Here is a 55740-nt window from a genome sequence, read left to right on the forward strand (position 1 = left end):
CACGGCCTGCAGCACATCGCGCGAGGTGGTCAGGGCCAGCTCGCCGAGGTTGATGCTGGAGGTGTAGTCGCCGGCCGGCGCGTGCAGCACGAAGCCGCGGTCGGTCTGCACCGGTCCGCCGAAGAACACCATTTCATCCTTGACCGGGCCGATTTCCAGCTTGAGATCGATGCGCTCGAACAGCGTTGCCAGGGTCAGGTCGGTCGGCCGGTTGATCACCAGGCCCAGCGCGCCGCGCCGGGTGTGCTCGCAGATGTAGATGACCGTGCCGGCCAGGCTTCCCTCGACCACGCCAGGCATGGCCAGCAGGAACTGGTTGGAGAAATCGGTCGACAGCTCGTCGTCGTCCGGGATGTCGTCGGCGTCTGGGCGATGTGAGTCGGTCATGGCAGCCCCCTTGGTAGCGGGTAGTCGGGACAGTCGCGGCAAGCCGGCGAAGGCGGCCACGGGCGCGGCCATCACGGCCTGGCGTGCTCAGATTTCCATCAGTTCGAAATCTTCCTTGCGCGCTCCGCATTCCGGGCAGACCCAGTTCGGCGGAACGTCTTCCCAGCGGGTGCCGGGGGCAATTCCTTCATCGGGCAGGCCAGCCTCTTCGTCATAGACCCAGCCACAGATAAGACACATCCAAGTACGCATAGTTCTCTCTTGCACTGCTGTCGCTTGCTCCGACCTCCGGGGCAAGTCCGTCAAGCATCCATTAGAATGGGCACATCTTACCGAAACACAACCGGGAGCGTCTGAGCTAGCTCAAGATGCGGCCCGATTACCCCTTTTTCGCCGTCGTTCCTGTCTTGGACTCCGTTACGCCTCCCCTCGTTCTCATTATCGGCCCCGTGGATCCGTCCGGCGCCGATGGCCTGCCCGCCGACGCAGTCAGTTGCGCCCGGCTGGGCTGCCACGCCCTGGCCGCGGTCACCGCGCTGACCGTGCAGGACACGGCCGGCATCGAAGAAGTCCACCCGGTGGCCCCCGAATTGCTCGACGACCAGGCACGCTGCCTGCTGGAAGACATGTCGGTGCAGGCCATCAAGGTCGGCGCGCTGCTGTCGGCCGAGGCAGCCAGCGTGGCCGCGCAGATCGCCGCCGACTACAGCCACGTGCCGCTGGTGCTGCACCTGGGCCAGCGCACGCCGCTGCCGCAGGATGCCGCCGACCAGGACGACGCCGACGACCTGCTGGCCGCCACGCTGGAACTGGTGCTGCCGCAGACCGACCTGGTCGTGGTCGAGCACGTTCGCCTGGCGCAATGGCAGGCCGACGGCAGCATCGACACCAGCGGCGCGCCCTCGCCCGCCCACGCCTTGCTGGCGGGCGGCGCGCAATGGGCGCTGGTGCTGGGTTCGCCGGCGCGTCCCGGCCACCAGGTCAACATGCTGGTGGGGCCGGAGGGCCAGACCAGCACCTGGCCGTGGCAGGCCCCCCCCGACCGCAACGGCGACACGGGCGGCGTCGCCGCCATCGCGGCCGCCGCCATGCTGGCGCAGGGGATGGAAATGCCGCGCGCGGTGGAACAGGCCCTGGCGCATGCCGAACGCACCATCGCCGCCAGCTTCCTGCCCGGCATGGGCCGCCGCCTGCCCAACCGCGTGGCCCAGTCATGAAGACGCTGCGATTTCCCGCCGGGCTCTACGGCATCACCCCCGAATGGGACGATACCGACCGCCTGCTGGCGGCCGTGCGCGCCGCGGCGGCCGGCGGCATGACGGCGCTGCAATTGCGGCGCAAGCTGGCCGACGAACGCCTGCGCGCGGCGCAGGCGCGCGCCCTGGCGCCGCTGTGCCGCGAGCTGGGCGTGGTGTTCCTGGTCAACGATCACTGGAAACTGGCCCTGGATGTGGGCGCCGACGGCGCGCACCTGGGGCGCGACGACGCCGACCCGGCCACCGTGCGGGCGCAGGCCGGCGCCGGCCTGCTGCTGGGCGTGTCCTGTTACAACGACCTGCGGCGCGCGGACGCCCTGCTGGCCGCCGGAGCCGACTACGTCGCCTTCGGTACGGTGTTTGCCTCGCCCACCAAGCCCGAGGCCGTGCATGCGCCGCTGCAAACCCTGACCGAGGCCCGCGCCCGGGTGCTGGCCTGCCCCGCGCCGCGTCCGGCGGTCGTCGCCATCGGCGGCATCACGCCGGCCAACGTGTCGCAGGTGGCCCAGGCCGGCGCCGATTCAGCCGCGGTCATCAGCGGCCTGTTCGAGGCGCCCGACATTCAGGCGGCCGCGCGCGCATGCGCCGCGGCTTTCTCCGTCAACCCCTAACCCTGCCGTATCCGCCATGTCCACCAACGCCGAACTCTTCGATCGCGCCTGCCGCAGCATTCCCGGCGGCGTCAATTCGCCCGTGCGCGCCTTCCGCTCCGTAGGCGGGACCCCGCGCTTCATCCAGCGCGCGCAAGGCCCCTACGTCTGGGACGCCGAGGGCAAGCAGTACATCGACTATGTCGGTTCCTGGGGCCCGGCCATCCTGGGCCATGCCCATCCCGAAGTCGTGCGCGCCGTGCAGGAAGCGGCCGTCCACGGCCTGTCGTTCGGCGCGCCCACCGAAGCCGAGGTGGAGCTGGCCGAAATGCTGATCGCCCGCCTGCCGTCGCTGGAGCAGGTGCGCCTGGTCAGCTCGGGCACCGAAGCCACCATGACGGCCATCCGCCTGGCGCGCGGCGCCACCGGCCGCCACAAGATCATCAAGTTCGAGGGCTGCTACCACGGCCACTCCGACAGCCTGCTGGTCAAGGCTGGCTCGGGCCTGCTGACTTTCGGCAACCCCAGCTCGGCCGGCGTGCCGCCGGAATTCGTCGCGCACACCCTGACCCTGGAATTCAACAACCTGGCCGTGGTCGACGCCGCGTTCAGCCAGCACGGCGCCGAGATCGCCTGCGTGATCGTCGAGCCGGTGGCCGGCAACATGAACCTGATCAAGCCGGCCGAAGGCTTCCTGGCCGGCCTGCGCGAACTGTGCACCCGCCACGGCGCGGTGCTGATCTTCGACGAGGTCATGACGGGTTTCCGCATCGGACCGCAAGGCGTGCAGGGCCTGACCGGCGTGCGTCCGGACCTGACCACGCTGGCCAAGGTCATCGGCGGCGGCATGCCGGTGGGCGCCTTCGGCGGCCGCGCCGACCTGATGGCCCATATCGCCCCGCTGGGCGGCGTCTACCAGGCCGGCACGCTGTCGGGCAACCCGGTGGCGGTGGCCGCCGGCCTGGCGACCATGCGCCTGATCGGCGAGCCCGGATTCTACGAGCGCCTGTCGGCCCAGACCGCGCGGCTGGCCCAGGGCCTGCAGGAGCGCGCGCGCGCAGCTGGCGTGCCGTTCTCGGCCGACGCCATCGGCGGCATGTTCGGCCTGTACTTCGGTGACCGCGTCCCCGCCTCGTTCGCCGAAGTGTCGGCCTGCGACACCGAGGCCTTCAAGCGCTTCTTCCATGCCATGCTGGAGCGCGGCATCCACTTCGCGCCGTCCGCCTTCGAGGCTGGTTTCGTCTCGGCCACGCACGACGACGCCGTCATCGACGCCACCCTGGAGGCGGCCGAACAGGTGTTCGCCACGCTGCGCGCCTGATCCCGCCGCGACGGGCAGGGCCCGGCCCATCGGATTGTTACGATCCGATGGGCTTCACTTTTTTGTTTTGGATCAAAAAAATCAGTGACATAGCGCGAAATCCAGGGAAACCCCGGCTCGATTGATTTCACGATCTATGGCTTAATATAACTCGATATTTCCACATATTACCCACCTATGACATCGCCGACCGGCCCTGCCCCGACGCGCGGCAGCGGGCCGGACCCGCAGGAACAGACATGACCATCGCAAATGCGCTCCAGCTCGAGCTGGACGAGGCGACGTGCGTCCTATCGGCCGCCTATGCCCCGACCGGCGAGAACGACACGCTGCCCACCTGGGACACGCTGGTGGCGGCCGTGCAGGCGCGCGGATGGCCGGCCACGGTGCTCGACCAGATCAGCGCCATCGTGTTCATCGAACAATGCCGCGATACGGCCGGCCCGGTCGAGGCCTGCATCGGCGAGGTGCGTAACGGCACATTCGAGCTGGAGGTGGCCGAAGACCGCATGAGCGCGCAGCTGACCCTGCGTGCCCCCAAGGGCGGCCAGCCGGTCGGCGAATCCGACCTGCTGGCCGGCCTGCAGGCGCACGGCATCGTGCACGGCCTCATCCCCGAAGCGCTGCGCCAGGCCCTGGAGCGCGGCGCCTGCGAGGCCCTGGAGATCGCGCGCGGCACCCTGCCCGAGGCGGGCGAGCCGGCGCGCTTCGAAAGCCTGCTGGACGCGCTGAAGACGCGCCTGAGCGAGGATGACGAGAACGCCATCATCGATTACCGCAACCTGGGCGACCTGACCCTGGTGTCGGCCGGCACGCCGCTGATGCGCCGTATCCCGGCGACCCCGGGCCAGCCGGGCACCAACGTGCTGGGCGGCCCGGTCGCGCCGCCGGCCGTGGCCGACCCGCCCTTCGCCCCCAAGCTCAATGGCGTGGAGGTCGATCCGGAAGACCCCGGCCTGCTGCGCGCGGCCATCGCCGGCTCGCCCATGCTGGTGCAGCACGGCGCCACGGTCAATTCGCTGGTGGAAGTGCCCGCGGTGGACCTGAGCTCGGGCAACATCGACTTCGAGGGTACCCTGCGCGTCAAGGGCGACATCACCGCCGGCATGCACGTGCGGGTATCGGGCGATGTCGTGGTCAACGGCACGATCGAGGCGGCCCACGTCGAGGCCGGCGGCAACGTCACCGTCAACGGCGGCATCATCGGCAGCGCCGAAGGGGTCGCGGACAGCCGCGGCGGCAGCCGCATGGCCCGCATCGTCAGCGGCGGGTCGGTCAAGGCGCGCTTCATCGACAACGCGCAGGTGCGCGCCGAGAAGAACGTGGCGGCCGAACGCGAGATCCGCCAGAGCACGGTGACCGCCGGCGAAACCATCACCGTCGGCCCGCCGGGCTCGCAGCAGGGCGTGATCACCGGCGGCACGGCGCATGCGTACAAATCGGTGCACGCCGGAACGCTGGGCTCGATGGCCGGCATTCCCACCGTGGTGCGCGCCGGCCTGAACCCGCACGCCAACGCCAAGCGCGCCGCGCTGGAGACGCGCGCGCGCGAGCTGGAAGAGGAAAAGGCCAAGCTGGAAAAGCTGATCCTGTTCCTGCACAACAACCCGGCCAAGAACGTCAACAACATGAGCGAGCGCGCCCGCCAGACGCACGCCAAGATCAGCGCCGACCTGGTGGAGCTGCAGGCCGAGGACGCACGCCTGGCCAAGGAGCTGCAGCCCCTGGAGACCGCCATGATCGTGGCCTCGCGGCGCTTCTTCGGCGGCGTGACGCTGCACCTGGGCGTGAAGGTGACCGAATTCCTGGAGGACCAGGTCGGCGGCAAGGCCGTGCTGGAGCAGGGCGAGCTGGCGATCCGCTGACGGGCCGGGCAGTAGGGTGCCTGTCCCGGCGGGGACAGGCACCCTGGCCGCGGGTGTCGCTCCCCCTGCGGGACAGGCGCCCGGATCGCCGCGTCAGGGAATCACGGCGGTGACTTCGATTTCGACCTTGGCCCGGTCCTCGATCAGGTCGGCGACTTCGACCGCGGTCATGGCCGGGAAATGGCGGCCGATCAGCTCGCGATAGTGCTTGCCGATTTCCGGATAGGACGCCACGTACTCCGCCTTGTTCTTGACGTACCAGGTCATGCGCACGATGTGCTGCGGCCCGGCGCCGCCTTCGGCCATGATGGCCAGGACATTGACCAGGGTCTGGCGCACCTGCTCGGCGAAATCGTCAGTCTCGAACTGCTGTTGGCCGTTCCAGCCCACCTGCCCGCCGACGAACACCAGCTTGGAGCCGACCGCCATCTCGGTCAGCGTGCCGTTCGAATAGCCTCGCGGCGCGAGCCAGTCCGGCGGTTGCAGAATTTTCATGTCATGGATCCTCTTGTAAAAACGTTATGCGTCCCGCGCCTGCGGCGACAGGAACGCCTGCATGCGGGCGCGCAGGTCATCGGGTAGCGGCGTCGAGCACATGCTGCGCAGGTCCACCGTGACGATGGTCAGGTCGGCCGACAGCCGCAGACGGTCGTCCGGCCCCAGAAACCGCACATCCGCGCGAAACGACGCTCCCCCGATGCGTCGCACGCTCAGCTCCTGCCGCAGGCGTTCGTGCCAGCGGCTGGGCGCGCTGAAGTCGCACTGCACCGACGCCAGCGGCGTACCGATATGGCGGTCCACGTGCAATGCATGAAACGGCAGGCCCATGCCCTTGTCGAACCACTCTTCGACAAAGTCATTGATCATCTCGAAATAGCGCGGGTAGAACACGATGCCGGCCGGGTCGCAATGCCGGAACCGCACCTCCACCTCGCTGACGAACGGCTCGGCCACCTCAACCCTCCGCCGCCATGCGGCGCAGCGCGAAACGCTGCAGCTTGCCCGTCTCGGTGCGCGGCAGCGCATCGACGAACTCGATGGCGCGCGGATACTTGTACGGCGCGATGCCGGCCTTGACGAAGGCCTGCAGCGCCGCGGCCAGCGCGTCGTCCGGCTCGTAGCCGGGCTTGAGCACCACATAGGCCTTGACCAGCTGCCCCCGGTCGTCATCCGGCGCGCCCACCACCCCGCACTCGGCCACCGCCTCGTGGCGCAGCAGCGCGTCCTCGACCTCCGGGCCGGCGATGTTGTAGCCCGCCGAGATGATCATGTCGTCGTTGCGCGCCTGGTAGAAGAAATAGCCATCGTCGTCGCGCAAGAAGGTATCGCCCGGCAGGTTCCAGCCTTGCTGGACGAAGCGCTGCTGGCGCTCGTCGGCCAGATAGCGGCAACCGGTGGGGCCCTTGATGGCCAGCCGCCCCACCGTGCCGTTGGGCACCGGGCGCATCTGCTCGTCGACCACCTCGGCCACGTAGCCCGGCACCGCCTTGCCGATGGCGCCCTGGCGGACCTCTTCGGGTGGGCTGGAGACGAACACGTGGATCATCTCGGTGCCGCCGATGCCGTCGATCATCTCGATGCCGGTGGCCTGCCGCCACAGCTGGCGGGTGGCGTCGGGCAGCGCCTCGCCGGCCGACACGCTCTTGCGCAGCGACGAGATGTCGTACTTGGGCGCGAGCGCGGCCATCTGGCGATAGAAGGTCGGCGCGGTGAACGAGATGGTGGCGCGGAAATCGTGGATCAGCGCCAGCAACGTGTCGGGGCTCAGTTTCTCGGCCAGCACGGCGCTGGCGCCCACGCGCAGCGGAAAGCACAGCAGCCCGCCCAGCCCGAAGGTGAAGGCCAGCGGCGGCGTGCCGCAGAAGATGTCGTCGGGCCCCGGCCTGATGACGTGGCGCGGGAACAGGTCGCACATGGCCAGCACATCGCGGTGGAAATGCATGCAGCCCTTGGGCGCGCCGGTGGTACCGCTGGTAAAGGCGATCAGGCACACGTCGTCGGCGGCGGTGTCGCAGGCCGGGAAATCCTCCGGCTTGGCCGCGGCGCGCGCGTCCAGCGCATCGGGCGCGCCGTCGTTGAACAGCATGACCTGGCCCAGTCCGGGGCAATAGTGCTCGTGGGCGGGCGCGGCGCAGTGCAGCGCCTCGTCCTTGAGCCGGGCATCGCACAGCACGGCCTGCACCTGCGCCTTCTCGATGATCTGCCTGAGCTCCTTGGCGCGCAGCAGCGGCATGGTGGGCACCGTGACCAGCCCGGCCTTGATCGCGCCCAGCCAGGCGGCGGCCATCATCGGATTGTTGGGGCCGCGCAGCAACAGGCGGTTGCCCGGCACCAGGCCCATGTCCTCGACCAGCACGCGGGCGATGCGGTTGGTCAGCGCCTGCAGCTGGCCGTAGGTCATGGTCTCGATCCGCTCGTCCTGGCGCCAGCGCAGCGCCACGCGTTCGCCATGGCCTTGGCGCACCATGGCGTCGACCAGCTCGGCGGCGCAATTGAAGCGCTTCGGATAGGCCACGTCGGGACCGTCGAGCAGGAATTCGGGCCACTCGCTCGCGGGCGGCAGGTTGTCGCGCGCGAAGCTGTCCAGGTGTGCGGAGGGTTCCATGGTTGTTTCCCCTGTGTCGATGATGTGGATCTCGCCGCGCTCAGGACTTGAGCAGTTCCCGGGCGATGATCAGTTTCTGCACTTCCGTGGCGCCCTCGTAGATGTGCAATGCCCGGATCTCGCGGTAGAGGCGCTCGACCGTGGTGCCCGCCACCACGCCCGCGCCGCCGAACATCTGCAAGGCCCGGTCGATGACCGCCTGGGCCGATTCGGTGGCCGTCATCTTGGCCATCGCCGCCTCCCGCGTGGTGCGCACCTCCTGCACGTCGCGCATCCACGCGGCGCGGTAGGTCAGCAGCGCCGACGCATCGACGGCGGTCGCCATGTCGCCCAGCGCGGCCTGCGTCAGCTGCAGGTCGGCCAGGGTCTGGCCGAACATGCGGCGCCCGCGCGCCCGCGCCAGGCCCTCGTCCAGCGCCCTGCGCGCAAAGCCCAGCGCGGCGGCCACCACCGAGGCGCGGAAGATGTCCAGCGTCATCATGGCCAGCTTGAAGCCCTGCCCCGCCTCGCCCAGGCGCCGGGACGCCGGGATGCGGCAGTCGGCAAAGCGCAGCCGGGCCAGCGGATGCGGCGCGATCAGGTCGATGCGCTCGGCGATCTCCAGCCCCGGCGTGCCGGCATCGACCACGAACGCGCTGATGCCGCGCGCGCCGGGCGCCTCGCCGGTGCGCGCGAACACGCAATAGAAATCGGCGATGCCGCCGTTGGAGATCCAGGTCTTCTCGCCATTGAGCACATAGCCGTCGCCGTCGGCGCGCGCCTCGCAGGCAAGCGCCGCCACGTCCGAACCCGCCTCGGGTTCGGACAGCGCGAAAGCGGCGATCGCCTCGCCGCGCGCCACCGGCGGCAGGTACTGTTGACGCAGCGCATCGCTACCCATCAGCGAAATGGCGCCGCTGCCCAGCCCCTGCATGGCGAACGCGAAATCGGCCAGCCCGTCGTGACGCGCCAGGGTTTCGCGCAGGATGCACACGGCGCGCGAGTCGATCTTGGGCAGGCGCCCGCCCCAGCCACCGCCCGGCCCGGCCGGCACCGCATATCGCAGCCAGCCGGCCTGGCCGAGGCTGCGCACCAGGGCGCAGCAGGCGGCGTCGGTGTCGCGATGGTCGATGGCCGCCAGCGCCGGGCCGCACCAGGCCTCCAGTTCGCGCGCCAGTTCGCGATGGAGGGGGTCGAAGAAGGGCCAGTCCTGCCAGGAAAGATCCGGCATGCTCAGTCCCCCTCGAACACCGGCTTGCGCCTGGCCACGAAGGCATCGTAGGCGCGGCGGAAATCCTGCGTCTGCATGCAGATGGCCTGCGCCTGCGCCTGCGCCTCGGCCTCGATGGCCTCGTCCACGCCCATGTTCCATTCCTGGTGCAGCAGCTTCTTGGTCACGCCGTGCGCGAAGGTCGGACCGGCGGCCAGCTGCTCGGCCAGCGCCAGCGCCGCGCCGGACAGCTCGGCCGGATCATGCAGCGCATTGAAGAACCCCCATTGCAGGCCCTCGTCGGCATTCATGGCGCGGCCGGTGTACAGCAGCTCGCTGGCGCGGCCCTGGCCGATCATGCGCGGCAACAGCGTGCAGGCGCCCATGTCGGCGCCGGCCAGCCCCACGCGCGTGAACAGGAAGGCCGTGCGCGCCGCCGGCGTGCCCAGCCGCATGTCCGAGGCCAGCGCCATCATCGCCCCGGCGCCGGCGCACACGCCGTCCACCGCCGCCACGATGGGCTGCGGACACGCCCGCATGGCCTTGACCAGGTCGCCGGTCATGCGGGTGAAGTCCAGCAGCTCGGGCATGCTCATGCGCGTCAGCGGCCCGATGATCTCGTGCACATCCCCGCCCGAGCAGAAGTTGCCGCCCGCGCCGGTGAGCACCACGACCTTGATGTCGGTGGCGTAGACCAGGCCGCGGAACAGATCGCGCAGCTCGGCGTACGAGTCGAACGTCAGCGGGTTCTTGCGTTCCGGCCGGTTCAGCGTGATGGTGGCGATCTTGCCGTCGTCGGACACCTGCCACTGGAACGTGCGCGCGGCATGGCCAGCATACGGCCGCTTGTGGTGCTTCATGGTGTGGACTTGCTCGGATTGCGTCATTTCCTCTCCGTTTTCGGGTTCTCAGCCAGTCATGACTTCGCCGCCGTCGACGGCGATGGCCTGGCCGTTGATGGCTGCCGAGGCGGGCAGGGCCAGCCAGGCCACGGTTTCCGCGACTTCCTCGGGGTTGATCAGGCGTCCTTGCGGATTGCGTTCGGCCAGCGTGGCGCGCGCCTCGGCCTCGCTCAGGCCGGTCTTCTCCACGATGTTGGCCACCGCGCCACGCACGATGTCGGTTTCGGTGTAGCCCGGGCACACGGCGTTGACCGTGACGCCCTTGCGCGCCGTCTCCAGCGCCAGCGCGCGGGTCAGGCCCACCACGCCATGCTTGGCGGCGCAGTAGGCGCTGACGTAGGCGTAGCCGATCAGGCCGGCGGTGCTGGCGACGTTGACCACCCTGCCCCAGCCGCCATCCAGCATCCCCGGCAGGGCCGCCTGGATGCAGTGGAACGTGCCGGTCAGGTTGACCGCCAGCATGCGCTGCCACAGCGCCTCGTCGGTGCGGTCGAAGCGCTGGCTGACCGCCTGGCCGGCGTTGTTGACCAGGATCGCGACCGGCCCGAGCGCGCGCGCGGCCTGCTCGAATGCCGCGCGCACCGAGGCGGCGTCGGCCACGTCGGCGCTGGCGGTCTGCACCCGGCCGGCGCGCGCCAGCTGGTCGGCGGCGGCATCCAGGGCGCCGCCGTCACGGCCCAGCAAGGTGACGCTGGCGCCGCGCGCCAGCAGCGCGCGCGCGCACGCCAGCCCGATGCCGCGCGCACCGCCCGTAACCAGGGCGTGGCGCCCGGCCAAGGCCTGTGTGGATGTGCTCATTTGATGTCCAGTTGCGCCAGCATGGCGGCGCGTTCGAAATTGGTTTCCAGCTGCCGCTTGCCGGCCACGTACTGGTCGGGCCAGTGCACATCGCGATAGCCCACGCGGGCCGCCTCGCGCAACGTCCAGGCCGCATCGGCCAGGTGCGGGCGCGCCAGCGCGCACAGGTCGGCGCGGCCCGAGGCGATGATGCCGTTGGCGTGGTCGGCCTCGAAGATCGCGCCCACCGCGATGGTGGCGATGCCGGCCTCGTTGCGCACCCGGTCGGCGAACGGCGTCTGGTACATGCGGCCATATACCGGCTGCTGGTCGGGGCTGACCTGTCCCGACGAGCAATCGATCATGTCCGCGCCCGCCGCCTTGAAATGGCGGGCGATCTCGACCGCGTCGTCGGCGGTGATGCCGCCCTCGACCCAGTCGTGCGCCGAAATCCGCACCGACATGGGCAGCTCGGCCGGCCAGGCCTGGCGCACCGCGCGGAACACTTCGAGCGGATAGCGCAGGCGGTTCTCCAGGCTGCCGCCATACTCGTCGTCGCGCTGGTTGGTCAGCGGCGAGATGAACGACGACAGCAGATAGCCGTGGGCGCAATGCAGTTCCAGCCAGTCGAAGCCGGCCCGGGCGGCGCGCCGGGCGGCGGCGGCGAAGTCCTCGCGCACGCGGTCCATGTCGGCGCGCGTCATGGCCCGCGGCGTCTGCGACACGCCCGGCAGGTACGGCAGCGCCGAGGCCGACAGCAGCGGCCAGTTGCCCTCGGGCAGCGGATGATCCATCTGCTGCCAGCCCAGCTGGGTCGAGCCCTTGCGGCCGGCATGGCCGAGCTGGATGCCGATGCGCGCGGCGCTGTTGCCGTGCACGAAGTCGACGATGCGGCCGAAGGCGCCGGCCTGCTCGTCGTTCCACAGGCCGGGGCAGCCCGGGGTGATGCGCGCGTCGGGCGAGGTGCAGGTCATCTCCACCATGACCAGCCCCGCGCCGCCCAGCGCGCGCCCCCAGGTGCACCAGATGGAATTCGCCGGGCACGCCGTCGACGCAGGAGTACATGGCCATGGGCGAGACCACGATACGGTTGGCCAGCCGCACGCTGCGCGCCTGGAACGGCGTGAGCATGGGCAGCGGCGCCTGCGCGCCCGGCGCGGGCCCGGCCCCGGCGCGCTCGGCGATCCAGGCCTCGTATCCTTGCAGCCATGCAGCATCGCGCAGCCGCAGGTTCTCGTGCGAGATGCGCTGCGAACGGGTCAGCAGCGAATAGGCGAATTGCTCGGGCTCCAGGTTGGCGTAGCGCCGCACGTTCTCGAACCATTCCGTCGAGTTGCGCGCCGCGTTCTGTATCTTCAGCACTTCCACGCTGCGCACGTCTTCGTAGTGCTGCAGCGCGCCGCGCAGGTCGCCGCGCCGGCCGTCCAGGCAGCGCGCCAGCTCGATGGCGTCTTCCAGGGCCAGCTTGGTGCCCGAGCCGATGGAAAAGTGCGCCGTGTGGGCCGCGTCGCCCATCAGCACCACCGGCACGTCGCGCTCGCCGCGCGGCGTCTGCAGGCGGTTCCAGCGCACCCAATGCGGACAGATCACGCGCGGGAAGCGGATCCAGATGGCCGCGCCGCGTATGTGCTTGGCGTTGCTGATCAGGCGGTGGCCGTCCAGCCAGGGCGCGAACAGCCGCTCGCAATAGGCAATGCCGTCTTCCTGGCTCATGCCCTCGATGCCGGCGGATTGCCAGGTTTCCTCGGGCGTCTCGACGATGAACGTGGACAGCCCGTCCTCGAAGCGATAGGCATGGGCCTGGAACCAGCCGTGTTCATTCTGCACGAAGGCGAACGTGAAGGCGTCGAATACCTTGGTCGTGTCCAGCCAGACGAAGCGGCAGCGGCGCTGGTCGATATCGGGGGTGAAGGTGTTAGCGGGTGCGCACCACGCTGTTGATGCCGTCGGCGGCGATGACCAGGTCGGCGTCGTAGTCGCGCGCCAGGGCCTGGTCGTCCTGCACGAAGGTCTCGAACACCAGCTTGACGCCGACCTCCTCGCAGCGGGCCTGCAGGATGTTGAGCAGGTGCTTGCGGCCGATGCCGATGAAGCCGTGGCCACTGGTGCGGATGCTGCGGTCCCTGTAGTGGATCTCGATGTCGTCCCAGTGGTTGAACGCGTCGCCGATGGTCTTGGCCGATACGGGGTCGGCCTGGCGCAGGTTGTCCATGGTGGCGTCGGAGAACACCACGCCCCAGCCGAAGGTGTCGTAAGGGCGGTTGCGCTCGATGACGGTCACTTCGTTGGCCGGATCCTGCAACTTCATCAGCAGGCCGAAATACAGGCCGGCGGGGCCACCGCCCAGGCAGACTATCTTCATCGCGTTACACGCTCCGTGGCAGGCGCCGCCCTGTCCCGCGCGGACGCGCCTGATATGTTCAACCCTTGATAGTTTAGGCTTGAAATATATACCCTAGGGACGGGCTTCGCAAGACGGGTTTCCCGCAGGAACGTGCCGTCCCCAAAAGCGCTGCGCCGGACAGGCCGGCGCAGGAAGGAAGACTTCGGGAAGGCGGGCGCGCCGCGCTCACACCCCCAGATAGCGCTCCCACAGGCCGCGATCGGCGTCCAGCGCCGCGGAATCGCCCTTCCAGACCACCTTGCCGCGCTCCAGGATGACATGGCGGTCGGCCAGGCCGAGCAGGCGTTCGACGTATTTGTCGATGACCAGGATGGTCTGGCCGGCTTCGCGCAGCCGCGCCAGGCAGGTCCAGATTTCCTCACGGATCTTGGGGGCCAGCCCCTCGGTCGCCTCGTCCAGGATCAGCAGGCGCGGATTGGTCACCAGGGCGCGGCCGATGGCCAGCATCTGCTGCTCGCCGCCGGAGAGCTGGTTGCCCATGTTGCCGGCGCGCTCGCCCAGGCGCGGGAACAGTTCGAACACGCGCTGCGGCGTCCAGGGTTGGCCGATGGACGGATTGCGCGCCGCCACGAAGGCCGTCAGGTGCTCGCGCACCGTCAGGTTGGGAAAACACTGGTGCCCTTCCGGCACGATGGCCAGGCCGGCGCGCGCGATGCGGTCCGGGCTCCAGCCGCCGATCTCCTGGCCGGCGAACCGCACCGAGCCGGCGCGCAGCGGCAGCTGCCCGAACAAGGTGCGCAGCAGCGTGGTCTTGCCCATGCCGTTGCGGCCCAGCAGCGTCACCACCTGGCCGGCGCCGATCTCCAGGTCCACGCCGAACAGCACCTGGCTGGCGCCATACCCGCTTTCCACGGCGTTCACATTCAGCATCGGGCGCCCTCCAGCGCGGCGGTCTGTTCCTCGTCGCCCAGGTAGGCCTGGCGCACCTCCGGATTGGCGCGGATCTGCTCGGGCGTGCCGGTGGCGATCACCCGGCCGTACACCAGCACCGAGATGCGGTCGGCCAGCCGGAACACGGCCTGCATGTCATGCTCGACCAGCAGCATGGCGGCCCGGCCGCGCAGCGTTTCGATCAGTTCGGTCAGCCGCAGGGTTTCGTCCGGCCCCATGCCCGCCATGGGCTCGTCCAGCAGCAGCACGCTGGGACGGGCCGCCAGCGCCAGGGCGAACTCGACCTTGCGCTGCTCGCCGTGCGGCAGCGTGCCGGCCGGACGTTGCAGCATGCCGGCATCGATGGCGCACTGGCGCGCCAGCTCGTGGGCGGCATCGTAGAGTTCGCGTTCGGCGGCGCGCCGGCGCCAGAAACGGAAGCTGCTGCCGGCGCGTGCCTGCACGGCCAGCAGCAGGTTGTCCAGCACGCTGAACGATTTGAAGATATTGGTGATCTGGTACGAGCGCGACAGCCCGGCGGCCACGCGCTGGTGCGCATTGAGCGCGGTGATGTCGCGCTCGCCCATCTTCAGGCTGCCGGCATCGGCCGGCAGCGTGCCCGACAGCAGGTGGATCAGCGTGGACTTGCCCGCGCCGTTGGGGCCGATCAGGGCGTGGATCTCGCCCGGCGCCAGCGTGAGCGAGACCCGGTCGGTGGCCACCAGCGCGCCAAAGCGCCGCACCAGTCCGTCGGCCCGCAGCGCGGGGGAAGCAGCAGGCGCGTTCATGTTCCGGCCCTCGTCGAATCGGCGCCGGCGCGGCCGGCGAACCAGGGGCCCACCAGGCCCACCAGCCCGCGCGGCGCGCCCAGCACCACGCACAGCAGCAGCACGCCCAGCGGCAGGTGCCAATACTCGGTCCATTGCCGCAGCACTTCTTCCAGCACCAGCATGACCACGGCGCCGGCCACTCCGCCATAGCGCAGGCCGATGCCGCCGACCAGCACCATGATCAGCAGGTTGGCCGATTGCGTCCAGTGCATGAGGCTGGGCGAGATGAACAGGTTGTGGTTGGCCAGCAGGGCGCCGGCCAGCCCGGCCGCGGCGCCGCTGATGACGAAAGCCGTCAGCTTCAGCCGGTACACCGGATAGCCCAGCGACTCCATGCGCGACTCGTTCTCGCGTATGCCCTGCAGGGCGGCGCCGAAGCGCGAATCGACCACGCGGCCGAACACGCCCATGAGCACGGCGAACAGGACCAGCACCAGATAATAGAAAGTCAGGTCATTGGCCAGGTCCAGCCCGGGAAGCGTGGAATAGCCCGACAGGTTCAGGCCGTCCTCGCCGCCATACTGGCGCAGCGAAATGAACACGTAATAGACCATCTGGGCGAACGCCAGGGTAATCATGATGAAGTACACGCCGCGCGTGCGCAGCGAGATCGCGCCGGTGATCCAGGCCAGCGCGCCGGCCAGCGCGATCGCCGCCGGCCAGGCCAGCAGCGCCGAGGTGATGCCGGCCGCCCCCAGGATGCCGACGGCGTAGGCGCCGGCGCCGAAGAAGGCGGCATGCCCCAGCGCCACCATGCCGCCGTAGCCCAGGATCAGGTTGAGGCTGGTGGCCGCCAGCGCGTAGATCAGTACGCGCCGCACGAACGAGATATAGAAGTCCAGGCCCAGCGCCGGCGCAACCAGGGGGAAAAGCGCCAGCGCGGCCAGCAGGGCCAGCGTCCACAGAGTCGATCTATGCATGGCTCACCCGCGCGCCGGAAACAGGCCGGCCGGCCGGAACACCAGCACCCCCGCCATCAGGACATAGATCGCGATGGCCGCCAGCGTCGGCCCGACGCTGGAAGCCACGGCGGGCGGAAACACCTGGCGCAGCAGCATGGGCAGGAAGGCCCGGCCGGCGGTGTCGACCATGCCGACCAGCAGCGCGCCCACGAAGGCCCCGCGAATCGAGCCGATGCCGCCGATGACGATGCACACCAGCACCAGGATCAGGATTCCCTCGCCCATGCCGATCTGCACGGCGGTCACCGGCCCCAGCAACGCGCCGGCCACCGCGGCCAGCATCGCGCCCAGCACGAACACGCCCAGGAACAGCAAGGGCACGCGCACGCCCATCAGGGTCGCCATCTGGCGATTGGAGGCGCCGGCGCGCACCAGCACGCCGGCGCGCGTGCGCGTCACGAACCAGTACAGGCCGGCGGCGGCCGCCAGCCCGAACACGATGATCATCAGCCGGTAGGCCGGATACAGCAGATCGGGCAGCAGGCGCACCGGGCCGGACAGGGCGGCCGGCATGTTGAGCATGACGGGCGCCGGCCCCCAGATCATCTTGACCAGGTCATTGGCGATCAGGATGACGGCGTAGGTGCCCAGCACCTGGGCCAGGTGGTCGCGCACCGCCAGCTTGCGGATCAGCGTGAGCTCGAGCACCGCGCCCACCAGGCCGGTGGCCAGCGCGGCCACCAGCACCGCCGCCGTGAAGGACCCGGTGCGCTGCATGGTTTCGGCCGCGACATAGGCGCCGGCCATGTAAAGCGAGCCGTGCGCCAGATTCATGATGTCCATGATGCCGAACACCAGGGTCAGGCCGGCGGCAATCAGAAACAGCATCAACCCGAACTGCAGACCGTTCAGCAACTGCTCGACGATCAACGTAAACGTCATGAAACACTACCCCCGCGTCGCTTACGCCCGGACGGGCCGCCCGCGAGCCTGTTTGGCCGGCGGCCGCCGCCCGCGCGGCCGCCGCCGGGACCTGTCCTAGAGTTTGCAGTCGCCGACGTAGACGTCCTGGTACTTGTCGAACACCTTGCCGGTCAGCTTGTTGGTGATGCGGCCGCTGCCGTCCTTCTCGACCACGCGTGCGTAGTAGGCCTGGATCGGGTAGTGGTTCTTGCCGTAGGTGAAGCTGCCGCGCACCGACGGATAGTCGGCCTGCTCGAGCGCCTTGACGATGGCGTCGCGGTCGGAGGCCTTGCCGCCGGCCTGCTTGACCGCCGCGTCGATCGACATGATCACGTCGTACGCCTGGGCGGCGTACACCGACGGATAGCGGCCGTTGTATTCCTTGCGGAAGGCCTCGACGAACTTCTTGTTCTGCGGCACGTCCAGGTCATGCGCCCACTGCGCCGTGTTGACCATGCCCAGCATCGGCTCGCCCACGGCCTGGATCACGTCCTCGTCGGCCGAGAAGCCCGGGCCCACCAGCGCGGTGCCCTGCGCCAGGCCGGTCGAGACGAACTGCTTGACGAAATTGATGCCCATGCCGCCCGGCAGGAAGATGTACACCGCATCGGGCTTGGCGGCGCGGATCTGCGCCAGCTCGGCCGCGTAGTCGATCTGGCCCAGCTTGGTGTAGAGCTCCTCGGCCACGGCGGTCTTGTAGCCGCGCTTGAAGCCGGTCAGGGCGTCCTTGCCGGCCGGATAGTCCGGCGCCATGATGAACACCTTCTTGTAGCCGCGGTCCGCGGCCACCTTGCCGGCGGCCTCGTGGAAAGCGTCGTTCTGGTACGAGTTGCCGAACCAGAACTTGTTGCACTGCGCGCCCGCGTACTGGCTGGGGCCGGGGTTGTTAGACAGGTAGGGGATCTTGGCGGCGAACAGCGCGGGCCCCACGGCCAGCGCCACGTTCGAGCCGATCGGACCGGTGAAGAAATCGACCTTCTCGCGCTGGATGTAGCGCGTCACCAGCTGGCGCGCCTGGTCCGGATTGCCGCCCATGTCGGTCTGCAGGAATTCGGCCTGCTGGCCGCCCAGCTTGCCGCCCAGTTCCTTGATGGCCAGGTTGAATCCATCACGCGCCTCGGCGCCCAGCGCCGCGAACGGTCCGGAAATGTCGTTGGCGATGCCGACCTTGATCGGATCGGCGTTGGCCAGGCCGGGCGCAAGCGCCAGGGCGGCCAGCAGGGAAGGGATGAGACGCATGGTGGAAGCTCCTTGCGCTTGGCGCGCGGCAGGTGTGTTCTTATGAGACGTTCGATTCGGATGCTTCAGTGCGCAGCCCGCCGCCGGCGCGGCGCGCGGACCCACAGCCCCGCGCGCCCGAGGCCGCCGCAAGAATTTGCGGCAAGGAACTGGCGTGCGTCATAGTTTAGATTTAAAGTATTCCGCAAAACAAGTCTAGGGTTTTTCCCAATAAACCACGCCATGGCCGCTATCTACCGTCATTACGATCGCGCTGCGCTCGATGTGCAATACAACGCACGCGCGACAGTACCCGACATCCAGCCGATTCTCAAGCGCTATGCCGAGGCCAGCCAGCAGGCGCGCGACGCGCTGCCGTGCACGCTGGACGTCCCCTATGGCGATCACCCCGACGAATTGCTCGACATCTTCCCGGCCGACGGCGTGCGCGCCGCCCCGGTGCTGGTCTACATCCATGGCGGCTACTGGCGCGCGCTCAACAAGAACGATTCGTGCAACATGGCGCCGGCCTTCACCCGCGCCGGCGCGCTGGTGGTGGCGGTCAACTACTCGCTGGCGCCGGCGGTCACGCTGGACCGCATCGTCGACCAGAACCGCCGCGCGCTGGCCTGGATACACCGCCATATCGCCGAGTACGGCGGCGACCCGGCCCGCATCACGATCTGCGGCAGTTCGGCCGGCGGGCACCTGGTGGGCGCGCTGCTGGCCGGCGGCTGGCACGGGCAGTACGGCGCGCCCGAGGACATCGTGCACAGCGCCGCCCCGCTGTCGGGGCTGTTCGACCTGCGCCCGCTGGTGCACACCCACATCAACGAATGGATGCGCATGAGCCCGGCCGACGCCGAGCGCAACAGCCCCGCCCTGCACATGCCGCGGCGCGGCTGCCCCATCGTGGTCAGCTACGGCGAAACCGAAACCGACGAATTCAAGCGCCAGAGCGACGACTTCCTGCGCGACTGGCTGGCGCTCGGCTACCCGGGCCGCTACATCCCCATGCCCGGCACCAATCATTACGACATCGTGCTGACCCTGAACGAGCCCGCCAGCGCGCTGACGCAGGCGATCTTCGCGCTGATGGGCCTTGCGCCCCCGCCCACTCCCTCTATCCGCTGAGCCATGATCGACACTCCCGACCTGGAAACGCGCGCCGCGCCCGAGGACCATCACGCGCTGCGCCTGTGGCTGCGCATGCTGACCTGCTGCAACCTGATCGAATCGGAGATCCGCAGCCGGCTGCGCACCGAGTTCGACACCACGCTGCCGCGCTTCGACCTGATGGCGCAGCTGCAGCGCGCGCCCAAGGGCATGAAGATGGGCGAGCTGTCGCGCCACATGATGGTCACCAACGGCAATATCACCGGCATCACCGACCAGCTCGAAAAGGAAGGGCTGGTGGTGCGCACCAAGGTGGAGAGCGACCGGCGCAGCTCGGTGCTGAAACTGACGCCGCAGGGCAAGCGCACCTTCGCCCGCATGGCGCGCGCGCACGAAAGCTGGGTCACCGGCATGCTCGACGACCTGCCCGAGGCCAGCCGCCACGCCATGTACAAGGCGCTGGGCGAGCTGAAGCTGCAGGTGGTGGCCCATCGCGCGCTGGCCCAGCGCGACGGCGCCTCGTGACAGGCCGGCCACGCCGGCGCCGGCCCGGCGCATAATTCCACCATGATTTCCCTGTCCGTTCCTGGCGGCAATTTCTACCTGGCAATGGCGCTGTCGCTGTTCTGCCTGAGCACCCTGCTGACCTGGGCGGTCACGCTGGCCGCCAACCGCGGGGCGCGCCGCTGGCTGGCGGCGCACCGCCGCCTGGGCCCGGCGCTGATGGTGCTGCTGGCGGTGGCCGGCGCCATCTTCCCCTACCAGCATTTCAGCCAGTGGCGCCAGGCGCAGCGCGAGGCGCGCGAACAGACCGCCCGGCGCGCCGTGCTGGAGGCCGCCCGCCGCGTCGACGGCATCGACATGCCGGCCGGCACCGAACTGCGGCTGGCCGAACCTGGCCGGCTGGACAGTTTCCAGGGCGCGGACTTCCCGGTGCCCGCGCACGTGGCCGGGCTGCGCGTCACGCGCCTGGTCCGCCACGGCGCCGCGCCGGGCGGCCGGCAAGGCTGGTCGGTCACGCTTGACGGCAACCAGCGCATCGACGGCTGGCTGTGCTCGCGCGGCCACCAGGTCGAATTGGCCGTGCGGGATGGCACGCCCGCTTTCGCCGGCTGCCACCTGGCCGCCGGCAACGAGATCGGCGGCGCGGCCGTGCCGCCCGGCGCCTGGGTGGCGGCGCGCCAGCCCGGCCCGTGGCTGCTGCGCACCGAAGGCAGCGACCCGCTGGACGTGGGCCGGCTGCCGCTGCTCAAGGTGGACATGACGCTCGACGACCGGCGCCAGGTCGCCGGTTTCGAGGGTCTGCTGGCGCGCGAGCTGACCCTGGGCGAGATGACCTACCCCACCGGCACCCGGGTGGCCAGCGCGCCGGCCGGCCTGGCGCAGGCCCAGGCGGGCGACCTGCTGTTCAGCCCCTCGCGCGGGCGGGCCGCCCGGCGCGGCGCGGGCACCGAGATCGTGGCCGGCAAGTCGGTGCTGCAGGCGCCCGACGGCACGGTGCGCGCGGTGCTGGCCAACCGCGACGCCGGCGTGCTGGATTTCGCCGCCGTGCGCATGGCCCCCTAGCTGTGAACTGTCAATAGGTTGTATTCGTCCAGGTTGAGTCTGGAGATGGGTACAGCGCGCCCGATGCCTTGGTGGGGTCGATGCCAGTTGTAGTGGTGTAGCCAGGATTTCATGGCATCGGCTCGGTGTTGGGAGTTCTGGTAGGTGTGAGCGTAAGCCCACTCACGCAAGGCCGACTGGATGAAGCGTTCGGCCTTGCCATTGGTCTGTGGGCGGTAAGGTCGGGTAAAGCGGTGCTTGATGCCCAGCTCATGGCACAGCGCGGCGAAGGCGCGGCTGCGAAAGGCCGAGCCATTGTCGGTGAGCAAGCGCTGGATGGTCACGCCCAGGCGCTGGTAGTAGGCCACTGCGTCCTTGAGGAACTGGACGGCGCTGGGGAAGCGCTCGTCGGGGTGGATGTCGGTGAAGGCCACGCGGGCGTGGTCATCGATGGCCACGAAGACGAAGTCCCAGCCGGCCCCCTCAACGGTATCGCGTCGGTTGCCCGTGACCCGGTGGCCAGGGCGCTGGATACGTCCCAGCTTCTTGATGTCGATGTGCAGCAGATCGCCGGGGGCCTGATGCTCGTAGCGCACCACCGGCTCGGCCGGCTCCAGGTCGGCCAGGTGCGACAGACCGGCGCGGGCCAGGACGCGGCTGACGGTGCTGGCTGACACGCCCAGCGCCTGGGCGATGCGCGCTTGGGTCAGCCGCTTGCGGCGCAGCTCCACGATAGCCAGCGCCTTGGCCGGCGCAATCGCTCGGGGCGAGACCGTCGGGCGCGAGGACGCATCGGCCAAGCCCGCCTGGCCCTGAGCCAGGAAGCGGCCCAGCCATTTGCGCACAGTCGGCGCGGTGACCCCATAGGCGCGGGCCGCTTCAGGCACACAAACTTGATGGGCGATCAATTGCTGGACCATTTCGAGTCGACGTAGGAAGGTCAATCGGGCATGCTTATGGGTGTTCATCCGGCCGGGCTCCTTGAGTGAACTGGGGGGTTGGCGATTTCCAGTTTCTCAAATCCGGTTCGGATGAACCATGCATACAACCTATTGAATCTTCACACCTAGCGGAAGACCACGCGCTGCTCGGCCATGCCGTCGGCCTGGCCGGCCGGCGCGTCGCTGGCGCAGCCCGGGCCCGCCGTATCGGGCTCGGGATCGATCTGGTCGAAAGCGGTGTCGCCGCCGGCGTCGGCCACCCCGGTGGGCTTGAGGCCGACGAAGTCGAACAGGTCGCGGTCCATCAGGTGCGAGGGAACCACGCGCGAGAGCGCGTTGAAGACATTCCACGAGCGGCCGGGATGCTTGCGGTCCCATTCCTGGATCATCCGCCCGACTTCCTTGCGCTTGAGGTTTTCCTGCGAGCCGCACAGGTTGCAGGGGATGATGGGAAATTGCTTGAATTGCGCATAGGCGATCAGGTCGCTTTCGGGCACGTAGACCAGCGGCCGGATCACCGTGTGGCGTCCGTCGTCGGAGACCAGCTTGGGCGGCATGCCCTTGGCCTTGCCGCCGTAGAACAGGTTCAGGAAGAAGGTGCCCAGGATGTCGTCGCGGTGATGGCCCAGCGCAATCTTGGTCGCGCCCAGTTCGCTGGCTACCCGGTACAGGATGCCGCGGCGCAGGCGCGAGCACAGCGAGCACATGGTCTTGCCTTCCGGGATGACCCGCGTGACGATCGAATACGTGTCCTGCGTCTCGATATGGAACGGCACGCCCAGCGCGCGCAGGTAATCGGGCAGGATCTCGGGCGGAAAGCCCGGTTGTTTCTGGTCCAGGTTGACCGCGATGATCTCGAAGGCGAAGGGCGCGCGCTTCTGCAGGCTGAGCAGGATGTCCAGCAGCGCGTAAGAGTCCTTGCCGCCGGACAGACAGACCATGACCTTGTCGCCGGCCTCGATCATGTTGTAGTCGGCGATGGCGCGGGTGGTCTCGCGGGCCAGGCGCTTGGCCAGCTTGTTGCCTTCGAAGCGCGCCTTTTCCTCGGCGGGCGTGCGCGCGGCGGTGGGGGATGCGGTGAGAGTCATAGCGTAGCGATGTCCGGTGGCCTGCCTGGCCTTAGCGGCTGATCTGTATCTCCACGCCGACCGCCGCGCAATCCGAGAAGGCCATGGGCTTGCTGATGCGCAGGCGCAGCGAGCGGATCTCGTCGAAATCGGCCAGCAGGCGCGCGGCGACCTGTTCGGTCAGCGTCTCGATCAGGTTGACGTGGGCCTGCGTGCACTCCTCGACGATGGCCTCGCGCAGCCGCCGGTAGTCGAGCACGCTGTGGATGTCGTGGTCGTCCACGTTGCGCATGATGTCGATGTCGAACTCGGCGTCGATATGCAGCGGCTGGGTGGCGCGGCGTTCGTGTTCGAGAATGCCGATGCGGGCGTCCAGGGCCAGCCCGGAGATGAATATGCGGCGTGTAGGCATGATGGCAGTGGGGAAGACGGATGCGGGATTGTAAGGCGGCGCGCGGGTGGGCGGCCGGGCCTGACTACAATCCGGCCATGGCGACAGGCGCCCGCCAGGCGGGGCGCCGGAGGAAAAACACGGAATGCGGCAGTTCTACGATGCGGTAATTGTAGGCGGTGGGCCGGCCGGCGCGTCCTGCGCGATCTGGCTGGCCCGTCTCGGATTGGCGCCCTTGCTGGTCGAGGCCGGCGAGCGCCTGGGCGGCCTGGGCAACGACAATCCGTTCACCGACGACTGGATCGCCGTGCTGCCCGATGTGACCGGGCAGCAGGTGGCGGCCAATATCGCCGCCAGCGTCGCGGCCGCCGGCGTGCCGGTGTGGCTGCGCGCGCCGGCAACGGCCGTGCGCCCCTGCAAGGGCGGGGTGGAAGTGCAGCTGGGCGGCGCCGGACAGGACACCGTCTACGGCAAATCGCTGGTGATCGCTTCCGGCGTGCGCGCGCGCGGGCTGCCCGGCCATCCGCAACAGGCCCGCTGGCCGGGCGTGCTGATCGGGCCGGGCTCGCCCATCGTCGCCCAGGACTATGCCGGCCTGACGGTCGCCGTGCTGGGCGGGGGCGACAATGCCTTCGAGAATTTCGTCTACGTGCGCAACCGCGGGGCGCGCCAGGTCGACCTGTACGCGCGCACCGTGCGCGCCCAGCAGCAGTGGGTGGCGCGGGCCGGCACCGAAGGCGTGCGAGTGGGTCCGTACCGCGTCGATCCGGCCGCGCGCACCGTCGACGGGCGGGCCTATGACCTCATCCTGGTGTTCTATGGCTGGGAGCCGCAGGCCGATTTTGCCGACAGCCTGGGCCTGGAACGCGATTCGCGCGGTTACCTGCGCACCGATTTCGCCACGGCCCAGACCAGCCTGCCCGACGTCTACGCGATTGGCGAGGTGGCCGACCGCATGCATCCCTGCGTGGTCACCTCGCTGGCCGACGGCGTGACGGCGGCCAAGGCGATCCAGCGCCGCTGGGAGCGTCCGGCGCCGCCGCGCTGAGTCAGGCCGCCGCCAGCACGCAGTCCAGCGGCGCCGGCGCGGCCAGGCGCACCTGGAAGCTGCGCAGTTCATCGCGCCGGAACACGTGCACCGTCACCCGGTCGCCGGGGTGGTACTGCGACAGCAGCACGTCCAGGCCGGCCGGCGCATCGACGCGCAGGCCGTCGATGGCCACCAGCACGTCGCCCGCCGACAGGCCGCCCTTGTGGGCCGCGCCGCCCTCGTACACGGTGGCCAGCGCCAGGGCCTCGCCCTGTTTGCGCGTGCGCACGTCCAGCGTCGGGATATTGGCGCCGGCCTGCCAGGTCAGGCTGATGCCGTGCGGCGCCAGCATCTCGGCCAGCGGCACGTCGGCCGTGCCATGGGCATGGCGCGCGATGAAGCGCCGCGCGTCCACGCCGGTGGCCTCGCGGATCAGCGCCGGCAGGGCATCCTCGGCCAGGCCCTGCGGGCGGCCGCGGTAGAAATCGCGTCCGTAGCGCCGCCACAGCAGGCGCATCACATCATCGAGCGAATGGACGCCGCCGCTGTCGCGGCGGATCAGCAGGTCCAGGCCCAGCGCGACCAGCGAGCCCTTGGTGTAGTAGCTGACCAGCGCATTGGGGGAGTTCTCGTCCTGCTTGTAATAGCGGGTCCAGGCGTCGAACGAACTTTCCGCGACCGATTGCTTGTGGCGGCCCGGCGCGCGCGCCACGCCCGAAATGGTCTTGCCCAGCAGGCGCAGGTAGTCGTTGCGGGTGATGGTCTGCGAGCGCAGCAGCAGCAGATCGTCGTAGTACGAGGTGAAGCCCTCGAACACCCATAGCAGCCGCGTCAGGTCGGGCCGCTCCAGATCGTAGGGCGCGAAGGCGGCCGGCTTGATGCGCTTGACGTTCCAGGTATGGAAGTACTCGTGGCTGACCAGGCCGAGAAAGCCGCGATAGCCTTCGCCCTGGCCCTGCTGGCCCAGTACCGGCAGGTCCTTGCGCGAGGCCATCAGGGCGGTGCTCGCGCGATGCTCCAGGCCGCCGTAGCCGTCGCCCGTGACCATGGTCATGAACACGTAGCGGCTGGCGCTGTCCAGGAAGGGCGCCTGCTTGCTGCGCGGCTCGAAGAAGGCGATCTGCGTCTCGCAGATGCGCTGCACGTCGGCGGCGATGCGCGCCAGGTCCAGCCGCGGCGCCACGCCGGTGAACACCAGTTCGTGTTCGGCGCCATGCGCCTGGAAACCGATGACCTGCGGCGTGCCCATCTCGACCGGGTGGTCGATCAGCGCGTCGTAGTCGGGCGCGCGGTAGCGGCCGAAGCCATGGCGGCGGGCCGCGCCCGGCAGCCCCTGCGCCTCGGGCAGGCTGGTGTAGACCTTCCAGCCTTCGATGCCGCGCGGCGGCGCCAGGTCGAGAATGCAGGGCGCGTTTTCCTGCCCGTCCACGCGCAGGAAAACGCTGGTGCCGTTGAAAAAGCCGTGGCTTTCGTCCAGGTGCGCGCCGCGCACCGAGAGATCCCACGCATACACCGTATAGTCGACCTGCAGCGGGCCGCTGCACGGCGCCACCTGCCAGGTGTGGTTGTCGACCTTGTTCACCGCCACCGGCCTGCCGCCGGCGCGCGCGGCCAGCGTCTCGATCTGGCGGGAGAAATCGCGTATCAGGTAGCTGCCGGGAATCCACGCGGGCAAGGCCAGGCGCTGTCCCTCGGGCGCAGGCTCGGCCACGGTCAGGGTTATCCGGTAGCGGTGACCGGCCGGGTCGTGGGGTTCCAGGCGGTAAATTACGGGTGTGTCGTTCATGCGCATATCTTACATTTCATACTCTGACAGGAGGCAATCAATGAGCGAGTCGTTTGTGCTGGTCGAAACCCGGGGCCGCGTGGGATGGCTGACGCTGAACCGGCCCAAGGCATTGAATGCGCTGAACGACCAGTTGATGGAGGAACTGGGCGCGGCGTTGCTGGCGCTCGACGCCGACGACGGCATCGGCGCGATCGTGATCACCGGCAGCGAGAAAGCCTTCGCCGCGGGCGCGGATATCGGCGCCATGAAAGACTGGTCCTACATGGACGTCTACCGCAGCGACTACATCACCCGCAACTGGGAAACCATAAAGCGCGTACGCAAGCCCGTGATCGCCGCGGTGGCCGGCTATGCGCTGGGCGGCGGCTGCGAACTGGCCATGATGTGCGACATCGTCATCGCCGCCGACTCGGCCCGCTTCGGCCAGCCCGAGATCAAGCTGGGCGTGATTCCCGGCGCCGGCGGCACGCAGCGCCTGCCGCGCGCGGTGGGCAAGGCCAAGGCCATGGACCTGGCGCTGACGGCGCGCATGATGGATGCCGCGGAGGCCGAGCGGGCCGGCCTGGTATCGCGCGTGGTGCCGGCCGACAGGCTGGCGGATGAGGCGCTCGAGGCCGCCACCGTCATCGCCTCGATGTCGCTGCCGTCGGTCATGATGGCCAAGGAGTGCATCAACCGCGCGTACGAAGTGCCGCTCAACGATGGGTTGCTGTTCGAGCGCCGCGTGTTCCACTCGCTGTTCGCCACCGAAGACCAGAAAGAGGGCATGGCGGCGTTCACCGAGAAGCGCAAGCCTGACTTCAAGCACAGGTAGGCCCGCGCCGGGCCGGTCGTATCCGGTTACCTCGCGTCACCCGCCCGATTGCCGACGCCGCGCGCATGCGCGGCGTTTCCATTGGCGCGCGCGGCGGGCTTGCGCGCACCGCCGGCGTTACGCGGGTTGCCCGTTGAAACGCTTGTATTGCACTTTGTTGCATTGTGCGGGCCTATCCTGGAGTGACGGCAGGTCCGGAGTGCCGTGTCCGGCAACGTCAGGCGCCTCGCGTCATGCGCGACGTGCCACGGCCGGGGACGGCGGCTCATTGTCCAACAACAAGCAAGGAGCCCTTCATGCGTACATGTGCAAGATTTCCACGGCGGCGTTGGCAACTCGCGCTGGCGGCCGGCGTAGTCGGCGTCGGGCTGGCGGGCGCGGCCCAGGCTCAGGCCCAGTCGCCGGCCCGCGCGCCCACGTCCACGCTCAGGCTGGTTTCCGAAACGCCGTATGCGGCCCAGGGCGCCGCGGTCCAGGCGCCGGCGATGAGCGCCGAGCAATTGCGCGACACCGCCATCGACGCCTATGTCTATGCCTATCCGATGGTGCTGATGGAAATGACGCGGCGCGCCTCGACCAACGTGCAGACGCCCATCGCCGGACGCGCGCCGATGAACCAGTTCGGCCACCGCACCGCCTTTCCCGACCCGCGCGCCACGGATGTGGCCTGGCCCAGCACCGACACCCTGTCGTCCAGCCTCTGGTACGACGTGTCGCGCGAGCCGTTGATCGTGCAGGTGCCGGCCGCCGGGGAACGCTATTACCTGCTGTCGCTGCTGGACATGTGGACCGATGCCTACGCCTCGCGCGGAACCCGCACGACAGGCGGCGGTGCGCAGACCTTCGCGATTGTCGGACCGTACTGGCAGGGCACGCTGCCGCCCGGCGTGGACATGGTGCGCAGCCCGACCGGTTCGGGCTGGATGATCGCGCGCGTGCAGACGGGCGGGCCGGATGACTATCAGAACGTCAACCAATTCCAGGCCGCCCTGACGGTCACGCCGCTGGCCCAATGGGGCAAGCCGTTTCGCATGACGGGCAGCGCCGCGGTCAACCCGGCCTGGAGCGCCGGGCAATCGCCGGCCGAACAGGTGGCGGCGATGGACGCGGCCAGCTACTTCAACCTGTTCGCGGATCTGTTGCGCAGCAACCCGCCGCACGCCAACGACTATCCCATGCTCGACCGCCTGCGCAGGCTTGGACTGGGCGACCAGCCCAATGCGTACGCGCGGCTCAACCCCACGGTGCAGCAGGCGCTGATCGAGGCGCAGTCGCTGGCGGGGCGCCGCATCGCCGACGCGGCCGGCCGCCTGGGTACCCCGGCTAATGGCTGGAACACGGCGCTGCACGGCATCGGCACCTATGGCACGGACTACCTGCGCCGCGCCGCGGTGGCCTACGTGGGGCTGGGCGCCAACCCGCCCGAGGACGTGCTCTACCCGGTGACGGCCGTCGATGCGCGCGGCAAGGCGTTGCGCAGCGACGAAGACTACGTGCTGCACTTCGACAAGGACCAGCTGCCGCCGGCCAATGCCTTCTGGTCGCTGATCCTGTACGACGCACGCCAGGGGCTGGCGGACAACCCGATCGACCGCTATGCACTGCGCAGCACCGACCCGCTGGTCTACAACGCCGACGGCTCGCTGGACATCTACATCCAGCGCGACCCGCCGCGCAAGGCGCGGCAGGCGAACTGGCTGCCGGCGCCCCAACAGGGCGACTTCATGCTGAACCTGCGCCTGTACTGGCCGCGCGACATCGCGCTCGATGGCAACTGGGCGCCGCCGGCCGTGCGCGAAGACTGAGTTTGTGGCGCCGGCGCCGCGGCGCCGATCGGCCCCCGTTTCCGACTTGGCGGCGGGGGCCGTTTTCATTTGGCGACCCCCAAAAAATCACGCTATACTTTACGGATTTGACGCTTGCGGGCTAAAAGCGTGGCAAAAGCTGCGTCGTGGATTGCTGGCAAGGGCAGGGAAGTTCATGCAAAAGAGTCTGGTTCTTACCGCCGCTGATCGTGCGGCACTCGATGCGCGAGCTTGCCGGGAGCTCTGCCTGGCCATTGCGGCGCAGGGTGTCATGGGGCTCGTGGCGGCGGCAATCGCGGGGGTTGTTGCGGGAACGGCGGCAGGTTTGTCGGCGTTGGCGGGAGCGGGGGCGTATTTCTTGCCCAATGCATTGTTTGCATTGCGCTTGCTGGTCAACGTCGTCAGGGCGGCCCGGCCAAACCCATTTGCTTTTCTCTACGGTGAGTTGCTCAAGCTGCTCATGACGGCGCTACTGCTGTGGCTGCTGTCGTGGCTGGCGCAGGGCTGGCTGGTGTGGCCGGCTGTCCTGCTGGGCCTGGTCTTCACACTGAAGGGATATCTCCTGCTATTGATGCTGCGCAAGCGCTCGTAGCGATATTAACCATCGTGAAAAAGTCCGGCTCCACAGGGGCACGGGCACACAGCAAACAGGGTAGGGTTCCACATGGCTGCTCCCAGCGGCGCGTCGCCTCAGTCCGAGTACATTCAGCACCACCTGGTGCATTTGAACAATATTGGCGAAAAGCAAAGCGTCATCGCCCAGTTCAACGTCATCAACTATGACTCGCTGTTCTGGTCGATCCTGATGGGCCTGCTGGTCGTATTCTGCCTGTGGCTGGCCGCGCGCCGCGCCACGGCGGGAGTTCCGGGCCGCTTCCAGGGTTTCATCGAAATGATCGTCGACATGGTCGACGACCAGGCCAAGTCCATCGTCACCAACGCCAAGAGCCGTCTGTTCGTCGCGCCGCTGGCCCTGACCGTGTTCCTGTGGATCATCCTCATGAACGCGCTGGACCTGCTGCCGGTCGACCTGCTGCCCTCGATCTGGCGCATGACCGGCCTGGGCGCCGAGCACGGCGACCCGCTGTACTACCACCGCATTCTCCCCACCGCCGACCTGAACGTGCCCATGGGCATGTCGCTGGGCGTGCTGCTGCTGATGTTCTATTACGGCATCAAGATCAAGCACCCGGGTGGCTTCGTCAAGGAGTTGTTCACCGCGCCGTTCCACGCGCACGGCCTGGCCTCGCTCGTGCTGGCCCCGTTCAACCTGCTGCTCAACCTGATCGAATATGCCGCCAAGTCGGTGTCGCTGGGCATGCGGTTGTTCGGCAACATGTTCGCCGGTGAACTGATCTTCATGCTGATCGCGCTGCTGGGCGGCGCCTGGACGGGCTTTAACGGCGCCAGCATCGGTTTGGGCATTGGGCATGTGTTGGCCGGTTCGGTGTGGGCAATTTTCCACATCCTGATCGTGCTGCTGCAGGCTTTCATCTTCATGATGCTGACGCTGGTTTACATCGGCCAGGCGCACGAAGGGCATTGATCCCAAATTTTCGGCGTCCGCCATGGTGGCGGGCGTCCGTTAGCAAGATCTTCTTGCATTGAGCAGTACCTGTTTTCCAATAATTCTGACTTCAGATTTCTAACCAAGGAGTTGTCATGACCAACGTCGCTTTCGTTGCTCTCGCTTGCGGTCTCATCATCGGCCTGGGCGCCATCGGCGCTTGCATCGGTATCGCACTGATGGGCGGCAAGTACCTGGAAGCTTCGGCTCGTCAGCCCGAACTGATGAACGCCCTGCAAACCAAGATGTTCCTGCTGGCGGGCCTGATCGATGCGGCGTTCCTGATCGGTGTGGGTATCGCCATGCTGTTCGCCTTCGCCAATCCGTTCGTCGGCTAATGGCATTGCCCGCCGGCGAAACAGGCGGGCCTGACGCTGGCGGCGGCGCGCAAGCGCGCGTTGCCGACTGGCAAAGTATCGAGTGCCCTGGGTTGTCATTCTGATGGCCGGGGCTGCAAGGTGTTAAAGGAACGACCGTGAATCTGAACGCGACGATCTTCTTCCAGATGCTCGTGTTCTTCGTTCTGGGCTGGTTCACGATGAAATTCGTGTGGCCGCCTCTGACGAAGGCGATCGATGAGCGCCGCCAAAAAATCGCCGACGGCCTGGCCGCCGCCGAGAAGGGGAAAGCCGATCTGGCTCAAGCCCAAGCGCGCGTCAGTCTGATCGAGGCTTCTGCCAAATCCGAAACTCACGCCCGCATCATCGAAGCCGAGAAACAGGCTGCTTCGATGATTGAGCAGGCCCGCCGTGAAGCGGAAGCCGAACGCGCCCGTATCGTGGCCCAGGCTGCCCAGGACGCCGCGCAGGAAGTTCAACGCGCCCGTGAAGCATTGCGCGACGACGTCGCCGCGCTGGCCGTCAAGGGTGCCGAACAGATCCTCAAGCGCGAGGTTGACGCCCGCGCCCATGCCGAGCTGCTCAACCAGCTCAAGGCGCAGCTTTAATCCGGGAACGTCATGGCTGAACTTTCCACTGTTGCCCGTCCCTACGCCGAAGCCCTCTTCGGCGCAGCGCGCGACGACAAGGCCGGTCTGGCGGTGTGGGCCGACCTGGTCAGCGAGATGGCGCAGGTCGCCGCCAATCCCGACGTGCGCGAGGCGATGGCCGATCCGCGTCTGGACGACAAGCAGCGCAGCGAGGTCTTCACCGGCCTCATCAAGTCGCAGCTGCCTCAGGCCGCCCGCAATTTCATCGAGCTGCTGGTCAAGAACGACCGCTTGCTGCTGCTGCCCGTCATCGCCACGCAGTTCGTCGCGCTGAAGAATCGTCACGAAGGCACGGCGCAGGCGGAAATCACCAGCGCATTCGAACTCAGCGACGCTCAGGTAAAAGAGCTGATTGCCGCGCTCGAACTCAAATTCGGTCTCAAGCTCAAGCCGCACGTGTCGGTCGATCAGGAACTGATCGGCGGTGTGCGCGTGGCTGTCGGGGACCAGGTGCTCGATACTTCCGTAAAAGCCCAACTGGCCCGCTTGCGCGATACGCTGGCCGCATAAGGCAGGCGAGACTAACAGGATTCCAGGAGTCAATATGCAACTCAATCCCTCCGAGATCAGCGAACTGCTCAAAAGCCGCATCGAGGGCCTGGGCGCTTCGACTGATGTTCGTACTCAGGGTACCGTCGTCTCCGTGACCGACGGTATCACCCGCATCCACGGCCTGTCCGACGTGATGCAGGGCGAAATGCTCGAATTCCCGAACAACGTGTTCGGCGTGGCGCTCAACCTCGAGCGCGATTCCGTTGGCGCCGTTGTTCTGGGCGACTACACCGGCGTGTCCGAAGGCGACCAGGTCAAGACGACCGGCCGCATTCTCGAAGTGCCGGTCGGCCCCGAACTGAAGGGCCGTGTGGTCAATACCCTGGGCGACGCGATCGACGGCAAAGGCCCGATCAACACCACCCAGACCGACATCATCGAGAAAGTGGCGCCTGGCGTTATCGCCCGCCGCTCGGTGTCGCAACCGCTGCAGACCGGTATCAAGGCCATCGACTCGATGGTGCCGATCGGCCGTGGCCAGCGCGAACTGATCATTGGCGACCGCCAGACCGGCAAGACCGCCGTGGCCGTCGACACCATCATCAGCCAGAAGGGCAAGGGCGTCACCTGCGTGTACGTCGCCATCGGCCAGAAGGCTTCGACGATCAACAACGTGGTGCGCAAGCTGGAAGAGCACGGCGCGATGGAATACACCATCGTGGTCGCCGCCGCCGCTTCGGACTCGGCCGCCATGCAGTACATGGCCGCCTACGCCGGCTGCACCATGGGCGAGTACTTCCGCGATCGCGGCGAAGACGCCCTGATCGTCTATGACGACCTGACCAAGCAGGCCTGGGCCTACCGCCAGGTGTCGCTGCTGCTGCGCCGCCCGCCGGGCCGCGAAGCCTATCCGGGCGACGTGTTCTACCTGCACTCGCGCCTGCTCGAACGCGCCGCGCGCGTCAACGAGGAATACGTCGAGAAGTTCACCAACGGCGCCGTCAAGGGCAAGACCGGCTCGCTGACCGCGCTGCCGATCATCGAAACCCAGGCGGGCGACGTGTCGGCCTTCGTTCCGACCAACGTGATCTCGATCACCGACGGCCAGATCTTCCTGGAAACCGACCTGTTCAACGCGGGCGTGCGTCCCGCCATCAACGCCGGTATTTCCGTGTCGCGCGTCGGTGGCGCCGCCCAGACCAAGGTCATCAAGAAGCTGTCCGGCGGTATCCGTACCGACCTGGCCCAGTACCGTGAACTGGCTGCCTTCGCGCAGTTTGCCTCCGACCTGGACGACGCCACCCGTCGCCAGCTCGAGCGCGGCAAGCGCGTGGTGGAACTGCTCAAGCAGCCGCAATACCAGCCGCTGCAAGTGTGGGAGCTGGCCGTCTCGCTGTACGCGGTCAACAACGGTTACCTGGACGACGTCGACGTGGCGCAGATCCTGGCCTTCGAAAAGTCGCTGAAGGATCACCTCAAGGCCAAGCACGCCGCCTTGATCCAGCGCATCGAAGACACCAAGGAACTGTCCAAGGACGACGAAGCCGAACTGGCTGCCGCGGTCCAGGATTTCAAGAAGCACGGTGCTTTTTAAGGCAACTGTCTGGCGTAGCGATGGGCGTGCCGCCCATCCTACGGTAGGGCGGGGACAGCCCGGCTGAACCCGCCAAGCCGTTTCAACAGGAAAGCGCAATGCCCGGAATCAAGGAAATCCGAACCAAGATCAAGAGCGTGCAAAACACGCGCAAGATCACCAAGGCGATGGAAATGGTCGCCGCATCCAAGATGCGCAAGGCGCAGGAGCGGATGCGCGCGGGTCGTCCGTACGCCACCAAGGTGCGCGAGATTGCTGCGCACCTGATGCAGGCCAATCCCGAGTACAGCCACCCGTACCTGGTCGAACGCGAAGTCAAGGCGGTCGGCGTGGTGCTGGTGACGACCGACAAGGGTTTGTGCGGCGGCCTGAACACCAACATCAGCCGCGTGACGCTGTCCAAGCTGAAGGAATTCGAGCAGCGCAGCATCAAGGTGCAGGCGACGGCCTTCGGCAATAAGGGGCTGGGCCTGCTGACGCGTATTGGCGCCAAGCTGGTGTCCCAGGAAGTGCAGCTGGGCGACAAGCCCGACCTCGACCGCCTGCTGGGCGCCATCAAGGTGCAGCTGGACGACTACCTGGAAGGCCGTATCGACGCGCTGTACGTGGCGACCACGCGCTTCGTCAACACGATGAAGCAAGAGCCGGTGTTTCTGCGCTTGCTGCCGTTGTCCAATGGTTTGGACGATCCGTTCCAATCGGGCGTTGAGACCCTGGCCAAGACCGCCGAGATCAAGTCGGACTACAGCTGGGACTACATCTACGAGCCGGATGCCAAGAGCGTGATCGACGATCTGCTGCAGCGTTACGTCGAAGGGCTGTTGTACCAGGCCGTGGCTGAGAACATGGCGTCGGAACAGTCGGCCCGAATGGTGGCGATGAAGTCCGCGTCGGACAACGCGAAGAAGGTCATCGGTGACTTGCAACTGGTCTACAACAAGACCCGTCAAGCCGCGATCACCAAAGAAATTTCGGAAATCGTAGGGGGCGCTGCCGCGGTGTAACCCGGCAGTACTCCGACAAAAGCTATCAAGCAAGGAATCGACATGAGCAACGGAACCATCGTTCAGTGCATCGGCGCCGTGGTGGATATTCAGTTCCCCCGCGATAACATGCCCAAGATCTACGAAGCGCTCACCCTGGTCGACGAGGGTTCCTCGTTCGCCGAGAAGGGCTTGACGCTGGAAGTGCAACAACAGCTGGGCGACGGCGTGGTGCGTACCATCGCGCTGGGTTCCAGCGACGGGCTGCGCCGCGGCATGCAAGTGGCCGGCACCGGCGCACCGATCTCGGTGCCCGTGGGCCACGGCACCCTGGGCCGCATCATGGACGTGCTGGGCCGTCCCATCGACGAAGCCGGTCCCATCGCCTCCGACGAGAAGCGCGCCATCCACCAGCCCGCGCCCCGTTTCGACGAGCTGTCGCCGTCGGTCGAGCTGCTGGAAACCGGCATCAAGGTTATCGACCTGGTGTGCCCGTTCGCCAAGGGCGGCAAGGTCGGCCTGTTCGGCGGCGCCGGCGTGGGCAAGACCGTCAACATGATGGAACTGATCAACAACATCGCCAAGCAGCACAGCGGCTTGTCGGTGTTCGCCGGCGTGGGCGAGCGTACCCGCGAAGGCAACGACTTCTACCACGAAATGGAAGAGTCGAACGTTCTGGACAAGGTGGCCATGGTGTTCGGCCAGATGAACGAGCCCCCGGGCAACCGCCTGCGCGTGGCGCTGACCGGCCTGACCATGGCCGAGAAGTTCCGCGACGAAGGCCGTGACATCCTGTTCTTCGTCGACAACATCTACCGCTACACCCTGGCCGGTACCGAAGTGTCGGCGCTGCTGGGCCGTATGCCGTCGGCGGTGGGCTACCAGCCTACGCTGGCCGAGGAAATGGGCGTGCTGCAAGAGCGCATCACCTCGACCAAGACCGGTTCGATCACCTCGATCCAGGCCGTGTACGTGCCTGCCGACGACTTGACCGACCCGTCGCCCGCCACGACCTTCCAGCACTTGGACTCGACCGTCGTGCTGTCGCGTGACATCGCTGCGCTGGGCATCTATCCCGCCGTGGACCCGCTGGATTCCTCCAGCCGCCAGCTCGACCCGCAAGTCGTGGGCGAAGAGCACTACCAGGTGGCCCGTGGCGTGCAGCAGACGCTGCAGCGCTACAAGGAACTGCGCGACATCATCGCGATTCTGGGCATGGACGAACTGTCGCCGGAAGACAAGCAGGCCGTGGCCCGCGCGCGCAAGATCCAGCGCTTCCTGTCGCAGCCCTTCTACGTGGCCGAAGTGTTCACCGGCTCGCCGGGCAAGTACGTGTCGCTGGCCGAAACGATCCGTGGCTTCAAGATGATCGTCGACGGCGAGTGCGACGCGCTGCCCGAGCAGGCGTTCTACATGGTCGGCACGATCGACGAGGCCTTCGAGAAGGCCAAGAAACTCCAATAAGGATCCGATATGGCTACCCTGCATGTGGATGTCGTCAGCGCAGAGGAAGCGATCTTCACCGGCGAGGCGAAGTTCGTGGTGCTGCCTGGCGAGGCGGGTGAGCTGGGCATTCTGCCCGGCCACACCCCGCTGATTTCGCGCATACGCCCCGGGACGGTCAAGATCGTCCGTGCCGACGAAGGCGAGGAAAACATCTTCGTCGCCGGGGGCATCCTCGAGGTGCAGCCGGGCAGCGTGACCGTGTTGGCCGATACGGCCATCCGGGCCGCCGACCTGGATGAAGCCCGCGCCGTGGCGGCGCGCGAGAAGGCCGAAGAGGCCTTGCGCAACGCCAAGGACAAGGCCGACATCGCCGTGGTCGAAGCCGAGCTGGCCATGCTGGCCGCCCAGGCCGTGGCCGCGCGCAAGCTGCGCCAAGGCCGTACGCACTGATTGCCGGCGGGCATTGCCCGCCGCGTCAGGCAGACAAAGGCGACTTCGGTCGCCTTTGTCGTTTCTGGCGCATCCCCGGACCCATGCCTGCGCAATCTCCACAGTGTGGCGATTGCGAATGGCCGGGCCGCATCGCGACGCGTTAGGCTATGGCTTCGTTCATCGTGAATGAGGCCCATGCCATGCGTGCACTTCTGGAATGCGCCGTACTCGTCATGCCCGACCAGCCGTCGTGGGTAGGCGCGTGGCTGGCCGCCGTGCGAGGCCCCGAGGCCCGCCTGGCCGACCGCCTGCGCCTGCACGAATACCCGCTGCTGTCGGGCGGGCGCGATGGGCTCGCCCTGGGGCAAGCCGCCATGAGCCTGCGCCGCTTCGACGCCTTGCTGCTGCCCGTGCAGGCCTCCACGCTGGGGTGGGCGCGTCTCGTGCTGGCGCAAGCCAGCCCGGCGCTAAGCACCCCGGTGCTGGTACTGGTGCGCGACCTGACCGCGCCGGCCATCGCCGACCTGCTGCACCTGGGCGCGCGGGATTTCCTGCGTGTGCCGGCCTGCCTGGAGGAGCTGCGCGTCAGGGCGTCGCGCGCCTGGCGCGCCATCCCGCCGCCGGCGGCAGGCGCCCGGGCCGCCGTGCCGGTGCCGGGCGCCGAGCCTGGCGGCGGCCCCGGGCCCGACGCGCCCGCAGATCCGGGCGAAGGCGGCGGCTATCGCCTGCCCGGCATGCCGGAAACCGCCGATGCGTCGGCAGCGGCGCCGTGCATGCTTGCACAGACGCGCGCGCCCTATGCCGCGACGCTGGGCGACGTCCGGATGGCGGTACAGCGAGAGCTGCCTTTCCGCCAGGCCAAGGCGCAGGTGGTGGGGCGGTTCGAGCGCGCCTATTTGCGCGGGGCCCTGGCGCGTCACGGCGGCAACGTGGCCCAGGCGGCGCGTGCCGCCTGCAAGCACCGGCGCGCGTTCTGGGCCCTGATGCGTAAGCATGGCATCGATGCCCGGCCCTATCGCGAGGGCGTGGCCGGCGCGTGGCCCTACGAAACGGCTCCGCCGCGGGACCCCGCCGACGAGGCTTGAACGAGTCTTTCCCGTCCCGCGGGCAGGAAATTGCCAGGGCAGTAAAATCACGGCTTCCGATCACCAAGGATAGTCGTGTCTGTTGCCCCTTTGAAGAACGATGTGTTCCTGCGCGCCCTGCTGCGCGAGCCCGTACCATACACGCCGATCTGGCTGATGCGTCAGGCCGGCCGTTACCTGCCGGAATACAACGCCACACGGGCCCGTGCGGGCTCGTTCATGGGGCTCGCGCAAAATCCCGACTACGCCTGCGAAGTCACGCTGCAGCCGCTGGCGCGCTACCCCCTGGATGCCGCCATCCTGTTCTCCGATATCCTGACCGTGCCGCACGCCATGGGCCTGGGCCTGGATTTCGCGCCTGGCGAAGGGCCGCGTTTCGCGCATCCGGTGCGCGATGAGTCCGATGTGGCGAAGCTGGCGGTGCCCGACATGGACAGCTTGCGCTATGTGTTCGACGCCGTGCGCACGATCCGCCGCGAACTCGACGGCCGCGTGCCGCTGATCGGCTTTGCGGGCAGCCCCTGGACGATCGCCTGTTACATGGCCGAAGGGCGCGGCAGCGACGACTATCGCCTGATCAAATCGATGCTGTATGGCCGGCCCGATTTGCTGCACCGCATCCTGGAGATCAACGCCGAGGCCACGCGCCACTATCTCAATGCGCAGATCGATGCCGGCGCGCAGGCCGTGATGCTGTTCGACAGCTGGGGCGGCGTACTGGCCGACGGCCTGTTCCAGCAGTTTTCGCTGGCCTATACGCGCCGCGTGGTGGAAGGCCTGACGCGCGAGCGCGAAGGCCGCCGCGTGCCGGTCATCGTGTTCACCAAGGGCGGCGGGCAGTGGCTCGAGGAAATCGCCGCATGCGGTTGCGATGCCGTGGGCCTGGACTGGACGGTCAACCTGGGCGCGGCGCGCCGCCGGGTGGCCGACGCGGTGGCGCTGCAGGGCAACCTCGATCCCATGACCTTGTTCGGCGGCGCCCAGGCGGTGCGCGCCGAGGCGCGGCGCACGCTGGACGCGTTCGGTCCGGTCGGCAAGGGCGGCCACGTGTTCAACCTGGGGCACGGCATCTCGCAATACTCTCCGCCCGAGGTGGTCAGCGAGCTGGTCGACGAGGTGCACACCTACAGCCGCGCGCTGCATGCGGGGTAAGTGGGCGCTCCGCTTCCAAACGGCCTGGGAAGGCGCTGCCGTGCCGAGTTGTGCACAGCAGCGCAAAGTTTCGGGAAAACCCCCAAAACCTGCCTCGTAGTCTGGAAAATATATATAAGCTCATGAATACAAAAGAAAAATATGAGCTTATTGCAGACGCGAAACCAAGCCAGGCAGGCACGACCCTGAAAGCTCACACCCTTGTTAGCGTTTTTTCCCCAAAGTTATCCACAGGTTGGAAACTTGTGTGGATATCACTATGAGGCGCCGCAGGGTTAGCGCCAGAATCCAGAATTCACTTTAAGTATGAGCGACGCGTCTTCCGCCGATCCCGCCTTGCCTGCCGCCGACGCGGCGGGCGTCTGGGTGCGCGTTGCGCTGGACGTCCCGTTGCCGGGGCCGTTCGATTACCGCAGCGCAGCGCCATTGCCGCTGGGCGCGCGCGTGATCGTGCCGTTCGGGCGGCGCAAGCTGGTCGGGGTGGTGGTCGAACATCCCGGCCAGCCGTCCATCGACCCGGCGCAGGTGCGCGAGGTCGAGCAGCCGCTCGAAGACCTGCCGCCGATGCCGGCCGACTGGATGCGGCTGGCGCGCTTTGCGGCCGATTACTACCAGCGGCCGCTGGGCGAGGTCATGCTGCCGGTGCTGCCGCCGCCGCTGCGCAAACCGTCGGCTTACCAGGGCAAGCGCTCCGGCCTGGGACCCGTGGCGCGCCTGGACGCGCGCAAGCCGCGCGCCGCGGCAGCGGTGGCGGCCGAGCCGGACCAGGCGCCCGAACTGAATGAAGCGCAACGCGAGGCGGTCGACACCATCGGCGCGCTGTCGGCGTTTCAGCCGGTCCTGCTGCACGGCGTGACCGGCAGCGGCAAGACCGAGGTGTACCTGCATGCGGCGGCGCGCGTCTTGCAGGCCGGGCGGCAGGTCCTGCTGATGGTGCCCGAGATCAACCTGACGCCGCAGCTCGAAGGCGCCTTGCGTGCACGCCTGGAGGCGCTGGTCGGGCCGCAGGGCGTGGCCATCCTGCACAGCGGGCTGGCCGATGGCGAGCGCGTGCAGGCGTGGGCGCGCGCGCAGCGCGGCCAGGCCCGCCTGCTGCTGGGCACCCGCATGTCGATTTTTGCGCCCCTGCCGGAACTGGGCCTGATCGTGGTCGACGAAGAGCACGATCCTTCCTATAAGCAGCAGGAAGGCCTGCGCTATTCCGCGCGCGACCTGGCCATCTGGCGCGCCCGCGACCTGGATATCCCGGTGGTGCTGGGTTCGGCCACGCCGTCGCTGGAAAGCTGGCAGCATGCCGAGCGCGGCCGCTACCTGCGCCTGACGCTGCCCGGCCGGGCGCGCGCCAGCAGCCTGCCGGAGATCCGCCTGATCGACACGCGCCGGCTGCAACTCAAGCAGGGTCTGTCGCCGCAGTTCATCGAGGCGATCGGCCAGCGGCTCGAACGCGGCGAGCAGTCGCTGGTGTTCCTCAACCGGCGCGGCTACGCGCCCGTGCTGCATTGCGCGTCGTGCGCATGGGTCAGCCACTGCCCGCGCTGCTCGACGTTCACGGTGCTGCACCGCGGCCCGGGCGCCGGCGGCTATCGCCTGCAGTGCCACCACTGCGGTTACCAGGCGCCGGTGCCGCGCGCCTGCCCGGAGTGCGGCGACCAGGACCTCGAGCCCATGGGACGCGGCACGCAGCGCATCGAGGAGCAATTGGCCGAGTGGTTTCCGCAGGCGCGCATCGCGCGCATCGACGCCGACAGCACGCGCCGCAAGGGCAGTGCGCAGGCGCTGTTCGCGGCCGTGCATGCCGGCGAAGTGGACATCATGGTCGGCACGCAGATGGTGGCCAAGGGACACGACTTCGCGCGGCTCGGCCTGGTGGGCGTGCTCAACGCCGACTCCATGCTGTTCGCGCACGACTTCCGCGCGCCCGAGCGCCTGTTCGCCCAATTGATGCAGGTGGCCGGGCGGGCGGGCCGCCATGCCGCCGGCGCGCAGGTCCTGATCCAGACCGGCTATCCCGAGCAACCGGTCTATCAGGCCCTGTTGCGCCACGATTACGCCGGCTTTGCGCGCCACGCCCTGCAGGAGCGCGAAGACACCGGGCTGCCCCCGTTTGCCTATCAGGCTTTGTTGACCGCCGAGGCGCGCGAACTGACGGTGGCGCAGGGCTTTCTGCAGCGCGCGCGCGACCTGGCCACGGGCGAGCCATGGCCCGGCGTGGACGCGATTACACTCTACGATCCCGTGCCGCTGCGCGTTGTGCGCGTGGCCCACGTCGAGCGTGCCCAGCTGCTGATAGAAAGCACCAGCCGCCCCGCCCTGCAGGGTTTCCTGACGGCCTGGGCGGCCTGCCTGCCGCAACTGGCCGTCGAGGCGCGCGTACGCTGGCAACTGGAAGTCGATCCGCTGGAGATCTGAGCGGGGCCGGCGCCGGCGCTCGAACCCGTACTCTGACCGAACATGTCCGCAAGCGATACCTCGATAGGCAGTGGCCTGAATCCCTCCCAGAAAGAAGCCGTGCTGTACCTGGACGGGCCGTGCCTGGTGCTGGCCGGCGCGGGCAGCGGCAAGACGCGCGTCATCACGCAGAAGATGGCCTATCTGTTGCGCGAGTGCGGCTACATGGGCCGCAACATCGTGGCGCTGACCTTCACCAACAAGGCCGCGCGCGAAATGGCCGAGCGCGTCAAGACCCTGGTCGATCCGAAGCTGGCCAAGGGGCTGACCATCAGCACCTTCCATGCGCTGGGCGTGCGGCTGCTGCGCGAAGAGGCCGCGCATGCCGGCCTCAAGCCCCAGTTCTCCATCCTGGACGCCGATGATGCCATGAGCATCATCCAGGAGTTGCTGGCGACCACCGACCGCGGCCGGCTGCGCGAGGTGCAGTCCATCATCTCGCTGTGGAAGAACGCCCTGCTTACGCCGGACCAGGCGGCCGCCGCCGCCATCACGCCCACCGAAGTCGAGGCCGTGACCGTCTACCGCGGCTACGCGGCGACGCTGGCGGCATACCAGGCGGTGGATTTCGACGACCTGATCCGCATTCCCGCCGAACTGCTCGAGCGCAACAAAGAGGTGCGCACGCGCTGGCAGAACCGCGTGCGCTATCTGCTGGTGGACGAATACCAGGACACCAACGTTTGCCAGTACCGCCTGGTGCAGCTGCTTACCGGCGTACGGGCCATGTTCACGGCAGTGGGCGACGACGACCAGGCCATCTACGCGTGGCGCGGCGCCACCATCGAGAACCTGGCCAAGCTGACCACCGACTATCCCAATCTCAAGCTGATCAAGCTGGAGCAGAATTACCGCTCGGTGCAGCGCATCCTGGCCGCCGCCAACAACGTGATCGAACGCAACCCCAAGCTGCTCGAGAAGAAGCTGTGGTCGGACCTGGGCCATGGCGAGCCCATCATCGTCTCGCCGATGAACGGCGACGAGCACGAGGCCGAGTCCATCGCGATGAAAGTGTCGGCGGCGCGCTTCGAGCGCCAGGCGCAATGGAAAGACTTCGCCATTCTGTATCGCAGCAATCATCAATCGCGCGTGCTGGAGCAGGCGCTGCGCAACCTCAAGATTCCGTACACCATCTCGGGCGGCCAGAGCTTCTTCGACAAGGCCGAGGTGCGCGACATCCTGGCCTACCTGCGCCTGGTCGCCAATGACGAGGACGACCCTGCCTTCATCCGTGCCGCGACCACGCCCAAGCGCGGCATCGGCCAGGGCACCCTGCAGACGCTGGGCCAATACGCCGCGCAACGCCAATGCTCGCTGCTGGCCGCGGTGGACGAGGCCGGGCTCGAGAGCCTGCTGGCGCCGCGCCAGCTGGAGCCGTTGCGCACCTTCGCCGAGTTCGTGCGGCGCATCCAGTGGCGCGCCGGACGGGGCGTCGAAGGCCAGCCCGCGCGCGCGCCGGAGCCGGCCGGCCAGATCCTCGATGACCTGCTCTCGGCCATCCAGTACGAACGCTACCTGTACGACATGCTGGAAGAGCGGCCGGCGCAGACGCGCTGGCAGAACGTGCTGGAGCTGACGGGCTGGCTCAAGCGCAAGGCCGAGGAGGACGGCATGACGCTGTTCGACCTGGTGCAGCACGTCGCGCTGGTGACCATGCTCGAGCGCGGCGAGGAGGAAGAGCCGGACGCGGTTAAGCTGTCCACCCTGCACGCGTCCAAGGGGCTGGAGTACCCGCACGTCTACCTGGCTGGCGTCGAGGAAGGCCTGCTGCCGCACCTGGGCAAGGACGACGAGGACAGCGGCGACCCCGCGCGCGCCGCCGAGACCCTGGCCACGCGCATCCAGGAAGAACGCCGGCTGATGTACGTCGGCATCACGCGAGCGCAGCGCAGCCTGAACCTGAGCTGGTGCAAGAAGCGCCGCCGCGCGCGCGAAGACGTGGTGCGCGAGCCTTCGCGCTTCATCGAGGAGATGGGCCTGGGCGACGCCAAAGTGCAGGAAGACGAAGCCACGCGCGCCATGAGCCCCAAGGAGCGCCTGGGCATGCTGAAGGCGCTGCTGAAGAAGGACTAGCTGTGAAGATTCAATAGGTTGTATGCATGGTTCATCCGAACCGGATTTGAGAAACTGGAAATCGCCACCCCCCCAGTTCACTCAAGGAGCCCGGCCGGATGAACACCCATAAGCATGCCCGATTGACCTTCCTACGTCGACTCGAAATGGTCCAGCAATTGATCGCCCATCAAGTTTGTGTGCCTGAAGCGGCCCGCGCCTATGGGGTCACCGCGCCGACTGTGCGCAAATGGCTGGGCCGCTTCCTGGCTCAGGGCCAGGCGGGCTTGGCCGATGCGTCCTCGCGCCCGACGGTCTCGCCCCGAGCGATTGCGCCGGCCAAGGCGCTGGCTATCGTGGAGCTGCGCCGCAAGCGGCTGACCCAAGCGCGCATCGCCCAGGCGCTGGGCGTGTCAGCCAGCACCGTCAGCCGCGTCCTGGCCCGCGCCGGTCTGTCGCACCTGGCCGACCTGGAGCCGGCCGAGCCGGTGGTGCGCTACGAGCATCAGGCCCCCGGCGATCTGCTGCACATCGACATCAAGAAGCTGGGACGTATCCAGCGCCCTGGCCACCGGGTCACGGGCAACCGACGCGATACCGTTGAGGGGGCCGGCTGGGACTTCGTCTTCGTGGCCATCGATGACCACGCCCGCTTGGCCTTCACCGACATCCACCCCGACGAGCGCTTCCCCAGCGCCGTCCAGTTCCTCAAGGACGCAGTGGCCTACTACCAGCGCCTGGGCGTGACCATCCAGCGCTTGCTCACCGACAATGGCTCGGCCTTTCGCAGCCGCGCCTTCGCCGCGCTGTGCCATGAGCTGGGCATCAAGCACCGCTTTACCCGACCTTACCGCCCACAGACCAATGGCAAGGCCGAACGCTTCATCCAGTCGGCCTTGCGTGAGTGGGCTTACGCTCACACCTACCAGAACTCCCAACACCGAGCCGATGCCATGAAATCCTGGCTACACCACTACAACTGGCATCGACCCCACCAAGGCATCGGGCGCGCTGTACCCATCTCCAGACTCAACCTGGACGAATACAACCTATTGACAGTTCACAACTAGCGCTGCGGGAGCTGGCGGGGTGCCTGTCCCCGCGGGGACAGGCACCCGGGCGTTGCGGAGGGGGAACAAGGTGCCTGTCCCCACGGGGACAGGCACCCACGCCCTTGGTGCAGGGACAGGCGCGCCGTCAATGGAGTTCTTTCAACAGCAATTCCCAGAACCGCATGCGCGCGGCCAGGGTGGACACCAGGATGTATTCGTTGAGGGTGTGCGCGCCGTCGCCGTCGGCGCCCAGGCCGTCCAGGGTCGGCACGCCCATGGCCGAGGTGAAGTTGGCGTCGCTGCCGCCGCCGGTCATGGGGGCGTCTTCGAGCGCGAAGCCGGCCTGGGCGGCGAAATCCTGCGCCAGTTGCAGCAGCGCGCTGGCGGCTTCGGTCTTGACCATGGGCGGGCGGTTGAGCTCGACGTCGATGTCCAGTTCCATGTCGGGGCCGACGGCGCACAGGTTGCGCATGCGGCGCAGCACGTCTTCGGTCGCGCCCATGTCGGGCACGCGGAAATCGACCACGCAACGACATTGGGCCGGCACGGTATTGGTGACCGTGCCGCCGGCGATCGTTCCCACGCTGACGGTGATGCCGCGCTCGTAGTCGGTCATGCTTTCGAGTTCCAGCACCTGGTGCGCCATTTCGCGGATGGCGCTGCGGCCTTTCTCGTGCTGCATGCCGGCATGCGCCGGACGGCCCTTGACGTTCAGCCGCAGCATTCCGGTGCCCTTGCGCGCGGTCACGCACTTGCCGCCGTTGGGGCGCGCCGGCTCGCACACCAGCGCGTACTTGGCGCGCGCCGCGTAGTGCTCGATGTGTTCGCGCGAGGCGTGGCTGCCGGTTTCCTCGTCGGGCACCAGCAGGAAATCGACGGGCAGGGCGGTGGCGTCCGGGCTGGGCAGGCCGCGCAGGGCCGACAGCGCCAGGTAGATGCCGGCCTTCATGTCATAGCTGCCCGGCCCGTACAGGCGGTCGCCGTCGATGCGGCAAGGGTTGTCCTGCAGCGTGCCGATGGGATGCACGGTATCGATATGGCCGAGGATCAGCACGCCGGGGCGCGTATCGCCGGCAGCGCGATTGGTGGCGTGGACCAGCGGGCCGACCTCCGCGTTCAGCGGACGGATTTCCACGGCCAGCCCGACCGCGCGCGCGTATTCGGCGGCCAGGTGCGCCATGGCGGTGACGCCGGCTGGCGAGTTCGAAGGGGATTCGCATTGAATCCAGGACTGGATGCCAGCTACGAGCTGGTCGGTGTCGGGAAGCGTGGTCGTCATGGCGTGGGCGTGTAGTCAGCAGGGAGGATGGAGGGGACGGCGGTCAGGCCGATTGCGAGCCGGCCAGGCGGGCCAGTTCGGCTGCGTCGGGCATGCGGCCGTCGAACCAGAGGCTGGCGCACACCTGCGACATGGCCTGGCCGTCGTGGCCGATGCCCGGCACGACCTGCAGCTGCCAGCCGAACGGCAGGCCGCGTTGCGCGGCGGCGCGCCGGCCGGCTTCGTAGTAGTGCCGGGCGCGTGCATAGCGGTGCGGCCCCTGGCGCAGCGCCGCCGGTTCGGACGGCAGGTTGGGGTCGTCGGTGGCGATGTCCTGGTCGCCGGCCAGGATGGTCATGGGGTAGGCCAGCAGCCGGGCCAGGTGGTCCTCGGTCAGGCCCACGCCGTCCAGCCCTTCGGGGAAACGGTGCTCGAAGGTGGGCAGGGTGTACCAGCCCGGGTTGGCGGCCGTCACGGCATGAAACGGCGCATGCGGCTGGCTGCTCATCAGGCGGTGCACGAACTGGCCGCCGGCCGAATGGCCGAATAGGTAGACCTGCTCGCAGTCCGCGATCTCGGCGGCGCGGATGTTGGCCAGCACGCGCGCCACCAGGGCGTAGGTCCAGCCGTCGACGTGGCGCGGATTGCCGGCCGCGGTGAAGGCGCGGCCATTGTTGTAGCTTTCGACGCCCGGCCAGATTTCGTCCGAGAAGGTCGGCGCGACGATCAGCAGCTTGTGGCGGTCGGCCGCGGGAATCCAGAAATCGCGGTAGTCGGCGCCGTTGCGCAGCACGCCGTGCTGCACCACCACGACCGGCCGGTCCGGGGTGTAGCCATACGGGCGGTACGTATTCAGCGTGAAGGGACGGTCGGCGTTGCGGTCGTCGTCGAGGTAAGGAATGGCGTTGCGGCCCGCATGCCCCAGTTCCAGGGCAATGCGGTCGGCGTTGGTCAGGTCGGCGGGTTTCATTTTCAGCTTGCGGTGTCGTTCAGGTGGCAGGCCGAAACATGGCCTGGCGCGATTTCACGCAGCACCGGCGCCTGTTCGCGGCAGCGCGGCATGGCATGCGGGCAGCGCGGGTGGAACGTACAGCCCGGCGGCGGGTCCAGCGGCGACGGGATCTCCCCGCGGATCGGCGTGAAGACCCGGCCGCGCCGGCCTACGTCGGGCACTTCGGCCATCAGCGCCTGCGTATAGGGGTGGTTCGGAAGGGCGAAGATCTCGGCCGAGCTGGCCTGTTCGACGATCTTGCCCAGGTACATGATAGCGACCCGGTCCGAAATATGGCGCACCACGCCCAGGTCGTGGCTGATGAACAGGTACGTCAGGCCGCGCTGTTCGCGCAGGTCCATGAACAGATTGATGACCTGCGCCTGGATGGAGACATCCAGCGCCGCCACCGGTTCGTCGCATACGAGGAACCGGGGTTCGACCATCAGGGCGCGGGCGATGCCGATGCGCTGGCGCTGGCCGCCCGAGATCTGGTGCGAGTAGCGCTCGCGGTATTCGCGGTCCAGGCCCACCTCCGCCAGCGCGCGGTCCACCCGCGCCGGGATCTCGGCCGGCGGCGCCAGCTTGTGCACCTTGAGCGCTTCGGCCAGGATCTGGCGCAGGCGCTGGCGCGGGTTGAGCGAGGCCTGCGGATCCTGGAAGATCATTTGCACGCCCAGGACATAGGCAAGCCGGTCGGCGCCGCGCAGTTGCGCCGCCGGGCGGCCCTGGTACAGCAGCTCGCCGGCGCTCTCGCGGTGCAGGCCGGCGACCACCCGTCCCAGGGTCGATTTGCCGCAGCCGGATTCGCCCACCAGGCCCAGCACTTCGCCGCGGCGCGCCGACAGCGTCGGCGCCATGCCGTCGATCTGGCGCAGGCGCGCGCCGGGCTGCGTCTGCGCCGGCATCGATTCGAGCAGGCCGCGCGTGTAGGGGTGGCGCGGCGCGTCGAGCACGGCGTCCACCGGCCCCGATTCGACGATGCGGCCCGCATACATGACCGCGACGCGGTCGGCCAGCTCGGCCACCACGCCCAGGTCGTGCGTGATCCAGATCAGCGCCGTGTCGTGCTGGCGGCAGATTTCCTGCATGCGATAGAGGATCTGCCCCTGGATGGTCACATCCAGCGCCGTGGTGGGTTCGTCGCAGATGATCAGGTCAGGCTTGTTGAGCATGGCGATGGCGATCGCCACGCGCTGGCGCATGCCGCCGGAGAACTCGTGCGGGAAGCTGCGCAGGCGCTTATCGGGCGACGGAATGCCCACCGTCTCCAGCGCCTCGCGGCAACGTTCCATGGCCTGGGCGCGCGGGACGTTCTCATGCGTGAGAATGGCTTCGGCCATCTGTTCGCCGATGCGCAGCACCGGGTTCAGCGTCATCAGCGGATCCTGGAAGATCATGGCGATGCGGTTGCCGCGCAGCTGCCGCATCTGCTCTTCGCCCAGCTTGCGCAGGTCCTTGCCCTTGAAGCGGATCTCGCCTTCGACCACTTCGCCGGGCGGGTCGATCAGCCCCAGCAGCGAAAACCCGGTGACCGATTTGCCCGAGCCGGATTCGCCGACCAGCCCCACGATTTCGCCGCGGCGCACGACCAGGTCGACGCCGTCGACGGCGGGCCAGGCGCCGGCTTCGGTATGGAATGCGGTGCGCAGGCCGCGCACGTCCAGGAGGATGTCTTTCATGCTCGTCGCGGGTCCAGGCTTTCTCGGAGGCGATCGCCCATGATGTTGATGGAGAGGATAAGCAGCAGCAGCGCCAGGCCGGGGAACAGGTTGATCCAGTAGTCGCCCGACAGCAGGTACTGGAAGCCATTGGCGATGAGCAGGCCCAGCGAAGGCTCGGTGACCGGCACGCCCACGCCCAGGAACGACAGCGTGGCTTCCAGCACGATGGCGTTGGCGATCTGGATGGTGGCAAACACCATGACCGGCGCCATGCAATTGGGCAGCAAGTGGAACAGCATGATGCGCCAGGCGGGAAAGCCCAGGTTGGCGGCCGCCTCGACATATTCCTTGCGGCGCTCCTGCAAGGCGCGGCCGCGCATGATGCGCGCATAGTGCGCCCATTGCACCACCACCAGCGCCAGGATCACCTTGTCCACGCCGCGGCCCATCATGGCCAGCAGCACCAGCGCCACCAGGATGGTGGGAAAACCGAGGATGAAATCGACGATGCGCATCAGGACGGCGTCGATCACGCCGCCGGCATAGGCGGCCAGCAGGCCCACCAGGCTGCCGATGGCGGTGGCCAGCACCACCGCGGTCAGGCCCACCAGCAGGCTGATGCGCAACCCGTACAGAATGGCGCTGAACATATCGCGCCCCTGGTCGTCGGTGCCCAGCCAGTAGAAGCCGCCGTCCATGGTGGGCGAGCGCGGCGGCAGGCGGCCGTCGAGCAGGTTCAGGCTGGCGAGGTCGTAGGGATTCTGCGGCGCGAAGTACGGCGCCAGCAGGATCAGCGCCACCAGCGCCAGCAGCGCGATGACCGAACCGCGCACGGTGGGGCGGCTGTGCAGCTTCTTCAGGATCTGGGCGCGGCGCGGCGTCTCCGACAGGGGATGGACGGTGCGCGTGCGGCCGTTGCTCGGGGGATTTGCCATGTCTGACCTACTGTGCGGGGGCGACCAGTTGCACGCGCGGATCGAGCGCGGCGTAGAGTATGTCGACCACCAGGTTGATGACGACGAAGATCAGCGTGACCAGCATGACATAGGCCACCACCACGGGGCGGTCGAGCTGGTAGACGCTGTCGATCAGCAGCTTGCCCATGCCGGGCCAGGCGAAGACGGTTTCGGTGATCGTCGAATACGCGATCAGGTGGCCGAATTCCATGCCGATGACGGTAACGACCGGGATGAGGATGTTGCGCAGGATGTGGCGGCGCACGATGCGGCCGGGCTTGATGCCCTTGGCGCGGGCGAACTTCACGTACTCCTGCGATTGCGCCTCGACCACGCTCGAGGCGGTCAGGCGCAGCACCAGCGCCACGTTGGCGACCGCCAGGTTGATGGCCGGCATGATGACGTGCGACCAGCCGTCCAGCGTCAGGATGGACAGCGGCACGCCGAACAGGTTGGCGGTGTCGCCGCGCCCCGAGGCGGGCAGCCAGCCCAGCCAGACCGAGAACAGCAGGATCAGCATCATGCCCTGCCAGAAATTGGGCAGCGAGAATCCCAGCACCGAGGTGGCCATGATGCCGCGGCCCAGCGGCCGGTCGCGATGCAGGCCGGCCACCAGGCCGAGCGGAATGCCGATGGTACAGGTCAGGACGATGGCGACCAGCACCAGCTCGAACGTGGCCGGGATGCGCTGCAGGATCAGCGAGATGGCGGGGATGCCGTGGACGAACGAGTTGCCCAGGTCGCCATGCAGGGCGCGCCAGAGGAAGTTGCCGTACTGCTGCCATACCGGCAGGTCCAGGCCCAGGCGCGCGATCATGGCCTGGCGCGCCTCCGCGCTGGCCTCGGGACTGACCAGCAATTCGATCGGGTCGCCCACGGCGTACACCGCGAAGAACACCACGACCGAGACGGCCAGCAGGACGAACAGGCTTTGTATGAGCCTGCGCAGGATGAACAAGGCCACGTTATGGATTCCTTGGTGGTCTTCGAAAGACCGGTCCGGCCGTCGCCGGCCCGGCCGGTCAGATAGGTTGGGCCAGGCGCACCACGGTCACGCCCGGGCGCAGGTTCGCCAGCGAGGGCATGATCAGTACGCAATCATCGTAAGGCGTGGCGACCGGCTCGCCATCGGACCAGCCGATCACCGTGCCGGCGCGCGCAATCCGTTCCAGTCCCTGCCACGGCTGGGCAAAGCGGAAATCCGCGCTGCGCGCGGCCACCGCATGCGTGACGCGCAGCGCGCGCTGGCGCGGCGCCGCGTCGGCCAGCCAGCCGGGGGGGATATCGTCGGCTGCCAGGGTGCCGGCCTCCAGCAGGAAGCGCGCCAGGATGTCCCGCGCAACCGTGCGGCTGGCCGGCGCGCCGTGAAAGCCGCATTCGATCAGCAGCGAGCGCGTGCCGTTCTCGCCTTCGGCGCCGAAGCGGCCGTAGTCGCGCAGGCGCACGCCGGCCGCGTGTCCCGCATCGGCGACCAGATGGGCCGGGTTGCCCAGCTTGAGCGCCAGCTCGATATTGCGCGGTTGGGTGCCGGTCAGCTGCAGCGGCTCGTCGGCATTGCTCATCGAGTGGAAATCCAGCAGCCAGTCGGCCTGCTCCACCCATGGCAGCAGCGCACGCGCGCGGCGGCGCTCCTGCGTGTCGGGCGACGCCAGCTTGTCGGCGCTCCAGACCCGGTTCATGTCTTCGTCGACGAAGCGCGCCGGCGCGTAGTTCAGCGGATCGAAGCGGTCGAACGCCGCCAGGTTGCAGAATGCCAGCGTCAGCTTGCCGCGGCGCGGCCGCAGGCCGGCTGCCAGCGCGTCCTTCAGCGCCCAGGCGCCGCACAGCTCATTGCCGTGGATCAGCGCTGTCAGCAGCACGTGGCGGCCCGGCAGGCCCGCATCGAAGTGCCAGACCCCGGGCGTGGCGCCGTTGCCCACGCGCTCGGCGTCCAGCCTGGGACAGGCGAGTTCGAACGGGCGGACGGCGGCGACGGCGGGGGGCGGGGACATGGCAACTCCGGAAAGCGGCTCAAATTGTATAGGGGTTACAACTACGGCCCGCTGAAATGCGTAGGGGCGCCGCATGGCGGCGCCCCTGTCGCGCGGACGGAACGAACCCGTCCGGCTTCATGCCTACTTCTGGTCGGCGGGCTTGACCGACATGGCCAGCGTGAACTGGTCGCGGCGGCCTTCGTACGTCAGGCCCTTGCGGAAAGCCCAGATGCTGCTTTCGAAGTGCAGCGGGATCAGCGGCACGTTGTCCAGCGCGATCTGGGTCGATTGCTGCAGCAGCTTCTCGCGCTTGGCGACGTCCACCGTCACCAGGGCCTCGGTGAACACCTTGTCGAACTTGGCATTGGAGAAACCGCCATAGTTGCTGGTGCCCAGGCTCCTGGGCGAGTCCAGCGACGCCACCCACAGCTGGAACAGCGCCGAGGCTTCGCCGACTTCAGCCGGCCAGCCGCCCATCGAGAAGCTGAACTCGCGCTTGGCGCGCTTGGGGAAGTACAGCGAGGCCGTCATGGCGTCGACATTGGCCTTGATGCCCACGCGCGACAGGTACTGCGCCACGGCCTGGGCGATCTGGCCGTCGTTGACGTAGCGGTCGTTGGGCGTGGAAATCGTCAGCTCGAAGCCGTTTGCGTAGCCGGCCTCGGCCAGCAGCTTCTTGGCGCCTTCCGGGTCGTATTTGATCTCGGGGGCGTTGGGCACGCCGCCGAACATGCCGTCGGGCATGTACTGGTAGGCCGGCGTGGCGATGCCGTCCATCAGGCGCGTGACAATGGTCTTGCGGTCGATGGCCATCGAGATCGCCTGGCGCACGCGCAGGTCCTGCAGCGGGTTCTTGCCATCGGCGCTCTTGACCAGCGGGCTGGGGTTGCGGCCCACATCGGGCTGGAAGAAGATCAGGCGGATCGAGGGCGTGGCCACGAAGCCGAACTGCGGGTTGCTCTTGATGCGCGGCAGGTCGCGCGCGGCCGGGTTTTCGATCACATCGAAGTCGCCCGACAGCAGGCCGGTCAGGCGCGGGCCCGCGTTGGGTACCGGCACCATTTTCACGTCCTTCCAGTACGGCTTCGGTCCCCAGTAATTGTCATTGCGCTCCAGCTCGATGCCGGTGCCCTTGACGTACGACTTCAGCTTGTACGGGCCGGTGCCGATGGCGTCCTTGTCGTTGTTGAAGTCGGCGACGGTCGGCTACGGGCCGGTCACGCCGCAGCCTTCCTTCGGGTTGAACGTCAGCTTGCCGTGTTCGACGATGCCGTTCCACACGATGGGCAGCGAGCGCGCCAGCTCGGCCGGCAGCAGCGGCAGCGGCGCGGCCGTCTTGATGATGACGGTGTGCGCGTCGGGCGTCTGCACGTCCGCGATGCGCTTGGTGGTGTCCATGTAGGACTGCGAAACGTTGGTTTCGTTGTTCAGCGTGCGGCAGATCGTGAACAGCACGTCCTCGGACGTAAACGGCTTGCCGTTGGAGAACTTGACGTCGTCGCGCAGCTTGAATTCCCAGGTCAGGTCGTCCAGGTTCTTCCACGAGGACGCCAGCGCCGGAACCAGCTTCATGTCGGCATCGCGGCCGATCAGCGAGCTGTAGACGTGCACCGAGAACGCGTCGTTCTGCGTTTGCTTGTGATAGTGGGGGTCGGCGGACGTGGGTTCGGACGACAGGGCGATTTTCAGCGACTGTGCCGATGCGCTGCCGGGCACGGCCGCCAGGCCGGCGCTGGCGGCCAGCAGGGCCAAAGTGGTGCGCAACTTCATGGTGACAACTCCGGGTGGATACCGGCGCGATTATCGGTAGCCGGATCGCGCATTGTCAACGCGATGCGACAGCCAATGGGCGCGTGGGCCCGGGATATTGTCGGCGGGGAGGGGGAGCTGCGGGGAAGGGGGACGGAAGAAACGTCGCGTCTGCCAGACAGGCCAGACGCAACGCGGCGGCGCCGCGAGGGAGGCAACGGCGTCGCCTGCCATCCGCCGGCCGAGGCAGGCCCGGCGGGAGGCAAGACCGGTTCCGGCCGCGTGACTGCTTGCGGGCCGGAACCAGCGGTCAGCCGATTACCACTGCGAGCCGGTGTAGTGGGCGCTTTGGGCGCGGGCGCGGTTCATCGATTCGTTGACTTCGTCGATGAAGGCGAACACGGCGCGCACACCGCGGCCGACGCCGACGGCGGCAGCCTTCACGGCGGCCAGCGGGCGGATGGTGTTCGATTGGTCTTCCATAGCGCCGCGCAGCAGTTCACGCTCCAGCGAATCGGTCAGGCGGGCGTTGTGGCTAAGGGTCAAGTCGCTCATGGCTTACTCCAGTACGTTTCGTCTAGGTGTAAGCCATTATAGGGAAAACCCTAGGTGTTTGGCAAGCGAAATTCAGGGTTTACCCTAGGGTGTTGCAAAAACGCCTTTTTCAGCCGTTTCAATCACTTAGGCGCGGCTGTTGCGCAGGCGCCGGGCGCTGTCGGCCAGTTCGCCGGCGGTCAGGCCGATGGGTCCGACCCCGTGCGTCACCAGGGCGTCGGCGGCGGCGCCGTGCAGCCACACCGCGCCAGGCACGGCCTGCTCGGGCGCGATGCGCTGGGCGAGCAGGGATCCCAGGATGCCCGCCAGCACGTCGCCGGTACCCGCCGTGGCCAGCCCCGGGTTGCCGGTGCGGTTGATCCGGCAGGCGCCGGCGGGGTCGCAGACGATGCTGCCCGCGCCCTTGAGCACGATCCAGGCGCCGTAGCGCGCGGCCAGCGCCCGGGCGGCGCCGGGCCGGTCCGCCTGCACGGCCTCGGTGGACAGGCCGAGCAACCGGCCCGCCTCGGCCGGGTGGGGCGTGAGGACGACCGGGGCATCGCCCCAGCGCGCCTGCACGGCGCCGGCGGCCAGCAGGTTCAGGCCGTCCGCGTCGAGCACCAGCGCGGCGTCGCCGCGCAGCTGGAACAGTTCGGACAGGGCGTTGGCGGCCAGCGCGTCCATGCCGCAGCCGCAGCCGGCCGTCCAGGCGTCGATGCCCAGGCCCGCTTCCAGCAGGCCGCGGAAATCGCGCAGCATCAGTTCGGGCTGCATGGGGTCGCAGGGCAGCGGCGGGGTGTCGGCGACCAGGCCGACCAATACCTTGCCGGCCCCCACTTTCAGTCCGGCGCGGGCGGCCAGCAGCGCGGCGCCCACCATGCCGGGGCCGCCGCCGATCACGCCCAGGGTGCCGCAACTGCCCTTGTGGGCGTCGGTGGGCCGGGCGGCGAACAGGGCGGGCAGGTGCTGGCGCTCGATGGCCGGCAGGGAGGAGGAGGTAGGGGTGTCCATGCGGTGAAACTCCGGCGGGCGGCGGTGCCGCTTTCCACTATAGTGCCCCAAAGCCGGGCCGGCCGGCCACGCCCGATGGAGACAAAACATGAGTGAAACAGACACCAATCCCGAGCACTATGCCCGCTACCGGGCCTTGCGCATCCGCCGCCATCCGGAGGGCATCCTGGAGCTGGTCATGGGCGCCAAGGACGCCAGCGGCAAGTTGTCCACCGCCGACGAGCGCCTGCACCGCGAGCTGGCCGATGTGTGGCGCGATATCGATACCGACGACCAGACCCGGGTGGTGGTGATCCGTGGCGAAGGCAATGGGTTCTCGGGCGGCGGCGATCTGGGGCTGGTGCAGCAGATGGCCGAGGATTTCGAGGTGCGCACCCGGGTCTGGCGCGAGGCGCGCGACCTGGTCTACAACATCATCAACTGCAACAAGCCCATCGTCTCGGCCATGCATGGCGCGGCGGTCGGCGCGGGGTTGGTGGCGGGGCTGCTGGCCGATATCTCGATCGCGGCTCGCGATGCGCGCATCATCGATGGCCATACCCGGCTGGGGGTGGCTGCCGGCGACCATGCCGCCATCGTCTGGCCGCTGCTGTGCGGCATGGCCAAGGCCAAGTACTACCTGTTGCTGTGCGACGCGGTCAGCGGCGAGGAGGCCGAGCGCATCGGCCTGGTGTCGCTGTGCGTGGATCGCGCCGAACTGCTGTCCAAGGCCTTCGAAGTGGCCGGCCGCCTGGCGGCCGGCTCGCAAACCGCCATTCGCTGGACCAAGTACGCCTTGAACAACTGGCTGCGCATGGCGGGCCCGTCGTTCGATACGTCGCTGGCCCTGGAGTTCATGGGTTTTGCCGGGCCCGACGTGCACGAAGGCATCAAGTCGCTGCGCGAGAAGCGCGCGCCGGACTTCCGGTAAGGGGGCGTCCGTCCCCGTGGGGACAGGCGCCTTCCCGCCGCGCATCGGGACGGGCGCCGGCACCCGGCGTGCGGCCGGGCTACTTGTTGAAAAAGCGGGCGAAAGCCTGCTGGGCTTCGGGGCTGCGCAGGCGCTCGCGAAACTGTTCGGCCTCGTGGTCGAGCGTGGCGTGGATCGCGGCGCGGTCGGCCTGGCGCAGCATGCGCTTGCTTACGCGCAGCGCCTGGCGCGGCTGCGCGGCCAGGTCGGCGGCGACGGCCCGCGCGGCTGCCAGGGCCTGGCCCGGCTCGGTGACGCCGGTGAGCAGCCCGGCGGCATGCGCCTCGGCCGCGTCGAAGGCGCGCCCTTGCAACAGCCATTCGGCGGCCTTGCGCATGCCGGCCAGCCGGGGCAGCAGCAGGCTGGAAGCCCCTTCCGGGCACAGCCCCAGCGCCACGAACGGCATGCGCAGCCGGGCGGTGCCGGCCGCGAAGGCGAAATCGCAGTGCTGCAGCAGCGTGACGCCCACGCCGACCGCATGTCCTTCCACGGCGGCCAGCACCGGCACGTCGGTATCGACCAGCGCGCGCAGGAAGCGCAGGGCCGGGCTGTCGCCGGCCGCACGCTCGGCCTGGAAGTCGCGCAGGTCGTTGCCGGCGGTGAAATGGTCGCCGGCGCCGGTCAGGATGACCGCGGCCAGGCCGGCGTCGGCGGCGCGCAGCTGCGCCGCCAGCGCGTCGTAGGTGGCGGTATCCAGCGCATTGCGCCGTTCGGGGCGGTTGATGGTCAGGGTGAGCACGGCTGCGTCGCGCTCGGTCAGCAGGCTGTTCATCCCAGGTTGCGCGCG

At 68.2% G+C, this 55740-nt stretch carries 51 protein-coding genes and 4 pseudogenes (2 of these 55 only partly in view); 25 read left to right on the forward strand and 30 right to left on the reverse strand.

The window, feature by feature from the left end:
- Both BN118_RS01680 and BN118_RS01685 read right to left on the reverse strand, forming a co-directional pair.
- Positions 1-387, reverse strand: partial view of a YqgE/AlgH family protein gene (locus BN118_RS01680; RefSeq protein ID WP_010927118.1) — the 5' portion only. 219 nt of this gene lie to the left of the window's left edge; only the first 387 of its 606 coding nucleotides appear in the window; it begins with the start codon at positions 385-387; its stop codon lies off the left edge, out of view.
- 87 nt (positions 388-474) lie between these two features.
- Positions 475-639, reverse strand: a complete 165-nt coding sequence (locus BN118_RS01685; protein WP_003814980.1) for a rubredoxin — start codon at positions 637-639, stop codon at positions 475-477.
- Positions 640-755: 116 nt separating this feature from the next.
- Here BN118_RS01685 and BN118_RS01690 point away from each other — a divergent pair, with 116 nt between their 5' ends.
- From BN118_RS01690 to BN118_RS01705, 4 genes are all read left to right on the forward strand, one after another.
- The gene (locus BN118_RS01690; RefSeq protein ID WP_010929734.1) at positions 756-1604 is read left to right on the forward strand and encodes a hydroxymethylpyrimidine/phosphomethylpyrimidine kinase; all 849 of its coding nucleotides are present in this window, start codon (positions 756-758) and stop codon (positions 1602-1604) included.
- Positions 1601-2254: a thiamine phosphate synthase gene (thiE, locus tag BN118_RS01695; RefSeq protein WP_003814984.1), complete on the forward strand. Its 654-nt coding sequence runs from the start codon at positions 1601-1603 to the stop codon at positions 2252-2254. Before BN118_RS01690 ends, thiE begins: the two co-directional genes overlap by 4 nt.
- Before the next feature lie 16 nt (positions 2255-2270).
- Positions 2271-3554, forward strand: coding sequence for a glutamate-1-semialdehyde 2,1-aminomutase (hemL, locus tag BN118_RS01700; RefSeq protein ID WP_014905448.1), 1284 nt, complete (start codon positions 2271-2273; stop codon positions 3552-3554).
- Positions 3555-3793: 239 nt separating this feature from the next.
- The gene (locus tag BN118_RS01705) at positions 3794-5419 is read left to right on the forward strand and encodes a DUF342 domain-containing protein (RefSeq protein WP_010929732.1); all 1626 of its coding nucleotides are present in this window, start codon (positions 3794-3796) and stop codon (positions 5417-5419) included.
- Positions 5420-5512: 93 nt separating this feature from the next.
- Here BN118_RS01705 and BN118_RS01710 read toward each other — a convergent pair whose 3' ends face one another.
- From BN118_RS01710 to BN118_RS01765, 12 genes and pseudogenes are all read right to left on the reverse strand, one after another.
- Positions 5513-5914, reverse strand: a complete 402-nt coding sequence (locus BN118_RS01710; protein ID WP_003814990.1) for a RidA family protein — start codon at positions 5912-5914, stop codon at positions 5513-5515.
- Positions 5915-5938: 24 nt separating this feature from the next.
- A complete protein-coding gene (locus BN118_RS01715) occupies positions 5939-6373 on the reverse strand; it encodes an acyl-CoA thioesterase (RefSeq protein WP_014905449.1) in 435 nt (144 codons plus the stop codon).
- A 1-nt stretch (position 6374) separates the two neighbouring features.
- Entirely contained in the window at positions 6375-8024 is a 1650-nt protein-coding gene (locus BN118_RS01720; RefSeq protein ID WP_003814996.1) for an AMP-binding protein, read from the reverse strand.
- Between the two features lie 40 nt (positions 8025-8064).
- On the reverse strand, positions 8065-9234 hold the full coding sequence (locus BN118_RS01725; RefSeq protein ID WP_010929731.1) for an acyl-CoA dehydrogenase family protein: 1170 nt from the start codon (positions 9232-9234) through the stop codon (positions 8065-8067).
- Between the two features lie 2 nt (positions 9235-9236).
- Complete coding sequence (locus BN118_RS01730; RefSeq protein WP_010929730.1) at positions 9237-10100, reverse strand: enoyl-CoA hydratase family protein; 864 nt, start codon at positions 10098-10100, stop codon at positions 9237-9239.
- A 21-nt stretch (positions 10101-10121) separates the two neighbouring features.
- Positions 10122-10913 carry an SDR family NAD(P)-dependent oxidoreductase gene (locus BN118_RS01735; RefSeq protein ID WP_003815002.1) on the reverse strand — a complete coding sequence of 264 codons (792 nt, stop codon included), beginning with the start codon at positions 10911-10913 and terminating at the stop codon, positions 10122-10124.
- Positions 10910-13254 (reverse strand): annotated as a pseudogene (locus tag BN118_RS01740) (bifunctional salicylyl-CoA 5-hydroxylase/oxidoreductase). Before BN118_RS01740 ends, BN118_RS01735 begins: the two are co-directional and overlap by 4 nt.
- Positions 13255-13461: 207 nt before the next feature.
- On the reverse strand, positions 13462-14166 hold the full coding sequence (locus tag BN118_RS01745) for an ABC transporter ATP-binding protein (protein WP_010929729.1): 705 nt from the start codon (positions 14164-14166) through the stop codon (positions 13462-13464).
- Positions 14160-14954: an ABC transporter ATP-binding protein gene (locus tag BN118_RS01750; protein WP_003815010.1), complete on the reverse strand. Its 795-nt coding sequence runs from the start codon at positions 14952-14954 to the stop codon at positions 14160-14162. The genes BN118_RS01745 and BN118_RS01750 overlap by 7 nt, the downstream gene beginning before the upstream one ends.
- Positions 14951-15916 (reverse strand): branched-chain amino acid ABC transporter permease, encoded by a 966-nt coding sequence (locus BN118_RS01755; RefSeq protein WP_003815011.1) that lies wholly within the window; start codon positions 15914-15916, stop codon positions 14951-14953. The genes BN118_RS01750 and BN118_RS01755 overlap by 4 nt, the downstream gene beginning before the upstream one ends.
- A gap of 3 nt (positions 15917-15919) precedes the next feature.
- Positions 15920-16840: a branched-chain amino acid ABC transporter permease gene (locus BN118_RS01760; protein WP_003815013.1), complete on the reverse strand. Its 921-nt coding sequence runs from the start codon at positions 16838-16840 to the stop codon at positions 15920-15922.
- A 96-nt stretch (positions 16841-16936) separates the two neighbouring features.
- Positions 16937-18100: an ABC transporter substrate-binding protein gene (locus tag BN118_RS01765; RefSeq protein WP_003815015.1), complete on the reverse strand. Its 1164-nt coding sequence runs from the start codon at positions 18098-18100 to the stop codon at positions 16937-16939.
- A 222-nt stretch (positions 18101-18322) separates the two neighbouring features.
- Here BN118_RS01765 and BN118_RS01770 point away from each other — a divergent pair, with 222 nt between their 5' ends.
- From BN118_RS01770 to BN118_RS01780, 3 genes are read left to right on the forward strand one after another with little or no spacing between them, the layout of a single operon-like run.
- Positions 18323-19213, forward strand: coding sequence for an alpha/beta hydrolase (locus tag BN118_RS01770; protein WP_014905450.1), 891 nt, complete (start codon positions 18323-18325; stop codon positions 19211-19213).
- Between the two features lie 3 nt (positions 19214-19216).
- Positions 19217-19720, forward strand: coding sequence for a MarR family winged helix-turn-helix transcriptional regulator (locus BN118_RS01775; RefSeq protein ID WP_003815019.1), 504 nt, complete (start codon positions 19217-19219; stop codon positions 19718-19720).
- 42 nt (positions 19721-19762) lie between these two features.
- Positions 19763-20761, forward strand: a complete 999-nt coding sequence (locus BN118_RS01780; RefSeq protein WP_010929727.1) for a hypothetical protein — start codon at positions 19763-19765, stop codon at positions 20759-20761.
- On the opposite strand, the gene BN118_RS01785 is transcribed toward BN118_RS01780, so the two are convergent.
- From BN118_RS01785 to folB, 3 genes are all read right to left on the reverse strand, one after another.
- On the reverse strand, positions 20758-21708 hold the full coding sequence (locus tag BN118_RS01785; protein WP_005012067.1) for an IS481-like element IS481 family transposase: 951 nt from the start codon (positions 21706-21708) through the stop codon (positions 20758-20760). The genes BN118_RS01780 and BN118_RS01785 overlap by 4 nt on opposite strands.
- A gap of 98 nt (positions 21709-21806) precedes the next feature.
- Complete coding sequence (gene ttcA / locus BN118_RS01790) at positions 21807-22769, reverse strand: tRNA 2-thiocytidine(32) synthetase TtcA (protein ID WP_010931381.1); 963 nt, start codon at positions 22767-22769, stop codon at positions 21807-21809.
- Between the two features lie 31 nt (positions 22770-22800).
- Positions 22801-23160: a dihydroneopterin aldolase gene (gene folB, locus BN118_RS01795; protein ID WP_003817821.1), complete on the reverse strand. Its 360-nt coding sequence runs from the start codon at positions 23158-23160 to the stop codon at positions 22801-22803.
- Positions 23161-23284: 124 nt separating this feature from the next.
- Here folB and BN118_RS01800 point away from each other — a divergent pair, with 124 nt between their 5' ends.
- Positions 23285-24187, forward strand: a complete 903-nt coding sequence (locus BN118_RS01800) for an NAD(P)/FAD-dependent oxidoreductase (RefSeq protein ID WP_010931382.1) — start codon at positions 23285-23287, stop codon at positions 24185-24187.
- Position 24188: 1 nt separating this feature from the next.
- Here BN118_RS01800 and BN118_RS01805 read toward each other — a convergent pair whose 3' ends face one another.
- The gene (locus tag BN118_RS01805; RefSeq protein ID WP_014905451.1) at positions 24189-25961 is read right to left on the reverse strand and encodes a M61 family metallopeptidase; all 1773 of its coding nucleotides are present in this window, start codon (positions 25959-25961) and stop codon (positions 24189-24191) included.
- A 34-nt stretch (positions 25962-25995) separates the two neighbouring features.
- Here BN118_RS01805 and BN118_RS01810 point away from each other — a divergent pair, with 34 nt between their 5' ends.
- From BN118_RS01810 to BN118_RS01885, 16 genes are all read left to right on the forward strand, one after another.
- Positions 25996-26772: an enoyl-CoA hydratase gene (locus BN118_RS01810; RefSeq protein WP_003815367.1), complete on the forward strand. Its 777-nt coding sequence runs from the start codon at positions 25996-25998 to the stop codon at positions 26770-26772.
- Positions 26773-27068: 296 nt separating this feature from the next.
- A complete protein-coding gene (locus BN118_RS01815; RefSeq protein WP_014905452.1) occupies positions 27069-28577 on the forward strand; it encodes a DUF1254 domain-containing protein in 1509 nt (502 codons plus the stop codon).
- Between the two features lie 175 nt (positions 28578-28752).
- Positions 28753-29169, forward strand: coding sequence for an ATP synthase subunit I (locus tag BN118_RS01820; protein ID WP_020699690.1), 417 nt, complete (start codon positions 28753-28755; stop codon positions 29167-29169).
- Between the two features lie 72 nt (positions 29170-29241).
- Entirely contained in the window at positions 29242-30123 is an 882-nt protein-coding gene (gene atpB, locus BN118_RS01825) for a F0F1 ATP synthase subunit A (protein ID WP_003815364.1), read from the forward strand.
- 116 nt (positions 30124-30239) lie between these two features.
- The gene (gene atpE / locus BN118_RS01830; RefSeq protein ID WP_003815363.1) at positions 30240-30482 is read left to right on the forward strand and encodes a F0F1 ATP synthase subunit C; all 243 of its coding nucleotides are present in this window, start codon (positions 30240-30242) and stop codon (positions 30480-30482) included.
- Between the two features lie 137 nt (positions 30483-30619).
- Complete coding sequence (locus BN118_RS01835; protein WP_010931385.1) at positions 30620-31090, forward strand: F0F1 ATP synthase subunit B; 471 nt, start codon at positions 30620-30622, stop codon at positions 31088-31090.
- Positions 31091-31102: 12 nt separating this feature from the next.
- Entirely contained in the window at positions 31103-31642 is a 540-nt protein-coding gene (locus tag BN118_RS01840; protein ID WP_003815348.1) for a F0F1 ATP synthase subunit delta, read from the forward strand.
- Between the two features lie 34 nt (positions 31643-31676).
- Positions 31677-33218, forward strand: a complete 1542-nt coding sequence (gene atpA, locus BN118_RS01845; protein WP_010931386.1) for a F0F1 ATP synthase subunit alpha — start codon at positions 31677-31679, stop codon at positions 33216-33218.
- Between the two features lie 98 nt (positions 33219-33316).
- Entirely contained in the window at positions 33317-34222 is a 906-nt protein-coding gene (atpG, locus tag BN118_RS01850) for a F0F1 ATP synthase subunit gamma (RefSeq protein WP_003817813.1), read from the forward strand.
- A gap of 42 nt (positions 34223-34264) precedes the next feature.
- Positions 34265-35665, forward strand: a complete 1401-nt coding sequence (atpD, locus tag BN118_RS01855) for a F0F1 ATP synthase subunit beta (RefSeq protein ID WP_010931387.1) — start codon at positions 34265-34267, stop codon at positions 35663-35665.
- 9 nt (positions 35666-35674) lie between these two features.
- The gene (locus BN118_RS01860) at positions 35675-36097 is read left to right on the forward strand and encodes a F0F1 ATP synthase subunit epsilon (RefSeq protein WP_003815341.1); all 423 of its coding nucleotides are present in this window, start codon (positions 35675-35677) and stop codon (positions 36095-36097) included.
- Positions 36098-36279: 182 nt separating this feature from the next.
- Positions 36280-37164, forward strand: a complete 885-nt coding sequence (locus BN118_RS01865; RefSeq protein ID WP_010931388.1) for a hypothetical protein — start codon at positions 36280-36282, stop codon at positions 37162-37164.
- 75 nt (positions 37165-37239) lie between these two features.
- On the forward strand, positions 37240-38316 hold the full coding sequence (hemE, locus tag BN118_RS01870; RefSeq protein WP_014905453.1) for a uroporphyrinogen decarboxylase: 1077 nt from the start codon (positions 37240-37242) through the stop codon (positions 38314-38316).
- 306 nt (positions 38317-38622) lie between these two features.
- Positions 38623-40725 (forward strand): primosomal protein N', encoded by a 2103-nt coding sequence (locus BN118_RS01875; RefSeq protein WP_019247688.1) that lies wholly within the window; start codon positions 38623-38625, stop codon positions 40723-40725.
- A 42-nt stretch (positions 40726-40767) separates the two neighbouring features.
- Positions 40768-42837, forward strand: coding sequence for a UvrD-helicase domain-containing protein (locus BN118_RS01880; protein ID WP_014905454.1), 2070 nt, complete (start codon positions 40768-40770; stop codon positions 42835-42837).
- Between the two features lie 98 nt (positions 42838-42935).
- A complete protein-coding gene (locus BN118_RS01885; RefSeq protein WP_014905455.1) occupies positions 42936-43886 on the forward strand; it encodes an IS481-like element IS481 family transposase in 951 nt (316 codons plus the stop codon).
- Between the two features lie 127 nt (positions 43887-44013).
- Here the strand turns inward: BN118_RS01885 and BN118_RS01890 are convergent, their stop codons facing one another.
- The 10 genes and pseudogenes from BN118_RS01890 to BN118_RS01935 form a co-directional block, all read right to left on the reverse strand.
- On the reverse strand, positions 44014-45147 hold the full coding sequence (locus BN118_RS01890; RefSeq protein WP_014905456.1) for a M20 family metallopeptidase: 1134 nt from the start codon (positions 45145-45147) through the stop codon (positions 44014-44016).
- Between the two features lie 43 nt (positions 45148-45190).
- On the reverse strand, positions 45191-46096 hold the full coding sequence (locus BN118_RS01895; protein ID WP_010931393.1) for an alpha/beta hydrolase family protein: 906 nt from the start codon (positions 46094-46096) through the stop codon (positions 45191-45193).
- A gap of 2 nt (positions 46097-46098) precedes the next feature.
- Positions 46099-46968, reverse strand: a pseudogene (locus tag BN118_RS21305) (ABC transporter ATP-binding protein); the annotation flags it as partial.
- A pseudogene (locus BN118_RS21310) lies at positions 46954-47799 on the reverse strand (ABC transporter ATP-binding protein); the annotation flags it as partial. The pseudogenes BN118_RS21310 and BN118_RS21305, both read right to left, overlap by 15 nt.
- Positions 47796-48716: an ABC transporter permease gene (locus BN118_RS01910; RefSeq protein WP_014905457.1), complete on the reverse strand. Its 921-nt coding sequence runs from the start codon at positions 48714-48716 to the stop codon at positions 47796-47798. The pseudogene BN118_RS21310 and the gene BN118_RS01910, both read right to left, overlap by 4 nt.
- Before the next feature lie 7 nt (positions 48717-48723).
- Positions 48724-49701, reverse strand: a complete 978-nt coding sequence (locus BN118_RS01915) for an ABC transporter permease (RefSeq protein WP_014905458.1) — start codon at positions 49699-49701, stop codon at positions 48724-48726.
- Positions 49702-49759: 58 nt separating this feature from the next.
- On the reverse strand, positions 49760-50803 hold the full coding sequence (locus BN118_RS01920) for a M14 family metallopeptidase (protein WP_014905459.1): 1044 nt from the start codon (positions 50801-50803) through the stop codon (positions 49760-49762).
- A gap of 48 nt (positions 50804-50851) precedes the next feature.
- Positions 50852-52480, reverse strand: a pseudogene (locus BN118_RS01925) (ABC transporter substrate-binding protein).
- A 297-nt stretch (positions 52481-52777) separates the two neighbouring features.
- Positions 52778-53014: a hypothetical protein gene (locus tag BN118_RS01930; protein ID WP_003815317.1), complete on the reverse strand. Its 237-nt coding sequence runs from the start codon at positions 53012-53014 to the stop codon at positions 52778-52780.
- A 126-nt stretch (positions 53015-53140) separates the two neighbouring features.
- Complete coding sequence (locus BN118_RS01935; RefSeq protein ID WP_010931396.1) at positions 53141-54004, reverse strand: NAD(P)H-hydrate dehydratase; 864 nt, start codon at positions 54002-54004, stop codon at positions 53141-53143.
- Between the two features lie 88 nt (positions 54005-54092).
- Here BN118_RS01935 and BN118_RS01940 point away from each other — a divergent pair, with 88 nt between their 5' ends.
- Positions 54093-54914 (forward strand): enoyl-CoA hydratase/isomerase family protein, encoded by an 822-nt coding sequence (locus BN118_RS01940; protein WP_003815315.1) that lies wholly within the window; start codon positions 54093-54095, stop codon positions 54912-54914.
- Positions 54915-54993: 79 nt separating this feature from the next.
- On the opposite strand, the gene BN118_RS01945 is transcribed toward BN118_RS01940, so the two are convergent.
- Together BN118_RS01945 and BN118_RS01950 are read right to left on the reverse strand one after the other, a co-directional pair.
- Complete coding sequence (locus BN118_RS01945) at positions 54994-55725, reverse strand: enoyl-CoA hydratase-related protein (protein ID WP_014905460.1); 732 nt, start codon at positions 55723-55725, stop codon at positions 54994-54996.
- Positions 55722-55740: the end of an NAD(P)H-dependent flavin oxidoreductase gene (locus tag BN118_RS01950; protein WP_010931397.1), read on the reverse strand. Its footprint extends 974 nt past the window's final position; the window shows 19 of its 993 coding nt (coding positions 975-993); its start codon lies beyond the right edge, outside the window; the stop codon is at positions 55722-55724. The genes BN118_RS01945 and BN118_RS01950 overlap by 4 nt, the downstream gene beginning before the upstream one ends.

Origin of the sequence: Bordetella pertussis 18323, assembly GCF_000306945.1 — a bacterium.
Lineage (GTDB): Bacteria > Pseudomonadota > Gammaproteobacteria > Burkholderiales > Burkholderiaceae_B > Bordetella > Bordetella pertussis.

What these genes read in the sequence shown, in the direction of transcription:
- BN118_RS01685 (WP_003814980.1), bottom strand. Translation starts at nt 639, where the DNA reads ATGCGTACTTGGATGTGTCTTATCTGTGGCTGGGTCTATGACGAAGAG.
- BN118_RS01690 (WP_010929734.1), top strand. Translation starts at nt 756, where the DNA reads ATGCGGCCCGATTACCCCTTTTTCGCCGTCGTTCCTGTCTTGGACTCC.
- thiE (WP_003814984.1), top strand. Translation starts at nt 1,601, where the DNA reads ATGAAGACGCTGCGATTTCCCGCCGGGCTCTACGGCATCACCCCCGAA.
- hemL (WP_014905448.1), top strand. Translation starts at nt 2,271, where the DNA reads ATGTCCACCAACGCCGAACTCTTCGATCGCGCCTGCCGCAGCATTCCC.
- BN118_RS01705 (WP_010929732.1), top strand. Translation starts at nt 3,794, where the DNA reads ATGACCATCGCAAATGCGCTCCAGCTCGAGCTGGACGAGGCGACGTGC.
- BN118_RS01710 (WP_003814990.1), bottom strand. Translation starts at nt 5,914, where the DNA reads ATGAAAATTCTGCAACCGCCGGACTGGCTCGCGCCGCGAGGCTATTCG.
- BN118_RS01720 (WP_003814996.1), bottom strand. Translation starts at nt 8,024, where the DNA reads ATGGAACCCTCCGCACACCTGGACAGCTTCGCGCGCGACAACCTGCCG.
- BN118_RS01725 (WP_010929731.1), bottom strand. Translation starts at nt 9,234, where the DNA reads ATGCCGGATCTTTCCTGGCAGGACTGGCCCTTCTTCGACCCCCTCCAT.
- BN118_RS01730 (WP_010929730.1), bottom strand. Translation starts at nt 10,100, where the DNA reads ATGACGCAATCCGAGCAAGTCCACACCATGAAGCACCACAAGCGGCCG.
- BN118_RS01735 (WP_003815002.1), bottom strand. Translation starts at nt 10,913, where the DNA reads ATGAGCACATCCACACAGGCCTTGGCCGGGCGCCACGCCCTGGTTACG.
- BN118_RS01745 (WP_010929729.1), bottom strand. Translation starts at nt 14,166, where the DNA reads ATGCTGAATGTGAACGCCGTGGAAAGCGGGTATGGCGCCAGCCAGGTG.
- BN118_RS01750 (WP_003815010.1), bottom strand. Translation starts at nt 14,954, where the DNA reads ATGAACGCGCCTGCTGCTTCCCCCGCGCTGCGGGCCGACGGACTGGTG.
- BN118_RS01755 (WP_003815011.1), bottom strand. Translation starts at nt 15,916, where the DNA reads ATGCATAGATCGACTCTGTGGACGCTGGCCCTGCTGGCCGCGCTGGCG.
- BN118_RS01760 (WP_003815013.1), bottom strand. Translation starts at nt 16,840, where the DNA reads ATGACGTTTACGTTGATCGTCGAGCAGTTGCTGAACGGTCTGCAGTTC.
- BN118_RS01765 (WP_003815015.1), bottom strand. Translation starts at nt 18,100, where the DNA reads ATGCGTCTCATCCCTTCCCTGCTGGCCGCCCTGGCGCTTGCGCCCGGC.
- BN118_RS01770 (WP_014905450.1), top strand. Translation starts at nt 18,323, where the DNA reads ATGGCCGCTATCTACCGTCATTACGATCGCGCTGCGCTCGATGTGCAA.
- BN118_RS01775 (WP_003815019.1), top strand. Translation starts at nt 19,217, where the DNA reads ATGATCGACACTCCCGACCTGGAAACGCGCGCCGCGCCCGAGGACCAT.
- BN118_RS01780 (WP_010929727.1), top strand. Translation starts at nt 19,763, where the DNA reads ATGATTTCCCTGTCCGTTCCTGGCGGCAATTTCTACCTGGCAATGGCG.
- BN118_RS01785 (WP_005012067.1), bottom strand. Translation starts at nt 21,708, where the DNA reads ATGAACACCCATAAGCATGCCCGATTGACCTTCCTACGTCGACTCGAA.
- ttcA (WP_010931381.1), bottom strand. Translation starts at nt 22,769, where the DNA reads ATGACTCTCACCGCATCCCCCACCGCCGCGCGCACGCCCGCCGAGGAA.
- folB (WP_003817821.1), bottom strand. Translation starts at nt 23,160, where the DNA reads ATGCCTACACGCCGCATATTCATCTCCGGGCTGGCCCTGGACGCCCGC.
- BN118_RS01800 (WP_010931382.1), top strand. Translation starts at nt 23,285, where the DNA reads ATGCGGCAGTTCTACGATGCGGTAATTGTAGGCGGTGGGCCGGCCGGC.
- BN118_RS01805 (WP_014905451.1), bottom strand. Translation starts at nt 25,961, where the DNA reads ATGCGCATGAACGACACACCCGTAATTTACCGCCTGGAACCCCACGAC.
- BN118_RS01810 (WP_003815367.1), top strand. Translation starts at nt 25,996, where the DNA reads ATGAGCGAGTCGTTTGTGCTGGTCGAAACCCGGGGCCGCGTGGGATGG.
- BN118_RS01815 (WP_014905452.1), top strand. Translation starts at nt 27,069, where the DNA reads ATGCGTACATGTGCAAGATTTCCACGGCGGCGTTGGCAACTCGCGCTG.
- BN118_RS01820 (WP_020699690.1), top strand. Translation starts at nt 28,753, where the DNA reads ATGCAAAAGAGTCTGGTTCTTACCGCCGCTGATCGTGCGGCACTCGAT.
- atpB (WP_003815364.1), top strand. Translation starts at nt 29,242, where the DNA reads ATGGCTGCTCCCAGCGGCGCGTCGCCTCAGTCCGAGTACATTCAGCAC.
- atpE (WP_003815363.1), top strand. Translation starts at nt 30,240, where the DNA reads ATGACCAACGTCGCTTTCGTTGCTCTCGCTTGCGGTCTCATCATCGGC.
- BN118_RS01840 (WP_003815348.1), top strand. Translation starts at nt 31,103, where the DNA reads ATGGCTGAACTTTCCACTGTTGCCCGTCCCTACGCCGAAGCCCTCTTC.
- atpA (WP_010931386.1), top strand. Translation starts at nt 31,677, where the DNA reads ATGCAACTCAATCCCTCCGAGATCAGCGAACTGCTCAAAAGCCGCATC.
- atpG (WP_003817813.1), top strand. Translation starts at nt 33,317, where the DNA reads ATGCCCGGAATCAAGGAAATCCGAACCAAGATCAAGAGCGTGCAAAAC.
- atpD (WP_010931387.1), top strand. Translation starts at nt 34,265, where the DNA reads ATGAGCAACGGAACCATCGTTCAGTGCATCGGCGCCGTGGTGGATATT.
- BN118_RS01860 (WP_003815341.1), top strand. Translation starts at nt 35,675, where the DNA reads ATGGCTACCCTGCATGTGGATGTCGTCAGCGCAGAGGAAGCGATCTTC.
- BN118_RS01865 (WP_010931388.1), top strand. Translation starts at nt 36,280, where the DNA reads ATGCGTGCACTTCTGGAATGCGCCGTACTCGTCATGCCCGACCAGCCG.
- BN118_RS01875 (WP_019247688.1), top strand. Translation starts at nt 38,623, where the DNA reads ATGAGCGACGCGTCTTCCGCCGATCCCGCCTTGCCTGCCGCCGACGCG.
- BN118_RS01880 (WP_014905454.1), top strand. Translation starts at nt 40,768, where the DNA reads ATGTCCGCAAGCGATACCTCGATAGGCAGTGGCCTGAATCCCTCCCAG.
- BN118_RS01885 (WP_014905455.1), top strand. Translation starts at nt 42,936, where the DNA reads ATGAACACCCATAAGCATGCCCGATTGACCTTCCTACGTCGACTCGAA.
- BN118_RS01890 (WP_014905456.1), bottom strand. Translation starts at nt 45,147, where the DNA reads ATGACGACCACGCTTCCCGACACCGACCAGCTCGTAGCTGGCATCCAG.
- BN118_RS01895 (WP_010931393.1), bottom strand. Translation starts at nt 46,096, where the DNA reads ATGAAACCCGCCGACCTGACCAACGCCGACCGCATTGCCCTGGAACTG.
- BN118_RS01910 (WP_014905457.1), bottom strand. Translation starts at nt 48,716, where the DNA reads ATGGCAAATCCCCCGAGCAACGGCCGCACGCGCACCGTCCATCCCCTG.
- BN118_RS01920 (WP_014905459.1), bottom strand. Translation starts at nt 50,803, where the DNA reads ATGCGGCGCCCCTACGCATTTCAGCGGGCCGTAGTTGTAACCCCTATA.
- BN118_RS01930 (WP_003815317.1), bottom strand. Translation starts at nt 53,014, where the DNA reads ATGAGCGACTTGACCCTTAGCCACAACGCCCGCCTGACCGATTCGCTG.
- BN118_RS01935 (WP_010931396.1), bottom strand. Translation starts at nt 54,004, where the DNA reads ATGGACACCCCTACCTCCTCCTCCCTGCCGGCCATCGAGCGCCAGCAC.
- BN118_RS01940 (WP_003815315.1), top strand. Translation starts at nt 54,093, where the DNA reads ATGAGTGAAACAGACACCAATCCCGAGCACTATGCCCGCTACCGGGCC.
- BN118_RS01945 (WP_014905460.1), bottom strand. Translation starts at nt 55,725, where the DNA reads ATGAACAGCCTGCTGACCGAGCGCGACGCAGCCGTGCTCACCCTGACC.